The organism is Pseudoalteromonas sp. ND6B (assembly GCF_000764215.1).
GTDB lineage: Bacteria > Pseudomonadota > Gammaproteobacteria > Enterobacterales > Alteromonadaceae > Pseudoalteromonas > Pseudoalteromonas tetraodonis.
The window spans coordinates 115343-165283 of record NZ_JQFL01000001.1; the positions used below are offsets into that span (position 1 = coordinate 115343).

Sequence of the window (49941 nt, forward strand, 5' to 3'; positions counted from 1 at the left end):
ATTTAGCATCTTTTGAATTAACTCTGACTCGATAAAATTCCGTACCTGCAGGAATAGTTTTAACTAAACTTTCAGAATTACATAGTGCGCCTAAGGCATCTATCATATTAGAAACAGGTATATAATCAGGTCTGCCCGATGAATATTTATCTTCTGGTTCGCTTAAAAATAAATATCTAGTTTTATGTAGTACTTGTTCTTTAAAAGCTGACCACCCATAAAATAATGCTGATGCAGGACTCTCAGTTGACCAATCATTATCTACATGTTCCACCAAATATAAACTTGGATCTGAGCTATCAATCAAGTCTTCGCAAAAGTTCCCTAACCAACCAGGATCAAATTCACCAATGATTTCCCATATATTGTTCTCAGGCATAAGCCATTCTTTTTCAACCCATGGCATACCTACATCTTGTGCATCACCGTAATATTGGAAAATAGTTTCATATATACGTTCCATTACAATATCGTAAGGTGCTGCAATCAGCTCATCACTATTACTTTCTTCATCTTCGTCATCATAATCTCCATCACAATATGAACACGACTTTGAAGATAAGTTACTTTTAACAAGGTCAATTAATGCATCATCTACAACACAATTGGCACATATGGTTTTATCTGAGCCTGATAATTGTGGTGATGAATACATATCAATCATTAAATCTGAATGATAACCCAATGTAGACTCCTAATTGCGGGTAATACGGATTGCTAACGCTTGCCGTAAACGGCGCAAAATAGCTAGCTAAAATTGGCGACGAAGGAGCACAAGCCTGCTGTTTTGTGTCCACGGTCTTACGGCCTTGTTTTAAATTATTTAGTCGTCAACTCCGATCATACACCTAAATGAGCTTCGCAATTGCTCCATTATGACAGGTATCGACTCTTTAAGTTTTAAAGCTTCTTCCTTTTTCTCGGTGCCAGCTTCAAAGTCACGACCTAAAAATTGACGTTCACCAGAGCCATAATTTTCCACACTCCAGAAAGCGTCTTTTAGTAACTTTTCGATCTCGCCATCAACATTTTGTGGGATTAAAATTCTATTTTTACCCCAATATTCTCTAAGTTCAAAGTAGCAACTTTTAAACTTTTGATACTTTTCATCCCAAGGTGTGCCCTGATTTATCGCCACATCCATACTAAACTCAAGATCATATAATTGAGAATATAACTCAGAAATAACATTTGCTTGACGTTCAAAAATTCCTGCCACCTTAATGTTATACCTTAAAGACTCTTTCTCAATTGAGTTCTTAAACTCAATAACATCCTTATCAAATTGGTTTTTTATCATCAGCTCTGACTCTTTTTCACGAGTTTTGAAATAACTCTCAATAAGTTTTTTTGATAAAAAAGTTAGCGCTCCAATCAACAATGTTGATGTGATGAATATTTCCAATAACTGCTCCATTGCTATCAGGCTCCTTGAATTTATAACAACTTTGTCTACGACATTTGTCGTTTTATAAACCGAAAAATGTCTAAATATTACAATTAATCTAATGTAACCAGCGAATAAACTTTTGTAAACAATTAGTTAGCTCTCACCTAAATTTACGGAATGTAGAAAAACACCAAAATGGTGGAGTTCAGTAATATTAGACAAAAAGTGTTGTGCAAATAAACAATAGAGGCAGGTGTATTATTTTTACTGACAAATAGCATAACTTAGACTTTTATTTTCGCCTTGAGCCTTTCTCCTTGAACCTTTTCCCTTTCACCTTTTTCCTGAACCCACAACAAAAAAGCCGCTGTTCATTACAAACAGCGGCTTTCTTTCTAAAGCTTATGGCTAAAAACTGACAGCTGACAGCTAGTACTTTAAGCTTTCCCAATCACTTCAAGTCCACCCATGTATGGGCGAAGTACTTCTGGTACGACTACTGAGCCGTCGGCTTGTTGGTAGTTTTCTAGTATTGCTACAAGTGTGCGGCCAACCGCTAAACCTGAACCATTTAGTGTATGTAGTAATTCTGGTTTTTTAGCGCCTTCACGACGAAAACGTGCTTGCATACGGCGTGCTTGGAAATCGACCATGTTTGAACACGATGAAATTTCGCGATACGTGTCTTGCGCTGGTAACCATACTTCTAAATCGTATGTTTTTGCTGCACCAAAGCCCATGTCGCCCATACATAAAATCACTTTACGGTATGGTAATTCTAGTGCTTGTAGTATTTGCTCAGCATGGCCTGTTAGCTCTTCGAGTGCTTGCATTGAATCTTCTGGTTTTACAAGTTGTACTAGTTCAACTTTATCAAACTGGTGCTGACGGATTAAACCGCGTGTATCGCGACCGTAGCTGCCTGCTTCACTTCTAAAACATGGTGTGTGCGCTGTTAAGCGAATAGGTAAATCGCTTTCTTCGTAAATTTCATCACGTGCGCTGTTAGTAAGCGGTACTTCTGCTGTAGGAATTAAGCTAAAGCCCGGTTGTTGCTCGCCATCATCGTTTACTAAGCCTAATGTGTGGAATAAATCGCCCGCAAACTTAGGTAATTGGCTCGTACCGTAAAGGCTTGCGCTATTAACTAAGTACGGTACATACATTTCTGTGTAGCCGTTTTTATCTGTGTGGGTGTCTAGCATGTATTGGGTAAGTGCACGGTGCATACGTGCTACTTGGCCGCGCATTACGGTAAAACGTGCGCCACTAATTTTAACGCCCATTTCAAAGTCTAGGCCGTTTAGGTCTTGCCCTACGTCAACGTGGTCTTTAACTTCAAAATCGTACTTTTTAGGTGTACCCCAAGTTAAAATTTCTACGTTGTCGTCTTCGTCAGCGCCTTCTGGTACCGACTCATCCGGTAAATTTGGAATTGCTAAGGCAATTTGTTTAATTGCTTCTAACACTTCGTCTTGCTCAGCTTTAGCTGCGTCTAATTCGCTGCCTAAGTTAGCAACTGCGTCTAGCAATGGTTGTGCGTCTTCGCCTTTTGCTTTTGCTTGGCCAATGGCTTTAGCACTGGCGTTACGTTGACTTTGAAGTTCTTGCGTTTTTACTTGTAATGTTTTGCGTTTTTCTTCAAGTTCAGTCACTACCGCTACATCTAGCTCATAACCACGTGCGGCTAAACGTGCTGCAGTTTGTTCGACATCTTGACGTAAATATTTAGAATCTAACATGTTAGTTTTTTAACCTTTTTGCATTACTAGCTGAAGGCCCAGCCAAGCCATAAAAATACACACCATCACGTTTAAGATGATATTGAGGGCCATTTTAATAAAGTGACCTTGTTGTAATAACAACAACGAATCCATTGAGAATGTTGAAAAGGTGGTTAACGCACCTAAAAAGCCAATTCCGATGAGGGTTTTAGCAGGACTGACGGCAATAACTTGTTTATCTATTAAACCGTATAAAATGCCCATCAACAATGAACCCAGAATATTAACCGTCAACGTGCCAAAAGGGAATCCCCTACCGAGGAGTTTTAGCATGGTTTCGCTAATAAAAAACCGTAAACAGGCTCCTGACGCTCCGCCAAGGGCTATCATCATGTAAAGTTTAATCATGCTCATAACGTTTTATTGGGCTTTGTGCGTCGCGCTCTTTTAAATAATCGAGCTTTTGTTTAATTTTTTGCTCAAGTCCACGATCACTTGGCTGGTAGTATTGTTTTCCATCCATTTCTGGCGGTAGGTATTTTTCGCCAGCAGCAAATGCGCCTTCTTCGTTATGCGCGTAACGATACTCTGCGCCATAACCTAAGTCTTTCATTAAATTGGTGGGGGCATTACGTAAATGCTCTGGTACCGGGTAGCTTGGCTCGTTTTTAGCGTCTTGTTTGGCTTGATTAAACGCCATATAAACCGCATTACTTTTAGGTGCACTAGCCAAGTATAAAGTGGCCTGTGCAATGGCGCGCTCACCTTCGCTTGGGCCAACACGCTGAAAAATATCCCATGCGTTTAAAGCCACTTCCATTGCGCGCGGATCGGCGTTGCCGATGTCTTCTGTAGCAATTGCTAATAAGCGCCTTGCAACATAAAGCGGGTCGCCGCCACCGGCTAAAATACGGCAGTACCAATAAAGCGCACCATCGGGCGAACTGCCTCGCACCGATTTATGAAACGCCGAAATTAAATCGTAAAATTCATCGCCGCCTTTATCGTATTTAGCTAAATGCGTGGGAAGAACTTGGCTCAGTACCTGTTCGTCTACGTTGTACTTGCCGTTTTGCTCAGTGGTTAAATCGACTGCTTGCTCGAGTAAATTAAGCACTTTACGAGCATCGCCACCGCTTGCTTGGCACAGCGCTTGTTTGGCGTTATCTGCAATCACGATTTGCTTTTGGCTAAGTTGTTCGTCTTGTTTGAGTGCGCGCTCTATTACTGTGTATAAATCGCTTTCCTGCAAGGATTTTAATACATACACCCTTGCGCGAGATAAAATCGCATTATTAAGCGCAAACGAGGGGTTTTCGGTGGTGGCGCCTACAAATATAAAAGTGCCATCTTCAATATGCGGTAAAAACGCGTCTTGCTGAGATTTATTAAAGCGGTGTACCTCGTCAACAAACATCAAAGTGCGCTGACCACGGCTTTGTAAGTTATCGCGCGCTTGGGTTACGCTATCGCGAATATCTTTTACGCCAGCGGTTACTGCCGACATTTGAATTAGTTCAGCGTCTGCATGGTTGGCAATAATTTGCGCCAGCGTAGTTTTACCTACCCCCGGCGGCCCCCATAAAATTAAACTATGGCAGCGCCCTGCTACTATCACTTGATGAAGAGGTTTATCAGCGCTGAGTAAATGTTGCTGCCCTATGTAATCGTTAAGCGATAAAGGACGCATACGCGCAGCGAGTGGGCGCACATCGGGCCCAAAGTTAAATCCTAAATTACTCACCGTTACTCTGATCGTCTATTTCTACACCCACTGGCGGGGTAAATTCAAAAGTTGTTTTATCAAGCTCAGTATTAACCTGTGCATTGCTAAATGTAAACGCAGACAGCTGGCCTGAGTTATCTTTAACTACCAGTTTTGCAAGCCCTTGCTCGTTATCAGCAAAAGTAATATCAAGCTGCTCTACTTGGCTTTCTACGCCTTTATTTGGGGTAATGCTAAAGCCTAAATCGGTAGCGATCACGCTGTATTTTTCCCATTGCGCTGGGTCTTTAGAGGTGAGCAATATAAACGGCGTTGAGTCAATTAAACCGCTGGTTTTCATAATGGTTACTTGCTCAGCAAAGCTATCAAAGTAATAGGTTTTATCGCCGTTTGATACAAATAAAGTGTCGTCTGGGTTAGTTTGCTGCCAGCGGATCATTAATGGCTGTTGCAACGCAATATTGCCTTGACCTTGCATTACCAGTTGGCCTTCACCGTCGGTTACGTTTTGTTTAAATTGTGCTTTAAAGCTTTTTAAGGTCGATAACTTATCTTGTAATGCTTGGCTGTCGTCAGCAAAGCTTGGCATCGCCACTAAACTGCCCAATACCAATAATAAACTACTTAATTTTTTCATTAATTTGCTCCATTAGGTACTAATACATCGCGCGCGCCGTTGTGTCCTGGTGCACTCACGATACCTGATGTTTCCATTTGTTCTACTAAACGTGCAGCACGGTTATAGCCTACACGTAATTTACGTTGCACTGATGATACCGATACTTTACCGGTTTCTATTACAAAGGCGACCGCTTCGTCGTATAACGGATCTGACTCTTCATCGCCATTTTCACTGGCTTCCCCTGGTAATAGAATATCTTCCGTGGCATCGCCATTTAAAATCTCGTCTATGTAATTTGGTTTAGCACGGGCTTTCCAATCGTTTACCACAGCATGTACTTCATGGTCGTCTACAAACGCGCCATGCACACGCTCAGGTACACTGGTACCTGGCGGTAAATAAAGCATGTCACCCATGCCTAATAAGTTTTCTGCGCCTTGTTGATCCAGTATGGTGCGCGAGTCTATTTTACTTGATACCTGAAACGCCATACGTGTAGGTATATTCGCTTTAATTAAACCGGTTATTACATCAACCGACGGACGCTGCGTTGCCAAAATTAAATGGATACCCGCAGCACGCGCTTTTTGCGCTATACGGGCAATTAACTCTTCAACTTTTTTACCTACAATCATCATCATGTCGGCAAATTCGTCAATAACCACCACTATGCTGGGTAATTTATCCAGCTCATCTGGGCCGTCTTTCATGCCGTCGGTGTCTTTAAATAATGGATCCATAATTGGGTAGCCCGCTTCTTTGGCTTCCATTACTTTTTGGTTGTACCCTTTTAAGTTACGCACACCTAAAGCCGACATCAGCTTATAACGGCGTTCCATTTCACCTACACACCAACGCAGTGCGTTAGCGGCTTCTTTCATGTCGGTCACAACTTCACACAATAAATGCGGAATGCCTTCGTAAACAGAAAGCTCAAGCATTTTCGGGTCAATCATGATCATGCGAACATCTTCAGGGCCCGATTTATACAGTAAGCTTAATATCATTACATTAACGCCCACTGACTTACCTGAACCGGTTGTACCGGCAACTAATAAATGTGGCATTTTACCTAAGTCGGCACACACAGGTTGCCCTGCAATGTCTTTACCTAGCACCATGGTCAGTGGCGATGGGTTTTGCTCAAACTTAGGTGCGTTTATGACTTCTGATAAACGTACAATTTCACGGTATTTATTAGGCAGCTCAATACCGATATAGGTTTTACCAGGAATAACTTCAACCACGCGCACACTAATTGCCGAAAGTGAACGCGCTAAATCTTTTGACAGCCCTGTAATTTTAGACACCTTAATACCCGGTGCTAAATCAAGCTCAAAACGAGTAACAACAGGCCCGGGGTAAACCCCAACCACAGTGGCTTGCACGTTAAAGTCGAGTAGTTTTGTTTCTACAAGGCGTGATACGCTATCGAGCTCTTCTTGCGAAATTGGGTTTTTTGCTTTGTCAGGTCTGTCGAGTAAATCCAATGACGGCAATGGCCCCGGAGGTGGCTCTTGCTCTAATAATTGCTCAAACTTCTCTTTGGCAGTTGGCGGCGGTTGAAACTCTGATTTTGGCTTGTTAATTGGCCTTGCTGGCGAAACTACGGTTGTTGCTGGTTTTTCAGGTTCAACCACTGGGCTTTGATCCAGCGCGTTAAGTGCTGCCTCGGTGTCCATCGGTTCATCGTCTATGGCGCTAAAGCTAATTTCTTGATCGAGTATTTGGTCAAGCTCGTCAAACGGCATAAACTCGTCGTCTTGAGGGGCATTAACCTTAGTTGCTGGTTTATCGAGTGCTTTTGGTTTATCTGCTTTTTTATCAGCAAGTTCAGGTTCTTGTTGGTGTGTATCGTTTTCAAAATAGGCATCGGGTTGCTCGTCTTGTACTTTACCTGCAATGCGTTCGCGTTGCATCCAGCCTCGGGCATAGGTCACCAAAAAGCGATATAACCTAACAATTAAATCACCCAAGTAATCAACAAATTGTACCCACGAAACGCCTGTTAATAAGGTTAATCCTGCAAAAAAGAAACACAGTAGTAAAATAGAGGTACCGGTAAAATTAAACGCTGGCATCATGGCGGATGCAATCACATCACCCACTACCCCACCGGATGAAAAGTTATAAATATCATCAAAATTAATACTGCTAATAGCGGTTGCTGAGGTAATAAACAGCGCAAAACCAATAATGCGTAATCCAAGTGTGGTGTAATCGAGTTGTAAAATGCGGTGTGGCTGCTTAAACACCAAGTAACCTAGCAGCTGAATAGCCGCTGGCACAAAATAGGCAAGCCAGCCAAAGGTAAGTAATAGTATGTCGGCCACCCACGCGCCCGCTGTACCCGTAATATTTTGTACGTTGGTAAATTCACCCGTTTGCGACCAAGCCGGATCGGCTGGATGAAAACTAATTAAAGCACATAAAATAAATACCGCTGCAAAGGTGCTGACGATGAGCCCCGTTTCTAATAGTCTTTGTACACCGTTTAGGCGCATAATTACCTATCCCTCATTATTATTTTTTACACTCACTTGGCAATAGAATACCTTAGCAGGAAATGTATTTTGATGCACTTTATCTTAACCATGATGGCCTGATTATGAACAAGTTTTTATTATTTAGTCGTACACTTATTAAAAAAGCAAAGTTGGCTGCAACAATAAAAGTATATTAAAGGCTGTTACTCTATCATTAAGCAACAAAAGGACGAATAACGACGCCCTCTTCACCTTTTACTTCTTCCATGACTACATAAGTGCGGCTTTCACTCACATTAGGCAGCTTTAATAGTATATCACCGAGCACGCCTCGGTATTCTGACATATCGTTAACTCGGGTTTTTAATAAAAAGTCGAAATTACCCGAAACCAAATGACATTCTATAATTTCTTCGTGCTTTCTAACAGCAGCACTGAACTCTTCAAATACATCGGGCGATGTTTTGGTAATGGTTACTTCCACATACACAGAAAGCCCTTGACCAAGCTTGGCAGGATCAACCACGGCTTTGTAGCCTAAAATATACCCTTCTCGTTCGAGCTTTTTCACTCGCTCTAGACAGGGCGTGGCGCTTAGGCCAACTCGTCGGGCCAGTTCAACATTTGACAGGCGGCCATCGAGTTGTAATTCGACTAAAATCTTGCGATCAATACGGTCTAATAAGTTATGCATAGCTTTTTAGTTTTTTATTCTAATAAAATCGATTTAACAGATACTAACACTACAAAGACCTTAAAAAAAGGTGAGACACACTACCCTAGCATGAATATAATAGTGAAAAATTTTTATCCCGTTCTAACAAGGCAAAATTATGATTATTGGTGTACCTAAAGAAATTAAAAACCATGAGTACCGTGTAGGTATGGTTCCTGCGAGTGTTCGCGAACTTGTAAATCACGGTCACCAAGTGATTGTTGAAACTAACGCTGGTATGGGCATTGGTTTTACAGATGATGATTATGTTCAAGCAGGTGCTGAAATTTTAGAAACAGCTGCTGACGTTTTTGCAAAAGCAGAAATGATCATCAAGGTAAAAGAGCCACAAGCTGTTGAACGTGCAATGTTACGTGAAGACCAAATTCTTTTCACTTACCTTCACCTTGCACCGGATCTTCCACAAACTGAAGACCTTGTTAAAAGTAAAGCAATCTGTATTGCTTATGAAACAGTGACTGACGCACGCGGCGGTTTACCACTATTGGCACCAATGAGTGAAGTAGCGGGTCGTATGTCTATTCAAGCAGGTGCACAAGCGCTAGAAAAAGCAAACCACGGTCGTGGTATGTTACTAGGTGGTGTACCAGGTGTTGAGCCAGCCAAAGTTGTTGTTATTGGTGGCGGCATGGTTGGTCGTAGCGCTGCACAAATGGCGGTTGGCTTAGGTGCTGAGGTTGTTGTACTTGACCGTAACATCGACGTACTACGTGCACTAGACGCACAGTTTGGTAACAAAGTTAAAGCTATTTACTCAACAGCTGACGCGCTTGAAAAGCACGTACTAGAAGCTGACCTAGTAATTGGTGGCGTGCTTATCCCAGGTGCTGCTGCACCTAAACTAGTGACTGCTGAACACATTAAAGCAATGAAGCCAGGTGCTGCTATTGTTGATGTTGCGATTGACCAAGGTGGTTGTATTGCAACCTCTAAAGCAACTACGCACGCTGATCCTACTTTCATCGTTGATGAAGTTGTTCACTACTGTGTTGCTAACATGCCTGGTGCTGTTCCACGTACATCGACGTTTGCACTTAATAATGCAACATTACCGTTCATCATTAACCTTGCAAACAAAGGTTACAAAAAAGCACTATTAGATGACGCTCACTTCTTAAAAGGCTTAAACGTAATTAAAGGCCAAGTAACATACAAAGAAGTAGCTGAAGCGTTCAACATGGAATATGTTGACCCACGTACTGCAGTAGAAAACGCGTAACAATAATAGTTACCGCTTATACCTAAGTCATTATTTAGGTATAAGCATTAAAAAAGCAGCTAATTAGCTGCTTTTTTTGTATCTAAATTTTAGGGTCTGTGGTCAACAGACCCTCGTATTATATAAATCGTTTAATAATAAAATCGACTTTTACGCGCTTAGCTTGACCAAGCAGTTTTTTCACCGGCTGCGGGTAATCGTCCATGGTTTCTAAATCATCAGGGCCGGTTAAACGACGACAATGCTTTAAAATTTCTTGGCGTTCATTATCAATATCGCGCATGATAGATTGTTCAGGATCTTCTATCAGGATGCCATTTTCGATATCGAGCCCCCACGCGCGCGGATTTAGGTTATGCCCGCTAAGTAAATGCACTTTACGGTCGCAGCAAATCCCTTTTAGATGGAACGAGTTACTCTCGTGTTTCCACAGGTATACGTTTAGGTTGCCATTATCTATGTGGCGTTTTTGCGATTTTACAAACTTGTGCAAAATAGTTTCGTATAAATAAGGCAGTGCACCAATTTTACTAAATGGCTCGCTAGGTGGCAGATAAAAATCGTTTGCGGTTTTATCGCCCACCACAATAGTAACCTGCTTACCTTGCTTTAATAAGCGACGTAAAGAGCGCATTAAAGGCGCTGGAAAATTAAAATACGGCGTGTATAACACCAACTCTTGCTCGGTGGTATCAAATAACGCTTTAATTAAGCGATTGAGCTCGTTATTACGACGGCCTAACCCTAAAAATAAACGAATACCCATTGCATGGGTATTAAACTCTTGCGCATTTTTATAACTTGCCGATTTAAGCTCACGCATAAGTTGCTTTTGTTCAAGCTTAAAGTCAGCCATACGTTTAAGCGGTCGTTGATCAATTCTTGGTACCGCTTCAGAACTTAATAAAGTTGATTCGATAAAATCGACTACTGAGTCACATAATTCGCTTTGCGATACTAAAAAGTAGCGATCGAGCCGGTATCGGTCGCTATATTGCAAATACACATTATTTAAACTGGCACCGCTGTAGAGCAGTGTGTCGTCAATAACAAAGCCTTTTAAATGTAACACCCCAAACAGTTCTTTTGCCTTTACGGGGACACCATACACTTGAACGTTTGAATTAAATTTTTCTAAATCGTCGCAATATAAGCTTGCATTGCCCTCTGACTTTTCAGCTCCAATTAAACCGCGTTGCGCACGATGAAAATCCACCAATACTTTTATCTCAAGCGCAGGATTAGCTAACGAAGCACTGTGCAGCGCAGCTAATATTTCACGACCCGCTTCATCATCTTGTAAGTAAAGTGTGGTGATATAAATTCGTTTTTTTGCGTTGGCAATTAAATCTAACAATTGCGTACGGTATTCTTGCGCATTGGTTAAGACGTTAACGTCTTTTGAAGTCAACCCAAATGCGGGTTTCTCTTGCCAAAATAACATAGTTGCCTATTCACTTAGGTCACATAATTAAGCAGTGACAAATCAAAATTAGTTAAAAGATAACAAAAAAAATCAGGCTGGTCATGAATTAACGTCATTTTATTGGCTAACAGTCTATTTATTAGTCGAGCACTGCTTGTAAGTCATTTGCTAGTACACATTAATGAACAGCTTCGGAATTTGCGAAAAAAAATAATCTCATCTTTTATTTACTTCCTGCTTGTTTTTCTTAGAATCGGGCGCATTAAAACCGTATTAAACGTTTAGGAAAAGATCATGACTGAAGCAAAACATTGTAAGTTACTTATTTTAGGTTCGGGCCCTGCAGGCTATACAGCTGCAGTTTACGCTGCACGTGCTAATTTAAACCCTGTTTTAATTACAGGTATTCAACAAGGTGGCCAGCTAACAACCACCACTGAAGTTGAAAACTGGCCTGGCGATGCACACGGTTTAACTGGTCCTGCATTAATGGATCGTATGAAAGAGCATGCAGAACGCTTTGAAACTGAAATTGTGTTCGACCACATCAATAAAGTTGACGTATCTAAGCGCCCTTTCACACTAACCGGTGACCAAGGTACTTACACCTGTGATGCTTTAATCATTGCAACAGGTGCCTCTGCGAAATATTTAGGCTTAGAGTCTGAGACTAATTTCCAAGGTCGTGGCGTTTCAGCTTGTGCAACCTGTGACGGCTTTTTCTATAAAGGTCAAAAAGTAGCGGTTGTTGGTGGTGGTAATACAGCGGTTGAAGAAGCGTTATACCTATCTAACATTGCTGATGAAGTTCATGTTATTCACCGTCGTGATAGTTTCCGTAGTGAAAAAATTCTTGCTGACCGCCTTGCTGAAAAAGCAGCAAACGGTAACGTTGTCATGCACTACAACCGTACACTTGATGAAGTGCTTGGTGACCAAATGGGTGTTACCGGCGTTCGCATTAAAGATGTGGCATCAGATGCTACTGAAGAACTTGATTTAGCGGGTGTGTTTATTGCCATTGGCCATAAGCCAAACACCGATATGTTTGAAGGTCAGCTAGAAATGAAAGACGGCTACTTAGTAGTTGAGTCTGGTCTTAACGGTAATGCAACACAAACTAGTGTGCCAGGCGTATTTGCTGCCGGTGATGTGTCTGATCATATTTATCGTCAAGCAATCACTTCTGCGGGTACTGGCTGTATGGCTGCACTTGATGCAGAACGCTTTTTAGATAATCTGTAATTTAGAATCTAAATTAGAAAAGGGCTGAATTTTCAGCCCTTTTTTGTGCCCAAACATAACTGGACTAACACCAAAATTCATTGTACTTATAATTGAAATTAGTTTTATTTATACAATTAATGGCTTAGGTGCGATAGGATCTAAGGGTGAGCAACAAATACCGTCAAATTATATAAGTAAAACTAGCTATAATTATCGTCAGGAATAAAAGCTTTATTCATTTAGGCATTACTAGCAACTGTAAAATCAGTTAAAATGCTTAACTTCATATCAAGTAAATTACCGAGAGTTTTCTATGAGTTTGTATACAAAATATATGGAAGAAATCCAAACCCGTAAAACGGAGCTTGGATTAAGCCCACAACCAATCGATAGCGCTGAACTAGTATCAGAAATAATTAATCAAATTAAAGATACTAATAACGAGCACCGTAAAGATTCACTGCATTTCTTTATTTATAATACTTTACCTGGAACAACTAGTGCTGCGGGCGTTAAAGCACAGTTTCTAAAAGAAATCATTTTAGGTGAAGAGCACGTTGCAGAGATCACTCCAGAATTTGCATTTGAACTGCTTTCACACATGAAAGGCGGCCCGTCAATTGAAATGCTAATTGATTTAGCATTTGGTGATGACGCAGCAATCGCAGCACAAGCGGCTGAAGTACTTAAAACTCAGGTATTCTTATACGATGCTGATATGGAGCGCATAAAAGCGGCCTACGAAGCAGGTAACGCAATTGCTAAAGAATTACTAGAGAGTTTCTCAAAAGCTGAATTCTTCACAAAACTTCCTGACATCGAAGAAAAAATCGAAGTAGTAACTTACATTGCTGGTGAAGGCGACATCTCAACTGATTTACTGTCTCCAGGTAACCAAGCACACTCACGTGCTGACCGTGAATTACACGGTAAGTGTATGATCACTGAAGAAGCACAACAAGAAATCGTTGAACTTCAAAAGAAACACCCTAATGCTAAAGTAATGCTTATTGCTGAAAAAGGCACAATGGGCGTTGGTTCATCTCGTATGTCTGGTGTAAATAACGTTGCACTTTGGGCGGGTAAACAAGCAAGTCCATACGTTCCTTTCATCAACATTGCACCTGTTGTTGCAGGTACTAATGGTATCGCACCAATCTTCTTAACGACGGTTGATGTAACCGGCGGTATTGGTCTTGATCTTAAAAACTGGGTTAAGAAAGTAGATGCAGACGGCAATACTGTAACTGATGAAAATGGCGATGCAGTGCTTGAAGAAGCTTATTCAGTTGCCACAGGTACTGTATTAACAATCAATACAAAAGAGAAAAAGCTTTATAACGGTGATAAAGAACTGGTTGATGTATCATCAGCGTTCACACCGCAAAAAGTTGAATTCATGAAAGCTGGTGGTTCTTACGCTGTAGTATTTGGTAAGAAACTACAAACGTTTGCTGCTGAAACGCTCGGCATTGAAACTCCTCTTGTGTATGCACCTTCAAAAGAAATTTCACATGAAGGCCAAGGCTTAACAGCGGTTGAAAAAATCTTTAACCGTAATGCGGTAGGTGTTCTATCTGATACACCACTTCATGCAGGCTCAAACGTTCGCGTTAAAGTGAACATCGTTGGTTCGCAAGATACAACCGGTCCAATGACAGCACAAGAATTAGAAGCGATGGCTGCTTCAACGATTTCACCACTTGTTGATGGTGCTTATCAGTCTGGTTGTCACACTGCATCAGTATGGGATAGCAAAGCACAAGCTAACATTCCTAAACTAATGGCGTTTATGAATAAGTTTGGTTTGATCACTGCACGTGACCCGAAAGGCGTTTACCATGCAATGACTGACGTTATTCACAAAGTATTGAACGACATTACAATTGATGATCGCGCTATCATCATCGGTGGTGACTCGCATACTCGTATGTCTAAAGGCGTTGCCTTTGGTGCCGATTCAGGTACTGTTGCTGTTGCACTTGCAACCGGTGAATCAGCGATGCCGATTCCTGATTCAGTTAAAGTGACGTTTAAAGGCAAAATGGCTAAGCACATGGATTTCCGCGACGTTGTACATGCAACGCAAGCGCAAATGCTTAAGCAATTTGGTGGCGAAAACGTATTCCAAGGTCGTATCATTGAAGTGCATATTGGTACCCTAATGGCTGACCAAGCGTTTACTTTCACTGACTGGACTGCAGAAATGAAAGCGAAAGCGTCAATCTGTATTTCAAATGATGAAACGCTAATTAAGTCAATTGAACTTGCTAAATCACGTATCCAAATCATGATCAACAAAGGTATGGATAACGAAGCGCAAACGCTACAAGGTCTAATCGACTTAGCTGACAAACGTATTGCAGGTATTCAATCTGGTGAAGAGCCAGCACTTTCTCCAGACGACAACGCTAAATACCACGCAGAAGTTGTGGTTGATTTGGACCAAATCGTTGAGCCAATGATTGCCGATCCAGACGTGAACAACGATGACGTCTCTAAGCGTTATACTCACGATGTGATCCGCCCTGTTTCTTTTTACAACGACAAACCTGTTGATTTAGGTTTCGTTGGTTCGTGTATGGTTCACAAAGGCGATATGAAAATTATTGCTCATATGCTGCGTAACCTAGAAAAGAAAAACGGTTCTATCTCATTCAAAGCACCATTAGTTGTTGCGCCACCAACATACAACATTGTTGATGAGCTTAAAGCGGAAGGCGACTGGGATATTCTTGCTAAATACGCAGGTTTTGAATTTGACGATGAAAAACCAAAAACAGCGGCACGTACTAAGTATGAAAATATCCTATACCTAGAACGCCCTGGTTGTAACTTATGTATGGGTAACCAAGAAAAAGCTGAACCTGGTGACACTGTTATCGCAACATCAACTCGTCTGTTCCAAGGCCGTGTAGTAGCCGATACATCTGAGAAAAAAGGTGAGTCACTACTAGGTTCTACGCCGGTTGTAGTACTTTCTACTGTACTTGGTCGTTTCCCGACTATCGAAGAGTATAAGTCTGCGGTTGAAGGTATTGACCTTACCTCGTTTACACCTGTTGAAGAAGCAATGACAACTAAGTTTAACGCTGGACAAGCAGTACCTGTAAAAGTGGTTAGCTAATTCGATTAGTTTACCATTTAATTAAGCGCGTTTTTTAACGCGCTTTTTTTATGTCTAAAATTTACCTAACAGGAATGTAAGCCCTGCTCAACCCTATGGACAACACAATAATTTGTGGTTTGTGATTTTAAAGCAACAGGTTACACTTTACCTTGACCATGCAGTTATTCAATCGGTGTTATGACTAAACAACTCTATCAACTCGCTCAAAGCCACTTTGCTTTTCCTGATCCCAACCATGCATTAGATGATCCCGATGGTTTACTTGCCATTGGTGGATGCTTGTCGGTAGCGCGATTAAAAAATGCCTACAGCCAAGGTATTTTTCCGTGGTTTAGTGAGCACGAGCCAATTATGTGGTGGTCGCCTAGTGAGCGGGGTATTGTTGAGCTCAATGACTTTCATGTTAGTAAAAGCCTACGAAAACATTTAAAAAAGCACCCGGTCACCGTAACCATAAACCATGCCTTTGAAGAAGTGATAGAAGCATGTCGCGATCAGCGTATTGATACCGATGGCACCTGGATCACCCCACAAATGCAACAGGCGTACATTAATGCCCATCACCATGGCCTTGCTCATAGTTTAGAAGTTTGGCGCGAGGGAGAGCTTGCAGGTGGCTTATATGGCATCATGCAAACCGGTGTTTTTTGTGGTGAATCAATGTTTCATCATCAAACAAATTGCTCCAAACTGGCTATGTGGGCGCTGGTTAATTGGCTTAAACGCCATAATGCGCACTTTATTGATTGCCAATTAGAAAATCCTTATTTAATGTCGTTAGGTGCTAGCGTTATTCCACGTGAAGAATTTTTAACTAAACTTAATAAAGCACAGTGTTACACCCCAGCTGCCAGTATGTGGCAGCCACAGGAGCTAATCGCGATTTATGAATGAACAACTTCCCGCTCGTATTGGTCTAAGCCAACCATTTGAATGCAGTTATTTGCCTAACCGCCAAGAGCAACTGTTGGTCATACTCGATCCGAGTTGTTACAGTAGTACTAAATTTGAGTCATTGTTAGCATTAGGCTTTCGTCGCAGTGGTAACCAAATTTACCGTCCGCACTGCCCTATTTGCAGCGCATGTAGTTCTGTGCGCGTTTTAGCTGATGAGTTTATGCCGACAAAATCGCAAAAACGTAAACTTAACAAAGCAAAAAACCGCTTTGAGGTAAAATATTCTCAAGTTGAACGCGAACAATACTATCCACTTTACAGTAAATACATTAGCTTGCGCCACCAAGACGGTAGTATGTATCCACCTGATAAATCACAATTTCAAAGCTTTTTGTTTTGTAGTTGGTTAACCATTACTTTTATTGAGCTTTGGGATCAAGATAACTTAGTGGCTGTTGCTGTAACTGATTGTATGGACAACGCTATTTCGGCAATTTATACATTTTTTGACCCTGACTATGAGCACTTTAGTTTAGGCACTGTAATGATATTACAGCAACTTAAATTTGCTAAACTGCAACAAAAACAATTTGTTTATTTAGGCTATCAAATAGATGAATGCGACAAAATGAACTATAAAACGCAGTTTTTACCTGCTCAAAAACAGTGCAATGACCAGTGGCTGGCTATTTAATTTACAAAAATAGCTCCTGCGCCTTTACTTATTGGCGTATTTTGGGCAAAATCTGCAGCGTTTAACTATTAAAGAGGTGTTACGCTAAACATGGCGAAAGAAGACGTAATCGAAATGCAAGGGACAGTCCTTGATACTTTACCAAATACAATGTTCCGAGTTGAGCTAGAAAATGGTCACGTAGTTGTGGCTCATATTTCAGGTAAAATGCGCAAAAACTATATCCGTATTTTAACCGGCGATAAAGTAACGGTAGAAATGACTCCTTACGATTTATCGAAAGGTCGTATCGTATTCCGTGCTCGCTAAGTAAGTGCGTAAACGAGATTTAGTTTTTGGCTAGTGCAAACTAGCTTTAAGCGTTTATTAAATGTAATTAATGGATACTCGCCAGTAATTACATTTAATAAACAAAAAACCCAGCCTTTGCTGGGTTTTTTGTTGTCTATTTCTTTGGCAAATACAAAAGCCTGCGCAAAGCAGGCTTTTGTATAACGACCATTAGGCTGGGGTTAAATCACTTTCGTAATCAAAACGCAGCTTTTTATCTTTAACCGATACTTTTACTGTACCGCCAGAGATTAGCTCGCCAAACAGTATTTCGTTTGCTAATTGCTTTTTAAGGTCTTCCTGAATAACACGTGCCATAGGGCGTGCGCCCATTGCTTTGTCATAGCCTTTGTCAGCCAACCATTCACGTGCTTTAGACGTCAGCTCAAGATTAACTGATTTCTTGTCTAGTTGCGCTTGAAGCTCCACAACAAACTTATCAACCACTTGTAAAATAACTTCTTTATCGAGGTGATTAAACCAAATAATGTTATCTAAGCGGTTTCTAAATTCTGGTGAAAATACTTTATTAATTTCACCCATTGCATCGTGCGTATGGTCTTGCTCACTAAAGCCAATCGACTTACGTGTGGTTTCTTGCACGCCGGCATTAGTGGTCATCACGACTACGACGTTTCTAAAGTCGGCTTTACGGCCATTATTATCAGTTAGCGTACCGTGATCCATAACTTGCAATAAAATGTTGTAGATATCTGGATGGGCTTTTTCAATCTCATCCAAAAGTACAACAGCGTGTGGATTTTTAATGACCGCTTCTGTTAGTAAGCCGCCTTGTTCAAAACCAACATAACCCGGAGGCGCACCAATTAAACGGCTCACCGCATGGCGCTCAACATATTCAGACATATCAAAACGAATAAACTCAACACCCATACATTTAGCTAATTGCTTGGTAACCTCAGTTTTACCGACCCCCGTTGGGCCTGCAAATAAGAATGAGCCTACGGGTTTGTTCTCATTCGCTAAACCTGAACGCGACAAACGAATAGCAGAAGTTAATGCATCAATAGACTGATCTTGCCCAAACACTAACATTTTTAAGTTACGGTCTAAGTTTTTCAGCGTTTCTTTATCAGACGATGATACATTTTGTGGCGGGATACGCGCCATTTTTGACACAATCAGCTCGATATCAGAAACACCAATCGTTTTTTTACGTTTAGAGGTAGGTAACAAGCGTTGGCTTGCACCCGCTTCATCAATAACATCAATCGCTTTATCAGGCAGATGACGTTCGTTAATGTACTTAGCGCTAAGCTCGGCTGCCGCCTTCAACGCTTTTTGCGTGTAACGAATACCATGGTGTGCTTCATAACGCTCTTTTAAGCCGTTAAGAATTTTAGTGGTGTCTTCCACACTGGGCTCAAGCACATCAATTTTTTGAAAGCGACGTACCAAGGCACGGTCTTTCTCAAAAATGTTTTTGTACTCACCATAGGTGGTAGAACCCATACAACGCAATTGTCCACTAGAAAGTAGCGGTTTAATTAAGTTTGAGGCATCCATTACCCCACCCGATGCAGCACCTGCACCGATAATGGTATGAATTTCATCTATAAATAAAATAGAGCCTGGTTTTGCTTGCAGCTCTTTTAATAAGCTTTTAAAGCGCTTCTCAAAATCGCCTCGGTATTTAGTACCTGCAAGCAAAGCGCCCATATCTAATGAGTAAACAACCGCATCAGCAATAACTTCAGGCACTTGCTCGTTAACAATTCGATACGCTAAACCCTCAGCGATAGCGGTTTTACCCACGCCAGCTTCACCAACCAGTAATGGGTTGTTCTTTTTACGACGACACAACACCTGTACAGTGCGCTCTACTTCGCTGTCACGACCAACTAGAGGGTCAATGTTGCCCTCTTTGGCTTGTATGTTGAGATTAGTGGTGAAGCTGTCGAGCTTACTCGCTTCTTCACTGGCAACTTCTTGCACTTCTTCATGTATATCGTCAGTATCATCGCCTAATTCGTCGTCACCTTTGGCAATCCCATGAGAAATAAAATTAACAATATCAAGGCGAGAAATATCATTCTTTTTAAGTAAATAAACTGCCTGGCTTTCTTGCTCAGAAAAAATAGCCACCAGCACATTTACACCAGTCACTTCATTTTTTCCCGAAGATTGCACATGAAATACCGCGCGCTGTAATACACGCTGAAAACCAAGCGTTGGTTGAGTTTCGCGTTCTTCTTCTAAATCAGGAATAACCGGTGTGGTTTCATCAATAAATTCAAGTAACTCTGTTTTTAATCCAGAAATGTCAACACCACACGCATTAAGCGCTTCTCCAGCTGATGGATTATCGAGTAGAGCTAATAAAAGATGCTCTACGGTCATAAACTCATGACGACGTGTACGCGCTTCACGAAACGCGGTGTTCAAAGTTAGTTCTAAGTCTTTATTTAGCATTGGCAACCCCTTACAGAGATAATAATTTTATACCGCACTTCAAAGATGAAAGTTCACCTTTGTGGTATTTATTCCTGCTCACAACTACATAGCAGTGGATGCTCGTTATCCCTTGAGTAGCGGTTAACTTGCTCAGCCTTGGTATGTGCTACATCTGCGCTGTAAACACCACAAATGCCCTTACCTTGCTGATGTATTTGCAGCATCACATCAGTTGCTCTATCGCTATCCATATTAAAAAACGTCATCAAGATCTCAATTACAAAATCCATCGGCGTGTAATCATCGTTGTTTAACACAACTTTATATTTTCGCGGTGGCTGCAACTTTTGCTTTTCACTATCGCGAACGGTGTCGATAACACCAGAATCTTTCATACCACTCATAATTAAATATAGTCTTGTCTTTGTAACTCAAGCAAACTTGAATAAAAAAATAAATAAAATGTTAAAAAATAACCCAAAACACTTGACTGGTTGCTTAAATAAACTACAGTCAAATGGTGATTGATTAAACCTTAGTCAGTCTAGCAAACAATACAGTTTAGGATAACTAAATTAGTCAACTTATAGAAGGATGTAGAAGTATGGCTTGTGGTAAAGTCAAATGGTTCAACAACGCCAAAGGTTTTGGTTTCATCGTAGAAGACGGTTGCGAGAACGACATTTTTGCTCATTACTCCACTATTGTAATGGACGGATACAAGACGCTTAAAGCTGGTCAAGATGTTACCTTCGAATTACAACAAGGCCCTAAAGGTCTACACGCTACTAATATAGCCCCTAACGGCGATATTTTAGAGTGATTGTAAATATGAGACTAAAGCGAGCGACCTATTTAGATCCTCGCTTAATTCCCTAAAATCCCTAACCACTTCCATATTAATTGCTTCATTGTTCGTTAATTCAACCCCACTCCTTGATTTTATTTTATCTACCCCAATAATTTCACTATTAGATGTTTAACTGCTGGCGTTTAGCGCGTAATCCTAGCCCTTTTTAGCCAAGCTTGTTACACTCTTTATCCTGTAAAACGTAATTACTTTAGCCTAATGGCTAGTTTAGATTTACATAAATTTTAGTTATAAAAGACACTAGTCCGTCAGGTGTGATTATTCTTACCTTGTTTAGGTTATACGAGTACCAACACCTAACAGACTACTCATTGCATACATTAATACTTTATTTATAAGGTATTAGGCGATGATTTCTTTGCATTGTTGAATTTGGCCAATGCGGCCTACTATCTAGGAATGATGATGACATCAAAAATTATCTATACAAAAACGGACGAAGCTCCGGCATTAGCAACGTATTCGTTGTTACCAATTATCCAAGCGTACACAAATGCGGCAGGTGTTGAAGTTGAAACACGCGACATCTCACTCGCTGGTCGTGTTATTGCGAGCTTCCCGGATTACCTAACAGAAGAACAACGCATTGGTGATGCACTTGCAGAACTTGGCGAAATGGCGAAAACACCAGAAGCTAATATCATTAAATTACCGAACATCAGTGCCTCAGTTCCACAACTTCGCGCTGTAATTAAAGAGCTTCAAGAAAAAGGTTATGCACTTCCAGAATACCCTGTAGAACCTAAAAACGATGAAGAAAAAGCGATTCGAGCCGCCTATGACAAAATTAAAGGCAGTGCAGTAAACCCTGTACTTCGTGAAGGTAACTCTGACCGTCGCGCACCAAGTTCAGTAAAAGAATATGCACGTAATAACCCACATTCTATGGGTGCATGGAGCAAAGATTCACAGTCTTATGTTGCAAGCATGGAAGAAGGTGACTTCTTTGGTTCAGAGCAGTCACTAACTGTTGATGAAGCAACGGATGTTCGTATTGAACACGTAGCGGCTAATGGCGATATCACTGTACTTAAGCAAAGCACACCGCTACTTGCTGGTGAAGTTATTGATGCATCACGTATTAGTGCTGCAAAATTACAAGCATTCCTTGAAGCTGAAATTAATGCAGCTAAAGAAAAAGGCGTGTTATTTTCGCTTCATATGAAAGCGACCATGATGAAAGTATCTGATCCAATCATCTTTGGTCACGCTGTAAAAGTATTTTACAAAGACGTTTTTGCAAAACACGGTGCACTTTTTGAAGAGCTAGGTGTTGATGTAAATAACGGTTTAGGCGATGTGTACTCTAAAATTCAAACTTTAGATGACGCTAAGCGCGAAGAAATTGAAGCTGACATTCAAGCTGTTTACGCTGACCGCCCTGCTATCGCAATGGTTGATTCTCATCGTGGTATTACAAACTTACACGTACCAAGTGATGTGATCATCGATGCCTCTATGCCTGCTGCAATTCGTTCAAGCGGTCAAATGTGGAATAAAGACGATAAATTACAAGACACAAGCTTTGTAATTCCAGATCGTTGTTACTCTGGCGTTTACCAAGCAACGATTGATTTTTGTAAAGAGCACGGTGCATTTGATCCTACGACTATGGGTAGCGTACCAAACGTTGGCCTTATGGCTCAAAAAGCAGAAGAGTACGGCTCACACGATAAAACATTTGAAGCAAAAGCTGACGGTACTATCCGTGTTGTAGACACAAACGGTAATACGTTACTTGAGCACAGTGTTGAGCAAGGCGATATCTGGCGCATGTGTCAGGTTAAAGATGCACCTATTCAAGATTGGGTTAAACTTGCAGTAAACCGCGCTCGCGCAACAGGTAATCCGGCTATTTTCTGGTTAGATGCAGAACGTGCACACGATGCTGAGCTAATCAAAAAAGTAAATAAATACCTGCCAGATCACGATACAGCTGGCCTAGATATTCAAATTTTATCGCCAATGGATGCAACCTTGTTCTCACTAGCACGCCTCAAAGAAGGTAAAGACACAATTTCTGTAACGGGTAACGTGTTACGTGATTACTTAACAGATTTATTCCCAATTTTAGAATTGGGTACCAGTGCTAAAATGCTTTCAATTGTGCCACTAATGAACGGCGGTGGTTTATTTGAAACTGGTGCGGGTGGCTCTGCTCCTAAGCACGTTCAACAATTTGAGAAAGAAAACCACTTACGTTGGGATTCTTTAGGTGAATTCTTAGCCCTTGCTGCTTCACTTGAGCACCTAAGCACAACAACAGGTAACAAAAAAGCACAAGTACTTGCAGATACACTTGATAAAGCTACCGGCACATTCTTAGCTGAAAACAAGTCGCCTTCACGTAAAGTAAAAGAGATTGATAATCGTGGTTCTCATTTCTTCTTATCTTTATTCTGGGCACAAGAACTTGCTAAGCAAAATGATGACAGCGAGCTTAAAGCGCAGTTTACGCAAATTGCTAGCGACCTTGAAACTAACAAAGAGCAAATTGTTAGCGAGCTAAACGATGCACAGGGCCCAGCAATGGACATTGGCGGATACTTCCAGCCAAATGACGATGCAGCTTTTAAAGCAATGCGCCCAAGCACAACATTTAACGAGATTTTATCTAAACTGGTATAAATCAATTAAATGAATGAAAAGGCGCTCCAAAGAGCGCCTTTTTTGTGCCTAATACCAATTCGTTTATTTAAGTGGTTTACTTTGCGGATTGGTATAAGTAAAAGCTGTTCATAAAAAAGGCCGCTAATGCGGCCTTTAAATTCAACTAAACAAGTTTATTTAGTGTATGCACGTGGCATGTTTGATTCTGTTGTATAGCGCTCACGCAGTTTATCTTGGCGAGATTCAGTACTTACCTCAACCCCATTAATAAACATTTTATTTACGTGGCTGCTCAGCTCAAACGGGTCATTACTCCACATTACAACATCAGCGACTTTACCCACTTCTAAGCTACCGGCATTAATACCAAATACATCAGCCACATTTGAAGTCATCGCTTTTAACGCGCCTTGCTGGCTCATACCATAAGACACTGCATTACCGGCATCATAGCGGAGCTGGTAAACATTATGACTGGCATCGCCACCCACAGTTAAAAGTACTTTAACACCTGCTTTTTCTAGTATGCCGGCATTATTTAGGCTTGCATGTAATGAATCAAAACTGCCTGGTAAGTTATCCATTGCACTGATGATCACAGGAATACCCGCTTTTGCGATACGATCTTTAACTACAACGGCATCTTGCGCACCATTAAGAACAATATTTACCCCAAACTGCTGTTTCACTTTTATAAGTTCAACAATATCCGATGCACGCGACACACTAATTAGTAATGGCATATCGCCTTTTAGTACTTTAGCCATTATTTTATCTTCAGCACTTGGCTTAGCATCGTCTTTTTTAGCTTCTTTGCTTGCTTTAGTTTGGTGCTCATCTAACTTATTGATCAGTGTTTGCAATGTAAATGCACGAGAGCCTTTGCTTCGCTCACCCAAATGAACCACTAATGCCGCTTGCTTTTTGTTTACGCTTTCAAAGCTGCCGCTTAAATCCACCACACTGGCAAGGCCTGCAAATATGCTGTCACCGCCGTACGGGGTGATCAAATCGCGAGTAACACCGCCTTTACGTGCATAAGGGATTAGGCTTGAACGAGGGTTAAATGCCAAGCTTGCATCAAAATCAATACCTGCTTTTTCTTCTCCCGCATCGCGAGAGCCCGCAACCGCACCTACTTCAACTAAACCAAGTTGATTTACAGTGGCAATAAAACCAGGGGTCACGATTTGACCTTTGGCATCAATAATTTTATCTGCTTTAACATCGCTAGGATTGATTGCAGTAATTTTGCCATCATTCATTACGATGCTGGCAGACTCTAATACGCCTTGATCTGAGGATGTATGCAGTGTTGCGTTAATTATAGCAAGAGATTGAGCGCTCACCGCACCCGATGCTAGTAACCCTGCAGCAACCAGAGAAAGCGAAAACGAACGTGATAATTTTTTCATTCTGGGTGCTCCTTATTGTTGACCTAACATAAAATCACTTTGTGCTTGGAATGCGCTATCGTTTCTATCGTAAACTTTTGCGCCATCAACAAACACTTGCTCTGCTTTTGCGTAAACGCTAAATGGGCTTTGATTCCAAATAACCACATCAGCTTGTTTACCTGCTTCAAGTGAGCCTGTTTTATCTTCAATGCCGAGTGATTTAGCGGCATTAGCCGTGATCCACTTAATTGCATGCTGCTCAGAAATATCAAAACCATTTTGGTTTGCACTGTACATTACTTTTGCGGCTTCTTGATTTAAGCGCTGAATCGTCGTGTCTGAGTCTGAATGCACAACGGCACATGAGTTTTTAACTGCATCAACAATCGCTACGTTCTCTTGTACCATATCGTAGGCTTCCATTTTAAAGCCCCACCAGTCTGGCCAAAGTGCTGCACACGAGCCATTTTCAGCCAGTAAATCTGCGATTTTATAAGCTTCAATACCGTGATGGAATGTACCCGCATGGTAATTAAACTCTTTAGAAAGGTCGATCATCATCGCCATTTCTTCAGCTTTATAACAGTGATTGTGAATACGAACCTCACCCTCTAAAACACCGCGAAGGGTATCGTATTTAATATCGCGGTGTGGAGCTTCTGGGTTTTTACCCGCAGCGTAATCAGCATCGTATTTGTCCCAAGCACGCTTGTACTCTTGCGCACCAATCCAAGCTGTGCGATAGCCTGCCATGTTACCCATACGTGTCATCGGTAATTCACCTTTACGGCCATAAACGCGTTTAGGGTTTTCACCACACGCCATTTTTAAACCGTATGGTGCATCAGGAAACTTCATCCCTTGCATGGTGTGAGCCGGTACATTTTTAAGGGTAACGCCACGTCCACCAAATAAATTAGCTGAACCTGGTAAAATTTGTAACGAGGTAATACCGCCTTCACGTGCGCGATTAAAGCCTGGATCTTGTGGCCAAATTGAATGCTCAACCCATACTTCCGCTGTATTTGGACTAGTCATTTCGTTGCCATCTTGGTGAGACTCAACCGACGGATTTGGGTAAGCACCTAAATGAGAGTGAACATCAATAATACCTGGTGTTACCCATTTGCCTTGCGCATCGATAGTGGTGTCTGCGTTAGCGGTTAAATCTTTACCTACTTGCTGTACTTTACCATCAACAAGTAATACATCGGCTTCATCTAAACGCTCACCCGTGCCAGTTAATACAGTGGCATTGGTAATTAATGTGCTTGATGTAGCAACGGGTTGATAAGTACTTGGGTATGGGTTTTTATTAATGGTTACTTTTGCATCTTGCGGGCCGCTTTCTTGGCAACCAACAAGAGCCGCTGCTAAACCAACAGCTAACAATGAGGGAGCAAATTTTTGCATGTTTTTAGGTTCTCCTGTTTTTTTACTACTTTAGCGAAAGCAAACGCATAAAGCTAAAAAAACAGGTGAAAAGGCGGTTATTTAAGGTGAGTTTCTGTAATTATTTTTTTATATAATTGTTATAAAGCTTATCCAGTGCCCCTTCAGTGGTGAGCGATGGATCTTTACTAATAAAGTGTTTAACCGTTCGGGTTACAAAATCCGAATTTTGCTTATGTAATTTTGAAAAATCTTTAATTAATGTATTACCATCTTTTGCGGCGGTGACTTTATCATGACGATGCCTGTATTGGCTCAATGCCTTATTAAAATCGCCTTGATAATCCTCGACTAAAATTTTATAAAAATCACTTTTTTGTACTTTTAATACAGTAATGCAATAGTTAAGCGCTTCTTTAAAGTCGGTAAATACGGTGCCTTCTACATCAAACTCTTTGGTTTTTTCGCGCACCGTAACGCGCGCTTCTTCAGTGGCATAACTAAACCCTGTAAAGGCGAGTCGCTCAGCCGCTTCTTTACCGAGTTTCATGCCCGCTTGAATGCTGTGCGCAAATTCATCGCTCATGTCGCCAAGCTCGCTTTCTTCCCACATGTTGTACACACGTAAGGGCTTGGCGTATTTATTTGATAGTTTCTTTTTAAGCTTACTAAAACGCTCATCAATGGTCATTAAGCGTTCATTATGAAGTAATGCATGGCATTCATAACAAGCCGCAATAGCAACAAAATCTGCTTCTTCGCCTAAATCAATAATACTTTGTAACATGTGCAATGGTGGGCAATGATCGCGCTCTGTTGCCTCACAGCCGCAATAAAAACATTGGTTAAAATGCTGTTGCTCACACGCATAAGCTTGCTGGTAGTAACTAGCTAACGTTTTATTCACAATTGCGCTCCAAAAATATAAAATGCCACAAATTTAGGGCGCGATAATAACAGTCTGAAAAAATATTTCAGTATGAAAACGCTAAAGTGTGTCAAAAATAAATTACTTAACCTGAACTTTGGTTAAGATATTTACTAACATATTGAATTATATTAATAATTTAGTTCGTTTTCTCCAGCTAGAAATTTACAGTGAAAACAAGGCGAATTTTCGCGTCAATAGCGGGCCTATTGCAAGTAAATTCAACGCAGTTAGCGCTGAAAATAGCTGCTTGAGATAGATTTATTATCCATAGTTCAGGTTACTTATGAACAACTTTTCATACACCTACAAAATTGCATAATTTATATACACATCTTCTTACAGCTTGCCCCATTCAGTTAACAACATTCTGGCTACATTAAACAATACTTAAGTTGCACATAAACAAAGAGGCAAATACTATGATTTCTTTCAAAGCAACTCTATATTCAACTGTATTATTGGGCGCAGCAACATTAACAGCGCCTGTAATGGCAACCACTTTTGTTGCCGCTGATTCATCACCCGGTACACAAGTTTGCATGGCCGTTGCATCTAACAAACAACTGACACTGCACGAAACAATTAAAGAGCTCCATATCAACAAGCATGTAATTGGCAAAAAATTACGCTGCAATGATTTATCAATGAATGATTTTGTAGCGCTTTATGATTTAGACAAATCAGCACGCTTTTTCAATATTGAGGCTACCACCAGCACATCAATAAGGGATTTGGCAAAGGTAAATAAACTGATGGTGGTTATTATGGCGGGATCTAAATAACCTAAATTATGACTAGGAAATCGGTTTTAATACGTTCAATTTACGCGAATCAAACACGTTAAGCAGGGCTTAGTACCTGCTTAACGTGTATTTATTATTAAATAAGCGCTGCCAACAAACCAAACAAGCCACCAAATACCCCACCCCATACAACGAGCCAACCTAAATGCTCACGGATCATGGTTTGAATAATTTCTTTTACCATTTTAGGGGTGAGTTCATCTAGGCGTTCATCCACTAATTTAAGTACCGTATTATGTAAGCTTTCCGCGTTATTTCCTTGAGTAAGCATGTCGCTTACTAGCACTTTAAAATCGTCGGTGTCGCTTATTTGTACCAGTGATAATTGCATTTTTTCGATAAATTTTTCTCGCATTGGCTCTACCGCCTCTGTACCGCCAAACATTGCCAGCATGCTGCCAAATTGTGATTGCTCTATCACCAATAACAAATTATCGAAAGCGGGATTTAAATCTACCTTTTCAATTACCGATTCAAAGTCTATCGTTGGCTGCGCCTTGCTTAGAAGCTTGTCTATTTTATGCTCAGAAAAGAACTCCGTAAGTATTAAATTTCTTATAGCTACTTTAAAGCTTTCAAACTTGAGCGCAATCACCCCCGATCCATATAAAAACGGGACTTTTTCAAATAGCATATGAATAGCGAGTAAGTTTGTAACCGCACCAGAGAGTGCAAATAAGCCCACCGAAAGTACAATGGCTTGATCAAATACAAAACCAATAACAACACAACACGCTGCCAATAAGTTAGTGATAAAACTTTTATTCATTTTTATTCCGTTTCAGTGATTTGTATCAGAAATTGATAGTCTTAATTTTACACCGATTAATTTGTTTATTTAATCCCTTTTTGCCATAGTTTATTTATAGGTTTAAAAGGTGAGCAATTGTTATGTGGAAAACAATCAATCAACAGATCAGCCAAGCTATCCATTACGATTTTAAACACACCCATAAACGTCAGTTGCAAAACACATCAACCGATAAGCTTTTCCATATAAGTGATGGCAAGCACAATTATTTAGTTAAAATTGCGCAAAAAAATGAGCTTGATCGCTTTGAAGCACAAGCACAGGGCTTAAAACAACTCACTCAAAACAGTATATTTATGGTGCCCGACTGTATTACAACTGGCGCCAATATAGAATATGCGTTTATTGTATTAGAGTGGCTTACACTTGATGACCTTCCCCACACGCATTGGTCAACGATGGGTGAACACCTTGCCATGTTACATCAAAAACACGAGCAAGCGATGTTTGGTTTTGATACAGACAATTATTTAAGCTCTACGCCTCAACCAAATCAATGGCATAAAAAATGGGATGTATTTTTTGCAGAAGAACGTATTGGTTGGCAATTACAGCTATTAGCTGAAAAAGACATTGTGCTGGCAGACCCCGAACAACTGATAAATTTAGTAAAAGAGCAACTGCATAATCATCATGTTTTGCCCTCATTATTACATGGCGACTTTTGGCGCGGAAACATGGGATTTGTAAATAATATTCCGACCCTATTTGACCCTGCCTGCTATTACGGTGATCGAGAGGTCGATATTGCTATGAGTGAACTTTTTGCCCCATTACCCGATGAATTTTATAGCGCCTATGATCATCATTATCCACTCTCTCAGAACTACCAACATCGTAAGCTTATTTATCAGCTTTACCCTATTTTAAACCATGCCAATATTTATGCAGGCCATTACCTAAATCAGGCTAAAGAACACGTTGAAAAACTACTAAACTTAAATAAATGAGTAAACAAAATATAAGCACTATACTTATACTTGAATTCTACAAAATAAATCTATTCGAGCGTTATTTTTAACGCTAATTGCATTGAATTTATTTGTAATAAATCAATGTTGATAGCTCAATATGAGTAAATCATTTAGTCAGAGTTTAAGCTACTTAGTATTAAGCCGTTATGTGCTATCTAGGTAAAGTAACTTAATTTTTAAGGGGGGGTTATGAAAGACTTTTTATCACAACGTATCGCCTGCCCACATTGTGGACACCATATTCATTTAGACCTTGATGCCAGTATGGGCGACCAAGACTACTATGAAGAATGCAGTGCTTGCTGTAATCTAATTCATTTAAATATGCATATAGACTATGCACGTAATAAGTTAGAGTTACACGTGGACAGCGATGACGAACAAATATTTTAGCTATGTTGGCGCATGTAGTTTTCGACGGTGTTTATAATAGTGTATGTTTGCTGATCAACTTCTATATTAAACTCATCACCTACAACGGCTGCACCTAAATTAGTAATATCGAGTGTTTCTGGTATTAAGTGTAACCAAAAGCCATGCTCATCAATATTGCCAACCGTTAAACTGGCGCCATTAATAGATACAAACCCTTTGTATAACACATATTTTTGCCATTTTTTTGGAAGGCTAAGCTGCATTTTATAGTTATTTTCTAGTTTAACTATTTGCGCTATTTTGGCAGTACAATGAATATGGCCAGAGACTATGTGCCCACCCAGCTCAGTACCAAACGACACTGAACGCTCGTAATTGACTAAACTACCCAATTCCAGTTGTCCAAGGTTAGTAAGCTGCAAAGTTTCGTCAATAACATCAAAATGCACTTGAGCCACTACATCTTGATTACTAAGCTCTACTTTAACTACCGTTAAGCAGCAACCATTTATAGCGATGCTAGCACCTAAGTCTAAATGCTTTACGTATTGCTCATTAACAGAAACGACTAAACGTAATACACCCTGCGTATGGGTTCTAGAGACTACTGTTGCTTGAGTTTGAATAATACCGGTAAACATAAAAATCGCTTCTCTTTCTAACAAAGTGCTAGTTTAACGTATCAATCGCTAAAATAATTCACTTAATAGCACTTTTATTCGCAACAAAAGTAAGCTTATGCAGCAATTTAATAGATTCGCTGATTGTCTACATAGATAGAGCAATCACAATAGATTACAATGCGCCCATGTTTTTCTGAATAGCTGTTTTTTATGACTTTTTGTAGTTGGGAAGCTAAACGTTTACTTTCCCTCGCCTTTCCCGTTTTTTTAGCACAAGTGACCTTAGTATTAATGTCAGTGGTTGATACCATTATGGCCGGACAAGTGAGTCCAACCGATCTCGCTGCCCTCTCAATTGCTACAGGAATATGGAACCCAATTTTATTAGCAATACAAGGTATTCTATTAGCCCTAACGGGAGTCATTGCTCAATTTGCGGGTGCTAAAGATCGCAACGGCATTAGCCATTATTTTCAGCAAGCGCTTTATTTAACGCTCCTTTTGAGTATTGCAGGTTTTTGTGCTGCCCAGCTTGCCAATACCGTTATTTTACAGCTTGATACTAGCCCGGCGATTGCGGGACTTGCTTTTGATTACATTCATTTTGTTAAATGGGGTGTATTTGGTTTTTTAATTTTTACCGTGTATAGAAATATGACCGAAGGTATGGGGATGACCAAGCCTGCGTTTTATATCAGCCTACTCGGACTTGCGGTAAATATCCCACTCAATTATATTTTTATTAAGGGCTTATTTGGTCTACCCGCATTTGGGGGCGCTGGCTGTGGTATTGCCACCGCACTGGTATTTACTGTAATGGCTATTGCGCAAGTTACTTATTGCCAGCTGAGTAAAAAAATAGATGCCAAAGGCTTATTAACTGGCTTTGAAAAACCCAATTTTAAAACCATTGGTATTATTACCAAACTCGGTATTCCTATTTCACTCGCTACTTTTTTTGAAGTGACCTTGTTTGCCTGTATTCCCCTGTTTATTGCGCATTTGGGTGCGGTGGCTGTGTCTGGCCATCAAATTGCAGCCAGTGTGACTGCACTATTATTTATGATGCCTCTGAGCCTCTCAATTGCCATTAGCATACGAATTGGTAATTTATTTGGGCAAAATCATTTAGATCAATTAAAAGTAGCAGTATCAACAAGTTATATTATGGCGGCTATGGTTGCGTTGTTTATCGCTTTTATTACATTTATAGGGCGTGATGTGATCAGCCAATTATATAGCGATAGCCCTGCGGTACTTGCGCTTGCTTCATCAATTATGATTTTAGCCTGTATTTACCAACTTCCTGATGCATTACAAGTAGCTGCAAACGGTATTTTACGTGGTTTAAAACACACAGCGCCGATTTCGTATATCACTTTTATTTCTTATTGGTTAATCGGCTTTAGTTTAGGCTACGTATTAGCAAGAACAGACATAATAGTGCCAGCAATGGGCCCTCATGGTTTTTGGATAGGTATTATCGTTGGCTTATCAGTTGCAGCTATACTACTGATGCTGACCGTTCATAGGCGATTTAAACGTGAACCATTTATTCTCTCTTAAACAATCAATCTATACCAAACTGCCGCTTAATTGGTTATTGGCGGCATGTTGTATGGTGCTTTTGGGCTGCTCAGAGCAGCCCAGTGAGGCAAATAAAACCTATTTGTCTCGCTTGAGTAATACCTTACAAACGCCTGAGCCACACACAAAGCCACTGCAACAATTAGCCTTAGTAAAGCCAGTTGAAGCGTTGCAACCTGCGATTAAAATTGGCATAACTGAACTAGCTGGTATTAGCCAATGTAAACTTAACGTTCTGATAAGCGAGCATAATAATCAATTAGGCAAAACAGCCACCGCTGCTAGTAAATTGAAGTACCAAATAGATTTTATTCAAAGCGCGCAAAACTGTTTAAACACCTTAGATAAACAAAGCAACGTTCACAGTAAAATTACAGCGGCAAAAAACCAAAAACAAACTCAACTCACTCATTATTTTAATAATGTTTTATATAGTGAACCTGAACTGAGCAGCACTTGGCAGCTAACTGGCCAAGAACTCAGCACCCAACCGGCTGGGTTTAGTGACACGGTTGAGGCGCTTAAAAAGCTAACGACCATTAAACACCAAATAGAAACTAAAGGGAGTATGGCAATAAACAGCGATGATATTTTGTCAGCGCTTGAACCGCTCAACAGATACAAATTTGACCAACAGCTTATTCAAGCTGCGCGAGAACAAATTAGCTTAAATCATACAGCAACCCAGTTTGTAAATTCATTAGTAGTAGAAGATATCTGCCCTAAAGGGAAAAACAAGCAGCAGGCTAAAATTGTCAGTAATATATTTAATAAATATTATTTAAAACAAATACAGCCTTATCAAGCACAGCTGAGCGGGTATTTAGAAACATTGCAGCCGCTTTATATGCAGCTATGGTTTAATCAAGCAGTGAGTAGTGAAGCGGTAAATGCCCTACTTGACCCAAATTCTAACAACTTACTCTCTCAGCTAAAAGCGTCAGCAAAAGAGCATGTTATCTGGTGGCAAAAATTTTATAAAACGTGCGAAATCAGTCCAATATGAATAAAAAAACGGCAAATAAACTTAAAAACCATAAACATGCTTGATTCACCACTCATCACGCTATATATTAGCGACCGTTGTTAAGCAATTAACAATTTTTAAATACAGAAGTACGACTGTAGCTCAGTTGGGCGAGATTGGACCGAAGCGAAGCTTCGCAGCCGAACGAGGTGGAGGCAGGACGCCGACAGGATGAAGCTTCATGGATGAATTAAATAGTACGTAAACTCATAGTACGACTGTAGCTCAGTTGGTTAGAGCACTACCTTGACATGGTAGGGGTCGGTGGTTCGAATCCACTCAGTCGTACCAAATTTTTAAAGATTTAATTAAAGTACGTTGAAAGAAAAAGCACTACCTACTCTTGATCACCCGGTCCAGAAGTCGGTGGTTCGAATCCACTCAGTCGTACCAAAATGAGTAAATGCTGTATTTAAAGTACGATAAAGGAAAAAGCACTACCTACTCTTGATCACCCGATCCAGAGGTCTGTGGTTCGAATCCACTCAGTCGTACCAAAATGAGTAAATGCTGTATTTAAAGTTTAAGAATTTCATATTGTACGACTGTAGCTCAGTTGGTTAGAGCACTACCTTGACATGGTAGGGGTCGGTGGTTCGAATCCACTCAGTCGTACCAATTCAAAAAAACACCTCAAGAAAAAGCACTACCTACTCTTAATCACCCGCTCCAAGGGTCAATGCTCCAAATCCACTCAGTCGTACCAATTCAAAAAACACCTCAAGAAAAAGCACTACCTACTCTTAATCACCCGCTCCAAAGGTCGGTGGTTCGAATCCACTCAGTCGTACCAATTCAAAAAGAACGTAGGTCGGTTAAGTGGCGAAGCCGCGCCACCCGACATTAGGTTGCATTCCAACACCAAACGCCATCCAACATAAAGCAAAGCCTGAACCGGTAATGACCAATACCAACATCGTCGGATGGCGCCTCTGAATTATCCAACATCGTCGGATGACGCCTCTGAATTATCCAACAGCGTCGGATGACGCTTCCGGCTTATCCGACCTACGTTCATTATTGTTAACGTATGTGAAACACCCGACATAAAATATATTATATTATTCCCCACACCAATTACGGCTGTACATTCCTGATGCGACCGCTTTATGAAAGCTTGAATAAGGCCAATCAACTACCCGTTCAACCAAACCATGTTTAAGCGGATTAAAATGAACATAATTTACATGGTGCCAATAATCACGTTCATCAACAATGGTATGCTCCCAAAAACGGCGTTGCCAAATTCCTCGTTCATTTTTATTAATGCGTGCGAGTGATACATGTTCGTTTTTAGGCAAGCCTTTAGAAAAACGTTTTTTAATTTCGCGCCAACGGCCAGAATAATCGCTATCACCTTTGGGTAAAGTTAACACTGCATGCATATGATCAGGCAACACCACCCACGCATCAATATAAAATGGTTTATGCATTTTACCCAGCGCACAGCCCCACGCAATAAATCAATATGCTCAACCAATAATGACTCTTTACGATCCTGCAAATTAACCGTAAAAAAATACGTTCCTCCCGGTTGATAATTTCTACGATATCTCACAAAAAATCTCCTTATAATAAACGGCTAATACCTCTGGGTTATTCAATACCTTAGGATAACGCCTTTGAATTATCCAACATCTTCTGATGGCGCCTCTGGCTTATCCAACATCGTCGGATGACGCCTTCGAATTATCCAACATCGCCGGATGGCGCCTCCGAATTATCCAACATCGTCGGATGACGCCTCCGAATTATCCAACATCGTCGGATGGCGCCTCTGACTTATCCAACCTACGTTAATTATTAAGGACGTAGGTCAGTTAAGTGGCGAAGCCGCGCCACCCGACATTGGGGAAACACCCGCCATCAAGCAACGCCAACATCAAAAAGCTCCAAAAAAGCGCACACGCTCTAAACTTCCTTAATAAATATTAGGTAACATCCATTTAATCACGTTGCAAAGTCAGAATTTATTGCTTGAAAATTAATACTATGTTAACAAGTAGGCTATCTTATAAGATGAAATATCAGAAAGTATTCTAGGAAAGGATTTACCTGTGAAGTCTGCCGCACTCATTACATTACTATTGCTATTTATTTTTGCTGGGCAAGTTCAAGCTAAAACCCTAGTCAAAGTGGGTGGCTATGAATTTCCTCCCTACATAGAGATTGTTGACGGCCGTGCTTCAGGCCTTACCGTAGAGCTAATTAGCGAACTCAATAAAATACAATCTGACTATCATTTTGAGCTTGTGCTCACCACACCTATTCGGCGCTTTAAAGATTATCAGCAAGGTTTGTTCGATGCGGTATTTTTTGAAGATCCAAACTGGGGGTGGCTGCAAGGCAACCATATAATCAGTAACTCCCCTGTGATAGCAACAGACAGCGAAGTATTTATTGCTTTAAAGCAATTTGCAAAGTCACAAGCTTGGTTTGATAACTTAGACGATAAAACCCTCATTGGGATTTTAGGCTATCACTATCAGCTAGCAAACTTTGAAAACAATCCATCAATACTTGAAAACGAATATAAAATGACGTTACTGAGCAGTCATAAAAAAAGTATTGAATTAGTATTAAAAAAACGCAGCGATATGGCGATTGTTACCCGTTCTTACTTAAATCAATACCTGAATAAATACCCAGAAAGTAAAAAAAAGCTGCTTATCTCTGAACGCGTCGCGCAAACCTATAAACACCAATTATTAATTCGCCCTACACACCAACTTAATGTAAACACACTTTATAAAATAGTAAAAAAAACACTTGCACAAAATACCCTAGCAACCAAATTAAAGATACTTAGCCTACAACAACATGATATTTAGTGGTGCTGCTTTAATACTAATAACATTACTAATAACTTAATGGCAATAACTAGAAAATTTGCTATTTTCATCGTGTGTCGCAAACTCAACCAGCGTCATCAATAAATCACTGTGTTTATGGGTAAAGCCAGTACTAGAAAGGCGTTTTTCTAAATAGGACGTAAAGTTTTTTCGTTGCAGGTGTTGGCTATGTAATTTTATTAACAGCTCTGACTGCTTTTGGTTAATTAACCGCGTCTCGTAAATCGGGTCTTCATCTGGCCAATTTTCTACAGGCGAGCCCTTTTGCTTAAACACAAAATCACTAAGTGAACGCTCGATTTGATTATAATCGTGCTCCCCTAGCAGTTTTTCTATTTCCTTTAATAAGCTTGAGTACAAAACACGCGGGAAAAGCTTGTAAAAATCATGATTTTTAAAGGGCTCTCCTTGTGGAGTTTGCTGCCAATTTTCAAAACTTGCTCGCAAAGCCTGAACTAATATACGTCCTACATAATGGCTTTTTTGGAATGAGACACCTTGCGATTCTAGCCTTGAAAGTACGTGATTTAAACGTTGCTTTAAGCTACGTACTTCTAGCTGCAATTCGCTTTTTTCTGTCTCTAATAATTGTATTTCTTGAGCACTGGTTGTTATTTTTTGCTCTAGTTTATTTATTTTAACTTGCGCGCCATAAAACAAATCACGGGTATCATTAAGCTCAGCCATAACACTGGCATTTTTTAATTTAATACTCGAATTACCCTCAATAGCATAAGTAGTAAGCTGTTTGCTCTGAGAGAGCGCTTTATTTAAAGTACTTTCTAACTTACTCTCAATAACTTGCCCAGACTTACTGCCTTTAAGTAAAGAATGTAAGGTTGAAGAAATATGCTTTTGGTACCAATTTTGGATCTGCTTACACTGCACATCAGATAAATTAGCAAATGGATTGTCTTCACTTATTGGCTTGTTAGCCATAAAAATTCCCTCTAGTAAAAAGACTTTTTGTTGTTATGTCGTATTAAAGTGAAATTACCTACCTTTGCATGTTAATAGCTATCGCTTTTTAAGGCTATATTTAATTGTTTGTATACTAGAAGAACCTCACTATTTAAGTTGTTTATTCCAAATAACGCACTAAACTTAAAATTAAAGATAAAAATGCATTATCCTTATGAGAATATTTTTAATCGCTGCCTTAGTACTATCATTTTTCACTTACGCACAACCTGCGCCAGTAACCTATACGGTCGACAATAAAAATATCACACTTCCCGGAGAGAAATACAAAAGCGGCTATGGCTATAATTTAAAAGCCGATACAGTTCTTCGCTTAGTTACACTTAATTGGCCCCCTTATATAGACGATCACTTATGCAATAAGGGCTGGCTATATCAACTTACAGTAAGCATGTTAGTAAAACGCGGCTATGGTGTACATATAGAGTTTTACCCTTGGGCGCGTGCCGTTCGTGAAGCTGAATTAGGTAAAGCTGATATTTTATTTCCTGAGTATTTTATTAGTGACGATGTAATGTCAGAAAACATTTTAACCAAAACACGTAATCAGTTATTGGCGTTATCTGAGCCCATTCCTGGTGGCGACTTATCATTTGTAGCACTTAGAGATCACAGCATAAATTACGATGGCAGTATTGAGTCTGTAAAAAACAGGGTTATGGGGGTGGTACGTTCATATAAAAATAGTAAAGAATTAGATGAACTTATTGAACAAGGCGAAATAAAAACCATCGTTGCTAACAGTGAGTATCAGCTTATTCATTTGCTTTTAAATGGTCGGGTTGAGCTTATTGTTGCCGACTTAGAAGTGCTAAAAGCCAGTATTTATAAATCACTATTATCAGCTAGAGAAAAAAAGAGGATGCTTAGTGCGCTAGTTGCATTAACGCCAAGCATAGAATACAAAGCCCTGTATTATGAAATCAGTAAAAGTACGCCTAATTGGCAATTTATCTTAGATGATATCAACGCAGAAATAGCGAATATGCGTGCAAATAATGAATTTGAGCGCTTTATAAAAAATAAAAAACAGCAGTGTTATAACCTCGATTAAGCCATAGGCAGCTAAATTTGAGCGTGCCTGTTTTCAGTTATATCTACTCATAGTCTGAGGCTTTGGTTAAACACCACCGTTTGGTTCCGTCCGGTTGTTTTTGCATTATAAAGTGCGGTATCGGCATTTCTTAATAATCCCTGCAGCGAACACGACTCAGAAGTCAAACTTGATACACCACTGCTTATTGTATAACTCACCTGCCCGCCACTTGATAACTGCACTGGGTTATCTTTTAAATGATCTTGCAACTTTGCTAAGGTTTTAACAACGGTACTGACACATTTGGTAGGCGAAACAATGCAAAACTCTTCTCCTCCTAAACGCGCTATAATATCATCACTGTCACAAAATGATTTAAACGTAGCAGCTATGCTTTGCAACACACTATCTCCGCCTTCGTGTCCAAATTGATCGTTAATGCGCTTAAAGTGATCTATATCTATCATCGTAAGGGTTAAGTGCTGGCTGTCTTTAATACACTCATCAAGTGCAAGTTTAGCTGTTTCCATAAACCCTCTTCGGTTGAGCAAATTAGTAAGCGGATCTTTAATGGTTAAATCTTTTAGTTGTGCTTGATACTGCTTCATTTTTGTAATATCGCGCTCAATCGCTGCATAGTAAGCCACCTCACCTAACGCATTTTTTAATGGAAAAATATTCATATCAATCCAATAAGGCTCACCTGATTTTTTATAATTTAGAATTTGCTCAGATACTTGCTGTTTATTTTCTAGCGCATGCCTAATTTTATCGCGTGTGGCTTGTTGAGTTTTAGCGCCTTGTAAAATGCGCGGCGTTTTACCTCTAACTTCATCTAAATGATAACCCGTTACTTTAGTAAACGATTGGTTTGCATAAACAATTTTAGGGCCATCATTAGTAATAGGGCTTGCCTCGGTAACTAAAATAACGTCGCTGGCTAATTCAACAATTTCTTTAAATGGAATAGCTTGTTTTTGATGAGTAATATCGATAAAAGTGACGACTATTTCAGCAATGTTGTTCTGCTCGTCAAACTCTGGATAAGCGTTACATAGCACCCATGTAATTTCGTCGCTTGAGCTGTCACATATACCTATTTCAAGATTCATCAATGGTTTTTGGGTTTTAATAACAACACTAACAGGATACTGAGAACTCTGCAGTGGTTGACGAAATTCATCCAGTAATTTCCATTTACTATCAAACGAGTCGCGCCCTAACGCTTGCTCTTTTGTTAAACGTAAAATATTTAAAGCCGCAGGATTTGCATACAAAATTCCTGTGTCTGGTGAATGCACCACCACACCGGTTTGTAAGTTTTGTATTAACCTTTCTGCATTTAGCCTTGATAAATCCATTAATGCACTCCGTACAAACTGTATTGAAAAAATACACGGGCTAGGGTCTGTTAACCTTTGCGGATTACAATTTGTTCAAACTAGGAGCTGTTTAATCGCGGCGCGAGGTTTGTAACCTAGTGGACTCGATAACTGCTCCTGCGTTATTCTACTGGCTTACATCCATGTAAGAATAAGTAAAAACCGAGCAAAGCTTCGGCGTCCTGCTCACGCCCCTTACCTACATCCATTTAGGCAACAAAGAGTAAATCGCCCCTAGGCAGAACCCTTCGGGCAGCGCCTGTTTGGCATTGATGCTGCGTTATCGCCTATTTATGGGGAATAACCACACCACATAGGCTCTGCCTTGCCTAAATACCAAACAGACTACTGCAAATTTAACCTTGAAAGGTCAACAGACCCTAATGTTCATTTTAATATAAGTGAATATTTGCCGACATAACAGAAAAAATGTTGCTGTTTATTGGGCACCCCTCAACAAAGTACATTTTACAACCTATTGAATGACTGAATAAAAAAGCCGCAAACTAAGTTAAGTTCGCGGCTTATTATTTTACTATAGTACGTATTTTGGGTGCTAGTTAGTCATAATCAAATGGCGCTCTTACCCAGCCTTCCATTAATACACGTGCGCTGCGGCTCATACTCGCTTTAGTCACTTGCCATTGGCCATTTGTAACAACCGCCTCGGCACCTACTTTAAGTGTGCCCGATGGATGACCAAAGTTAACCTCGTTAATAGCACCGCCACCAGCGGCCAAATTAACTAATGTTCCGTCAATTGCGGCTGCTGTGCCAATAGCCACGGCGGCTGTGCCCATCATTGCATGGTGTAACTTACTCATTGACATTGCACGTACTAACAAATCTATATCGCTTGCATTAACCTGCTTACCACTTGATGATTTGTAATTAAGCGGTGCAGCCACAAACGCCACTTTAGGTGTGTGTTGGCGTGCTTGCGCTTCATTAATAGTATTAATTAGTCCCATTTTTACCGCGCCATAGGCACGAATGGTTTCAAGCTTAGTGAGTGCGGCTTCATCAGCGTTTATATCATCTTGTAGCTCAGTACCGGAATAACCAATATCGCTGGCATTTACAAAAATAGTAGGGATACCTGCGTTGATCATAGTTGCTTTTAATGTCCCCACACCTGGTACTTCTAAATCATCAACCACATTGCCTGTTGGAAATAGCGCACCATCACCATCAGCAGGGTCAATAAATTCAAGCTTTACTTCAGCGGCAGGAAACGTCACACCATCTAACTCAAAGTCACCGGTTTCTTGAACTTGAGCGTTAGTCATGGGTACATGCACTAAAATACTTTTTTTAATGTTCGCCTGCCATACGCGCACAATAGCAATGCCATTATCCGGTACGCGAGATTTATCAACTAAACCATTGCTGATGGCAAACGCGCCCACGGCAGAGGTTAAGTTTCCGCAGTTACCACTCCAATCAACAAACGCTTTATCAATGGCGACTTGACCAAATAAATAATCAACATCGTGATCGGGCTGTTCACTCTTACTCAAAATAACCGTTTTACTGGTACTTGAGGTTGCTCCGCCCATGCCGTCGGTTTGTTTACCGTATGCATCTGGGCTACCAATAACGCGTAATAATAAGCTATCGCGCGCCGCACCTGCCACTTGGGCAGGTGCGGGTAAATCGGTTAAATTAAAAAAAACCCCTTTACTCGTGCCACCACGCATATAGGTCGCAGGCACTTTAATTTGTGGTTTAAACATAAACGTGTGTCCTTATGATGCTTGCGTGGCTTCTAAAAAGTCTTGCGCAAAGCGTTGTAACACACCGCCTGCCGCATAAATAGAGAGCTCTTCTTGCGTATCTAGTCGACATTTCATGGGTACGTTTAATACCTCGCCATTTTTACGCGTAATAACAAGCTCTAGGGTTGCACCTGGTGTTGGTTCGCCCTTCACGTCGTAGCTTTCGCTACCATCTAGATTAAGTGTTTTACGCGTTGTGCCTGGTTTAAATTCAAGCGGCAATACGCCCATACCAATTAAGTTAGTACGGTGAATACGTTCAAACCCTTCGGCTGCAATAACCTGAACACCAGCAAGCCTAACGCCTTTTGCTGCCCAATCGCGCGAAGAGCCTTGGCCATAATCAGCACCTGCCACAATAATGAGTGGCTGTTTACGCTGCATGTAGGTTTCGATTGCTTCCCACATGCGTGTGTTTTCACCTTCTGGCTCTATTCGTGCGTACGAGCCTTGCTTCACTTCTCCGTTTTCATCTAATACCATTTCGTTCAATAGTTTAGGGTTTGCAAATGTAGCTCGTTGAGCGGTTAAGTGATCGCCTCGGTGAGTGGCGTATGAGTTAAAGTCTTCTTCTGGTACGTTCATTTTAGTTAAGTATTCACCTGCCGCGCTGCTTGCCATAATCGCATTAGAGGGTGATAAATGATCGGTTGTAATGTTATCGCCAAGTACTGCTAACGCGCGCATACCTGTCATACTGCGCTCACCTGCCAAAGCTCCTTCCCAATAAGGTGGGCGGCGAATATACGTACTTTCTGGGCGCCAATCGTAAAGTGGGTCGTTATCTTCGCCGTAATCAACAGTTAAGTTAAACATTGGCTCGTATACTTTTCTAAACTGCTCTGGTTTTACGCTTTGTTTGATAACCGCATCTATCTCTTCATCAGATGGCCATAAATCTTTTAAGGTTACATCGTTACCTTGCTGATCTTTACCGAGTATATCTTTTTCTATATCAAAGCGAATGGTACCCGCAATTGCATAAGCAACTACTAAAGGTGGTGACGCTAAAAACGCTTGCTTAGCATACGGATGAATTCGGCCATCAAAGTTACGGTTGCCCGAAAGCACAGCCGTTGCGTATAAATCGCGGTCAATCACTTCTTGTTGAATTTTAGGGTCCAACGCACCACTCATGCCGTTACAGGTAGTACAGGCAAAACCCACAATACCAAAACCGAGTTGCTCTAGTTCAGTGAGTAAGTTTGCATCTTCAAGGTACGACTGCACCGCTTTTGAACCCGGCGCCAATGAGGTTTTAACCCACGGTTTACGCATTAAGCCTTTAGCGTTTGCATTTCGCGCCAATAAACCTGCAGCAATTACATTGCGCGGGTTACTGGTATTAGTACAGCTGGTAATAGCGGCGATAATACAGGCGCCATCTGGCATTAAGCCTTCTTCGTTCTCAACAACACCCGAAATACCTTGCGCTGCTAAATCGCTGGTAGATACACGACGATGCGGATTTGAAGGCCCTGCAATGTTGCGCCCTACGCTTGATAAATCAAACTTGAGTACGCGATCGTATTGAGCAGTTTTTAAGCTATCACTCCATAAACCTGCTGTTTTAGCGTAGTTTTCTACCAGGGCAATTTGATCTTCATCACGGCCTGTTAAACGCAAGTAATCAATAGTTTTATCGTCGATGTAGAACATAGCAGCGGTGGCGCCAAATTCTGGGGTCATGTTCGAAATGGTGGCTCTATCGCCAAGGGTTAGTGCATCAGCCCCTTCACCGTAAAACTCAAGGTAAGTCGATACCACACGTTGCTCACGTAAAAATTCGGTAATCGCCAGTACAATATCGGTTGCAGTTATGCCAGGCTGGCGTTTACCGGTAAGCTCTACGCCCACTATATCTGGTAAACGAATATATGATGCGCGCCCAAGCATTACGCTTTCGGCTTCAAGGCCACCTACGCCGACAGCAATAACACCTAATGCATCAACATGCGGGGTATGGCTGTCGGTACCTACTAAGGTATCTGGGAAGGCAATGCCATCGCGGTTTTGAATCACCGGCGACATTTTTTCAAGGTTAATTTGATGCATGATGCCATTACCCGGTGGGATCACATCAATATTTTTAAACGCTGTTTTGGTCCAGTTTATAAAATGAAAACGGTCATCGTTGCGTCTATCTTCAATGGCGCGGTTTTTTTCAAATGCATCGGGATCAAAACCTGCGTGCTCAACAGCTAATGAATGATCCACAATCAGTTGAGTAGGTACAACCGGATTTACTTTTGCAGGATCGCCGCCTTTTGCAGCGATAGCATCGCGCAGGCCCGCTAAATCAACCAGTGCGGTTTGGCCTAAAATGTCATGACATACAACGCGTGCCGGATACCACGGAAAATCTAAGTCTTGTTTACGCTCAATTATTTGGTTAAGCGCATCGGTTAGCATTTCGGGCTCACAGCGACGCACTAAGTTTTCGGCAAATACACGCGAACTGTAAGGTAGTGTAGCGTATGCGCCTGGCTTAATGGCATCGACGGCGGCTTGGGTATCGTAGTAATCAACATTTGAGCCTGGTAAAGGCTTACGGTATTGGGTGTTATTAATAATGGTCATAATAAATTCGCTAATTTGGTGACGGAGGAGAGTACGCTAAAGCGCTATAATGAGTAATCATCAGCGCTATAATGAGTAATCATCAGCGCTATAAACAATAAAAGGTGAGCTAGGCTCACCTTAAACGCTAACTAATTAGCCTCTTGATTCGATTGGCGTGTAGCTACGCGCATCTGGCCCGGTGTAATCAGCACTTGGGCGAATAATACGGTTATTTGCACGTTGCTCTTTTACATGTGCTGTCCAACCGGTTACACGGCTCATTACAAAGATAGGCGTAAATAACTTAGTAGGAATACCCATAAAGTGGTACGCCGATGCATGGAAAAAATCAGCATTACAGAATAACTTCTTCTCACGCCACATGACTTCTTCACAACGAACAGATACCGGGTAAAGCACCTCATCACCCACTTCTGCGGCTAATTTTTCAGACCACTTTTTAATAATAACGTTACGTGGATCTGACTCGCGGTAAATTGCGTGGCCAAAGCCCATAATTTTATCTTTACGCTCAAGCATCCCCATTAGCGCGTCTTCAGCTTGATCGGCGCTGCTAAAGCTTTCAATCATATCCATTGCGGCTTCGTTGGCACCACCATGCAGTGGACCACGTAAGGTACCAATTGCGCCAGTTACACATGAGTGAATATCAGAAAGCGTTGATGCACACACGCGACCGGTAAAGGTAGAGGCATTAAATTCATGCTCTGCGTACAAAATTAGCGATACATTCATTACTTGTGCAAATAATTCACTTGGCGCTTTATCGTGTAATAGCGTTAAAAAGTGTGCACCTACTGAATCATCATCAGTTTGTGTTTCGATGCGAACACCGTCATGAGTAAAACGATACCAGTAACAAATAATGCTTGGGAAAATTGCCACCATACGGTCAATCGCATCGTTTGCTTCGCTAAAGTCATTTTCCATTTCAAGGTTACCTAGCATAGAACACCCTGTGCGCATTACATCCATTGGATGTGCCTCTTTTGGAATGTTCTCAAGCACTGTTTTTAGTGCCTCTGGTAAACCGCGCAAGCTTTTAAGTTTTGCTTTGTACTCTGCCAGTTCGCTTGATGTTGGTAGCTCCCCGCGAGAAAGTAAAAACGACACTTCTTCAAACTGCGCTTTTTCAGCCAGTTCGCTAATGTCGTAACCACAGTAAGTTAAACCTGAGCCTGTTTGCCCTACTGTACATAATGCTGTTTGTCCTGCTACTTGGCCACGTAAGCCTGCGCCACCTAATGCTTTATCTACCATGATTTGTCTCCTGTTGAATTTTTTATTATTTGTCAGATTTTGCTGAAAAAAGGTTATCTAGCGTGTTTTCGTACGAGTGATAATCTAAAAAGTCGTAAAGCTCTGCACGCGTTTGCATGTTTTCAATTTGGCTTTGTTGAGAACCTTCATTCAAAATTGCTGAATACACGTTAAGTGCGGCTTTATTCATTGCTCTAAATGCACTTAATGGGTAAAGCACCATTTCTACGCCCACATCGCTTAGTTGCTCTTTGGTGTAAATTGGGGTTTGGCCAAACTCAGTAATATTGGCCAAAATAGGCACATTAATCGCCTTAGTAAATGCTTGGTAATCAGCAAGATCATGAACCGCTTCTGCAAAAATCGCATCGGCACCGGCTTCAACACAAGCTGCTGCACGGTCTATCGCCGCATTTAAGCCTTCTTTTTGAAACGCATCGGTACGCGCCATAATGTAAAAATCGCTATCGGTTTTAGCATCAACCGCCGCTTTAATTCGGTCTACCATTTCAGCTTGGGTAACTATTTCTTTATTAGGGCGATGGCCACAACGCTTTTGGGCCACTTGGTCTTCAATATGAAAGCCTGCTGCCCCCGCTTTAGTCATTTCTTTAACGGTACGGGCAATATTAAACGCCCCACCCCAACCTGTGTCGGCATCAACTAACAAAGGTAAATCGCTAGCACCGGTAATACGGCGAATATCTTCAAGCACGTTATCAAGGCTGGTCATCCCTAAATCTGGCATACCAAATGAGGCATTAGCCACACCTGCACCCGATAAGTAAATAGCCTGATGGCCCATTTTTTCAGCCATCATCGCGGTGTACGCGTTAATAGTACCTACCACTTGTAACGGGTGGTTATTTGCAATTGCCTGTTTAAATTTTAATCCTGCTGACATTACCTTCTCCTAACTTTGAACGGGGCTGCTCTTTGGCAACTTAGTATTTTTTAATAATGTGACATATGTATTAGGGTCTATTGACCTTTCAAAATTTAATCCGCAAAGGTCAACAGACCCTAGTTAACCACTTCATTTTGAGTGGCTTGTACTGATTGATATCTATCAAATTTTGCTTGTATATTTGCTTGAGAAGCGCTTATATGGCGCTTCATTAGCATTTCAGCGAGCTCACCATCATGGTTTTCTATGGCGTTAATAATGGCTAAATGTTCGTCAAACGCTTTCGATACGCGTGGCCCAACCATGCCCATTTGCACACGGTACATTCTTATTAATTGGTACAGGTCGTGGCATAACAAATGTATTAAGTGAGCGTTTTTACTGCCTTTGATTATTCTGTAATGAAAATCTAAGTCGCCGGCTTCTTGATAGTACGACTCACCTTCTTTAACACGCTGAGTTTGCAAATGCTGATTAAGTAATTGTTTCAAGCTTTGTACTTCATCGGCTGCCATATTGTCGGCAGCTAACCTACATGCAAGTCCTTCAAGGGCACTGCGCACTTGATACACCTCAATTAAACGCTCTGCGGTTAATGCCACAACGCGACAACCTATATTGGCTTTGCGCTCAACTAAATAACAACTTTCTAAACGATTTAATGCCTCTCTAAGCGTTGCACGGCTTACACCATAACGCTTTGCAAGTTCCGGCTCTGATATTTTACTGCCTTGTGCAATACTGCCTTCTACTATCTCGCGGCGCATATCTACAAACACTTTATCGGAAGCGGTTGTAACTGCGGTGTCGTTCAAAAAGTGCTGTGTCATAAAGTTTTTTATATTGTCGACAATTTATGGGTTAACTATGTGCTTATTATTTATACCTGTCAACCCTAGAACCACTTAAATCGAGTGAAAAACCACCACATTGTCGACATTATTAGCCAAAAGTATAATGAAAGATTGTATTTAAGCTATTTTACTCAACAAGGTGTCGACACCTTTAAAGGGTTACTATTTCGTTTTTAACACTGAAAAAAATCGTTAAAAATGCTATTATCCTGCTTTATTTTGACTGTATGAGCCAAAACGTGGACGCAAACACTTATATCCCTGAGCCATTTATTAACGACGTAAAAACCTATTTACCCGAGCACCTAAACTTAGATGACTTTTTAAGTGCATGTCGTCGTCCACTGCGTAAATCTGTTCGCGTTAATACATTAAAAATGAGTGTTGAAGAGTTTAAGCAACAAGCGGCTCAAAAAAACTGGCAACTTACCGCTATTCCTTGGTGCGACGAAGGTTTTTGGTTAGAGCGCCCAAACGATGAAGAGCAAAACCTAGCGCTGGGCAATACCGATTTACACTTAAGCGGGGCTATGTACGTACAAGAGGCAAGCTCAATGTTGCCGCCAATGGCACTAAAACAAAGCTTACAAACCAGCCAAACGGTTCTTGATATGGCCTCGGCACCGGGTTCAAAAACCTCACAACTTGCCGCGTTAATGAACAATCAAGGCGTGCTAGTGGCCAATGAGCTGTCGTCGTCACGTTTAAAAGTGCTCAGTGCGACATTGAAGCGTATGGGTGTAGGTAACTGTGCACTATCGCATTTTGATGGTGTGGTATTTGGCAATTACATGTTTGAGTGCTTCGACAGCATTTTACTTGATGCTCCTTGTTCAGGCGAAGGCACGGTTCGTAAAGATAGCGACGCGCTAAAAAATTGGTCTATCGAGTCAAATATTACCATTGCCCAAGTACAAAAAGATCTGATTAAAAGTGCGTTTTATGCACTTAAACCCGGTGGCACATTAGTGTATTCAACCTGTACGTTAACTCCACTCGAAAACCAGCAAGTATGTAGTGCGTTATTAGATGAGTTTGGCGAATATATAAGCCCTGAGTCATTAAGCGACTTATTCCCAGGGGCTGATAAAGCCACTACCGCAGAGGGCTACTTACATGTTTGGCCGCAAACGTTCGACAGCGAAGGTTTTTTTATTGCCAAATTTAAAAAGCACAGTAGTTGCGAAAACCAAACATTAAAAGTTAAAAAAGGCGCGTTCCCGTTTAACCAATTTGACAGTAAACAGCAAGATGAGTTTATGAGCTCTCTCAAAAAGCAATTTAGTTTAACGAGTCTGCCAGGTACGTTAAAACAACGCGACAAAGAGCTTTGGCTGTTTCCTGATGAATTTGAAGTGATTCAAAACAAAATTAAATATGCGCGATTAGGTATTCAGGTAGGCGTTATTCATAAAAATGGCGTACGCCTAACGCACGAATTTGCCACCGTATTTGGAAAGCAGTGTAAAAGTAATGTACTGGCATTAACCAATGAACAGGCTAACGATTACTTTAATGGGAAAGATATACGCCTAATAGAGGTAACCAAAGCCAGCGGCGAAGTGATCCTAACTTTATGTGGCTGCCCTATTGGCTTAGGAAAATGGCAAAAAAATAAAGTTAAAAATTCTTTACCACGAGATTTAGTACAAAATACGCAGTTAATAAACTGGGCGTAAACTCTAATAAAGATGTGCATAACAAATGTAACTTACTGTAATTACGACAGTATAAAAAACGAACAAAAATGTGTATTTTTAGCGTTTTTGACTATACTTAAATAACTTTCTTCTTCTCCCTAAGAATCTGAAAGTGTCTTTAGTTAGCGCAGGGCTCAAATACGAGCCCCTCTATAACCCAGAGTTCTTATAGCTCTGGGTCTTTTTTTGTCTAGGGGAAAGTTAACGGGCTTCGGGGATCGGGTTACGAGCTTAATCCCGAAACTTGCCCTAGCATTACAATTAGATCTTTAAGAGAAATTATGCACAAAGAGGGCTAAGAGACGCTGCGCTTTTAGAGGTAGTAACAAAATAATTAGTCACTTAGGTTAATGGCTTTGGTTTCTCATTTACTTCTCATTCGCTTCTCTCAGTGCAATAAGATCTTTAAGAAAATTATGCACAAAGAGGGCTAAGAGACGCTGCGCTTTTAGAGGTAATGACAAAATAATTAGTACTTAGGTTAGTGGCTTTGGTTTCTCATTTACTTCTCATTCGCTTCTCTCAGTGCAATAAGATCTTTAAGAAAATTATGCACAAAGAGGGCTAAGAGACGCTGCGCTTTTAGAGGTAGTGACAAAATAATTAGTACTTAGGTTAGTCGCTTTGATTTCTCATTTACTACTCATTCCCTTCTCTCAGTGCAATAAGATCTTTAAGAAAATTATGCACAAAGAGGGCTAAGAGACGCTGCGCTTTTAGAGGTAGTGACAAAATAACCCCCTGTGTCAGGATAGTTGTCGCCTCTAACATTTAGCAGAGGCAAATAAAATGAGACGTCAATTTACACAAGAATTTAAAGTTCAAGCTGTTGAAAAAGCATTATCTCAATGTGATGATGTTCGCTTAGAAGATATTGCAGATGACTTAGGTGTCGGTTATTCAACGTTACAACGTTGGATAGCACTGGCAAAAAAGCATCAACTTGAAATACACCAGACGGGTAGCCAAATGACAGCAGAAAAACGACCACAAGACTGGAGTTTAGAAGAAAGACTCAACGCAGTAATTGAGTGTGGAAGTTTAGATGAAGCCGCCATAAATGAATACTGCCGTAATATAGGGCTTTATCCGCATCATATTCAGCAATGGAAGAAAGACTTAGTAACACCACCTTCAAATAAAACAGTAAAGTCAGACAGTAAACAGCTTAAGCAAGAAATAAAG

The 49941-nt window shown here is 40.7% G+C and carries 40 protein-coding genes, 2 tRNA genes and 1 pseudogene (1 of these 43 running past the window's edge); 19 read left to right on the forward strand and 24 right to left on the reverse strand.

Annotated elements, in window-relative coordinates; all coding sequences use genetic code 11:
• From ND6B_RS18400 to lrp, 8 genes are all read right to left on the reverse strand, one after another.
• Window positions 1-685: the 5' portion of a HEPN-associated N-terminal domain-containing protein gene (locus ND6B_RS18400; protein WP_016899887.1), read on the reverse strand. Its footprint begins 512 nt before the window's first position; only the first 685 of its 1197 coding nucleotides appear in the window; it begins with the start codon at window positions 683-685; its stop codon lies beyond the left edge, outside the window.
• Between the two features lie 138 nt (window positions 686-823).
• Complete coding sequence (locus ND6B_RS0118920; RefSeq protein WP_016899886.1) at window positions 824-1417, reverse strand: hypothetical protein; 594 nt, start codon at window positions 1415-1417, stop codon at window positions 824-826.
• A gap of 410 nt (window positions 1418-1827) precedes the next feature.
• Entirely contained in the window at window positions 1828-3132 is a 1305-nt protein-coding gene (gene serS, locus ND6B_RS18395; protein WP_016899885.1) for a serine--tRNA ligase, read from the reverse strand.
• Between the two features lie 9 nt (window positions 3133-3141).
• On the reverse strand, window positions 3142-3522 hold the full coding sequence (gene crcB, locus ND6B_RS18390) for a fluoride efflux transporter CrcB (RefSeq protein ID WP_010389726.1): 381 nt from the start codon (window positions 3520-3522) through the stop codon (window positions 3142-3144).
• The gene (locus tag ND6B_RS18385) at window positions 3515-4858 is read right to left on the reverse strand and encodes a replication-associated recombination protein A (RefSeq protein ID WP_016899884.1); all 1344 of its coding nucleotides are present in this window, start codon (window positions 4856-4858) and stop codon (window positions 3515-3517) included. Before ND6B_RS18385 ends, crcB begins: the two co-directional genes overlap by 8 nt.
• Window positions 4851-5477 carry an outer membrane lipoprotein chaperone LolA gene (gene lolA, locus ND6B_RS18380; protein WP_016899883.1) on the reverse strand — a complete coding sequence of 209 codons (627 nt, stop codon included), beginning with the start codon at window positions 5475-5477 and terminating at the stop codon, window positions 4851-4853. The genes ND6B_RS18385 and lolA overlap by 8 nt, the downstream gene beginning before the upstream one ends.
• Window positions 5477-7966: a DNA translocase FtsK gene (locus ND6B_RS18375; protein WP_016899882.1), complete on the reverse strand. Its 2490-nt coding sequence runs from the start codon at window positions 7964-7966 to the stop codon at window positions 5477-5479. The genes lolA and ND6B_RS18375 overlap by 1 nt, the downstream gene beginning before the upstream one ends.
• A gap of 196 nt (window positions 7967-8162) precedes the next feature.
• On the reverse strand, window positions 8163-8642 hold the full coding sequence (gene lrp / locus ND6B_RS18370; protein ID WP_008110073.1) for a leucine-responsive transcriptional regulator Lrp: 480 nt from the start codon (window positions 8640-8642) through the stop codon (window positions 8163-8165).
• A gap of 139 nt (window positions 8643-8781) precedes the next feature.
• Between lrp and ald the strand changes: the two genes are divergently transcribed.
• Entirely contained in the window at window positions 8782-9903 is a 1122-nt protein-coding gene (ald, locus tag ND6B_RS18365) for an alanine dehydrogenase (RefSeq protein ID WP_013464758.1), read from the forward strand.
• 118 nt (window positions 9904-10021) lie between these two features.
• On the opposite strand, the gene pssA is transcribed toward ald, so the two are convergent.
• Entirely contained in the window at window positions 10022-11347 is a 1326-nt protein-coding gene (gene pssA, locus ND6B_RS18360; RefSeq protein WP_016899881.1) for a CDP-diacylglycerol--serine O-phosphatidyltransferase, read from the reverse strand.
• A 276-nt stretch (window positions 11348-11623) separates the two neighbouring features.
• Here pssA and trxB point away from each other — a divergent pair, with 276 nt between their 5' ends.
• The 5 genes from trxB to infA all read left to right on the forward strand — a co-directional run bounded on the left by trxB (window position 11624) and on the right by infA (window position 17586).
• Entirely contained in the window at window positions 11624-12574 is a 951-nt protein-coding gene (gene trxB / locus ND6B_RS18355) for a thioredoxin-disulfide reductase (RefSeq protein ID WP_008110078.1), read from the forward strand.
• A 295-nt stretch (window positions 12575-12869) separates the two neighbouring features.
• The gene (locus ND6B_RS18350) at window positions 12870-15683 is read left to right on the forward strand and encodes a bifunctional aconitate hydratase 2/2-methylisocitrate dehydratase (protein WP_081844607.1); all 2814 of its coding nucleotides are present in this window, start codon (window positions 12870-12872) and stop codon (window positions 15681-15683) included.
• A gap of 180 nt (window positions 15684-15863) precedes the next feature.
• Window positions 15864-16580: a leucyl/phenylalanyl-tRNA--protein transferase gene (aat, locus tag ND6B_RS18345; RefSeq protein ID WP_033102515.1), complete on the forward strand. Its 717-nt coding sequence runs from the start codon at window positions 15864-15866 to the stop codon at window positions 16578-16580.
• A complete protein-coding gene (locus ND6B_RS18340) occupies window positions 16573-17277 on the forward strand; it encodes an arginyltransferase (protein ID WP_016899878.1) in 705 nt (234 codons plus the stop codon). The genes aat and ND6B_RS18340 overlap by 8 nt, the downstream gene beginning before the upstream one ends.
• A 90-nt stretch (window positions 17278-17367) precedes the next feature.
• The gene (infA, locus tag ND6B_RS18335) at window positions 17368-17586 is read left to right on the forward strand and encodes a translation initiation factor IF-1 (protein ID WP_002962494.1); all 219 of its coding nucleotides are present in this window, start codon (window positions 17368-17370) and stop codon (window positions 17584-17586) included.
• Between the two features lie 192 nt (window positions 17587-17778).
• Here infA and clpA read toward each other — a convergent pair whose 3' ends face one another.
• The gene (gene clpA, locus ND6B_RS18330; protein WP_016899877.1) at window positions 17779-20040 is read right to left on the reverse strand and encodes an ATP-dependent Clp protease ATP-binding subunit ClpA; all 2262 of its coding nucleotides are present in this window, start codon (window positions 20038-20040) and stop codon (window positions 17779-17781) included.
• Between the two features lie 68 nt (window positions 20041-20108).
• Complete coding sequence (gene clpS, locus ND6B_RS18325; RefSeq protein WP_008110102.1) at window positions 20109-20417, reverse strand: ATP-dependent Clp protease adapter ClpS; 309 nt, start codon at window positions 20415-20417, stop codon at window positions 20109-20111.
• A 209-nt stretch (window positions 20418-20626) separates the two neighbouring features.
• Here clpS and cspD point away from each other — a divergent pair, with 209 nt between their 5' ends.
• Window positions 20627-20845 carry a cold shock domain-containing protein CspD gene (gene cspD / locus ND6B_RS18320; protein ID WP_013464751.1) on the forward strand — a complete coding sequence of 73 codons (219 nt, stop codon included), beginning with the start codon at window positions 20627-20629 and terminating at the stop codon, window positions 20843-20845.
• Between the two features lie 453 nt (window positions 20846-21298).
• Window positions 21299-23521 (forward strand): NADP-dependent isocitrate dehydrogenase, encoded by a 2223-nt coding sequence (locus ND6B_RS18315; protein ID WP_033102516.1) that lies wholly within the window; start codon window positions 21299-21301, stop codon window positions 23519-23521.
• A 155-nt stretch (window positions 23522-23676) separates the two neighbouring features.
• Here the strand turns inward: ND6B_RS18315 and ND6B_RS18310 are convergent, their stop codons facing one another.
• The 3 genes from ND6B_RS18310 to ND6B_RS18300 form a co-directional block, all read right to left on the reverse strand.
• Window positions 23677-24918, reverse strand: a complete 1242-nt coding sequence (locus ND6B_RS18310) for an amidohydrolase family protein (protein ID WP_033102517.1) — start codon at window positions 24916-24918, stop codon at window positions 23677-23679.
• A gap of 12 nt (window positions 24919-24930) precedes the next feature.
• Window positions 24931-26313: an amidohydrolase gene (locus ND6B_RS18305; RefSeq protein WP_016899875.1), complete on the reverse strand. Its 1383-nt coding sequence runs from the start codon at window positions 26311-26313 to the stop codon at window positions 24931-24933.
• Window positions 26314-26413: 100 nt separating this feature from the next.
• On the reverse strand, window positions 26414-27199 hold the full coding sequence (locus ND6B_RS18300) for a hypothetical protein (protein ID WP_013464747.1): 786 nt from the start codon (window positions 27197-27199) through the stop codon (window positions 26414-26416).
• A 443-nt stretch (window positions 27200-27642) separates the two neighbouring features.
• On the opposite strand from ND6B_RS18300, the gene ND6B_RS18295 reads away from it, so the two are divergent.
• Window positions 27643-28005 (forward strand): DUF3718 domain-containing protein, encoded by a 363-nt coding sequence (locus ND6B_RS18295; RefSeq protein WP_033102518.1) that lies wholly within the window; start codon window positions 27643-27645, stop codon window positions 28003-28005.
• Window positions 28006-28102: 97 nt separating this feature from the next.
• On the opposite strand, the gene ND6B_RS18290 is transcribed toward ND6B_RS18295, so the two are convergent.
• Window positions 28103-28795, reverse strand: a complete 693-nt coding sequence (locus ND6B_RS18290) for a hypothetical protein (RefSeq protein WP_008465150.1) — start codon at window positions 28793-28795, stop codon at window positions 28103-28105.
• Between the two features lie 122 nt (window positions 28796-28917).
• Between ND6B_RS18290 and ND6B_RS18285 the strand changes: the two genes are divergently transcribed.
• Entirely contained in the window at window positions 28918-29787 is an 870-nt protein-coding gene (locus ND6B_RS18285; protein WP_033102519.1) for a fructosamine kinase family protein, read from the forward strand.
• Window positions 29788-30000: 213 nt separating this feature from the next.
• Window positions 30001-30204 (forward strand): CPXCG motif-containing cysteine-rich protein, encoded by a 204-nt coding sequence (locus ND6B_RS18280; protein ID WP_008464077.1) that lies wholly within the window; start codon window positions 30001-30003, stop codon window positions 30202-30204.
• Here the strand turns inward: ND6B_RS18280 and ND6B_RS18275 are convergent.
• Window positions 30201-30827, reverse strand: coding sequence for a riboflavin synthase (locus ND6B_RS18275; RefSeq protein WP_033102520.1), 627 nt, complete (start codon window positions 30825-30827; stop codon window positions 30201-30203). The two genes, ND6B_RS18280 and ND6B_RS18275, sit on opposite strands and share 4 nt — an antisense overlap.
• 192 nt (window positions 30828-31019) lie before the next feature.
• Between ND6B_RS18275 and ND6B_RS18270 the strand changes: the two genes are divergently transcribed.
• The 4 genes from ND6B_RS18270 (at window position 31020) to ND6B_RS18255 (ending at window position 34041) form a co-directional block, all read left to right on the forward strand.
• Window positions 31020-32375 (forward strand): MATE family efflux transporter, encoded by a 1356-nt coding sequence (locus tag ND6B_RS18270; RefSeq protein ID WP_033102521.1) that lies wholly within the window; start codon window positions 31020-31022, stop codon window positions 32373-32375.
• Window positions 32353-33402, forward strand: a complete 1050-nt coding sequence (locus tag ND6B_RS18265; RefSeq protein ID WP_033102522.1) for a DUF3080 family protein — start codon at window positions 32353-32355, stop codon at window positions 33400-33402. The genes ND6B_RS18270 and ND6B_RS18265 overlap by 23 nt, the downstream gene beginning before the upstream one ends.
• Before the next feature lie 235 nt (window positions 33403-33637).
• Window positions 33638-33714, forward strand: a tRNA-Val gene (locus ND6B_RS18260).
• Window positions 33715-33964: 250 nt separating this feature from the next.
• Window positions 33965-34041 (forward strand) — tRNA-Val (locus tag ND6B_RS18255).
• 443 nt (window positions 34042-34484) lie between these two features.
• Here the strand turns inward: ND6B_RS18255 and ND6B_RS19515 are convergent.
• Window positions 34485-34981: pseudogene (locus tag ND6B_RS19515) on the reverse strand (REP-associated tyrosine transposase).
• A gap of 499 nt (window positions 34982-35480) precedes the next feature.
• Between ND6B_RS19515 and ND6B_RS18250 the strand changes: the two are divergent.
• Entirely contained in the window at window positions 35481-36254 is a 774-nt protein-coding gene (locus ND6B_RS18250; RefSeq protein WP_033102523.1) for a transporter substrate-binding domain-containing protein, read from the forward strand.
• 36 nt (window positions 36255-36290) lie between these two features.
• On the opposite strand, the gene ND6B_RS18245 is transcribed toward ND6B_RS18250, so the two are convergent.
• Window positions 36291-37214 (reverse strand): hypothetical protein, encoded by a 924-nt coding sequence (locus tag ND6B_RS18245; protein WP_016899868.1) that lies wholly within the window; start codon window positions 37212-37214, stop codon window positions 36291-36293.
• Window positions 37215-37410: 196 nt separating this feature from the next.
• On the opposite strand from ND6B_RS18245, the gene ND6B_RS18240 reads away from it, so the two are divergent.
• On the forward strand, window positions 37411-38310 hold the full coding sequence (locus tag ND6B_RS18240; RefSeq protein ID WP_033102524.1) for a substrate-binding periplasmic protein: 900 nt from the start codon (window positions 37411-37413) through the stop codon (window positions 38308-38310).
• Between the two features lie 47 nt (window positions 38311-38357).
• Here ND6B_RS18240 and ND6B_RS18235 read toward each other — a convergent pair whose 3' ends face one another.
• From ND6B_RS18235 to ND6B_RS18210, 6 genes are all read right to left on the reverse strand, one after another.
• Entirely contained in the window at window positions 38358-39653 is a 1296-nt protein-coding gene (locus tag ND6B_RS18235; protein WP_024601685.1) for a sensor domain-containing diguanylate cyclase, read from the reverse strand.
• 581 nt (window positions 39654-40234) lie between these two features.
• Window positions 40235-41410 (reverse strand): 2-methylaconitate cis-trans isomerase PrpF, encoded by a 1176-nt coding sequence (prpF, locus tag ND6B_RS18230; protein ID WP_033102525.1) that lies wholly within the window; start codon window positions 41408-41410, stop codon window positions 40235-40237.
• Between the two features lie 12 nt (window positions 41411-41422).
• Window positions 41423-44032 (reverse strand): Fe/S-dependent 2-methylisocitrate dehydratase AcnD, encoded by a 2610-nt coding sequence (gene acnD, locus ND6B_RS18225; RefSeq protein WP_033102526.1) that lies wholly within the window; start codon window positions 44030-44032, stop codon window positions 41423-41425.
• Window positions 44033-44167: 135 nt separating this feature from the next.
• Window positions 44168-45295: a bifunctional 2-methylcitrate synthase/citrate synthase gene (gene prpC / locus ND6B_RS18220; protein ID WP_033102527.1), complete on the reverse strand. Its 1128-nt coding sequence runs from the start codon at window positions 45293-45295 to the stop codon at window positions 44168-44170.
• A 25-nt stretch (window positions 45296-45320) separates the two neighbouring features.
• Window positions 45321-46199, reverse strand: a complete 879-nt coding sequence (prpB, locus tag ND6B_RS18215) for a methylisocitrate lyase (RefSeq protein WP_013464731.1) — start codon at window positions 46197-46199, stop codon at window positions 45321-45323.
• A 119-nt stretch (window positions 46200-46318) separates the two neighbouring features.
• Window positions 46319-47032 carry a GntR family transcriptional regulator gene (locus ND6B_RS18210; protein ID WP_033102528.1) on the reverse strand — a complete coding sequence of 238 codons (714 nt, stop codon included), beginning with the start codon at window positions 47030-47032 and terminating at the stop codon, window positions 46319-46321.
• A gap of 263 nt (window positions 47033-47295) precedes the next feature.
• Here ND6B_RS18210 and rsmF point away from each other — a divergent pair, with 263 nt between their 5' ends.
• Together rsmF and ND6B_RS18200 are read left to right on the forward strand one after the other, a co-directional pair.
• A complete protein-coding gene (gene rsmF, locus ND6B_RS18205) occupies window positions 47296-48735 on the forward strand; it encodes a 16S rRNA (cytosine(1407)-C(5))-methyltransferase RsmF (protein ID WP_033102529.1) in 1440 nt (479 codons plus the stop codon).
• Window positions 48736-49545: 810 nt separating this feature from the next.
• Window positions 49546-49941: transposase (locus ND6B_RS18200; protein WP_033102530.1), on the forward strand; the 396-nt coding region annotated here is incomplete at its 3' end.

Coding starts and splice junctions, on each gene's coding strand:
- aat (WP_033102515.1), top strand. CDS start 15,864: ATGACTAAACAACTCTATCAACTCGCTCAAAGCCACTTTGCTTTTCCT.
- ND6B_RS18285 (WP_033102519.1), top strand. CDS start 28,918: ATGTGGAAAACAATCAATCAACAGATCAGCCAAGCTATCCATTACGAT.
- ND6B_RS18290 (WP_008465150.1), bottom strand. CDS start 28,795: ATGAATAAAAGTTTTATCACTAACTTATTGGCAGCGTGTTGTGTTGTT.
- prpC (WP_033102527.1), bottom strand. CDS start 45,295: ATGGTAGATAAAGCATTAGGTGGCGCAGGCTTACGTGGCCAAGTAGCA.
- ND6B_RS18315 (WP_033102516.1), top strand. CDS start 21,299: ATGACATCAAAAATTATCTATACAAAAACGGACGAAGCTCCGGCATTA.
- ND6B_RS18305 (WP_016899875.1), bottom strand. CDS start 26,313: ATGCAAAAATTTGCTCCCTCATTGTTAGCTGTTGGTTTAGCAGCGGCT.
- ND6B_RS18280 (WP_008464077.1), top strand. CDS start 30,001: ATGAAAGACTTTTTATCACAACGTATCGCCTGCCCACATTGTGGACAC.
- ND6B_RS18235 (WP_024601685.1), bottom strand. CDS start 39,653: ATGGATTTATCAAGGCTAAATGCAGAAAGGTTAATACAAAACTTACAA.
- clpA (WP_016899877.1), bottom strand. CDS start 20,040: ATGCTAAATAAAGACTTAGAACTAACTTTGAACACCGCGTTTCGTGAA.
- ND6B_RS18240 (WP_033102524.1), top strand. CDS start 37,411: ATGAGAATATTTTTAATCGCTGCCTTAGTACTATCATTTTTCACTTAC.
- ND6B_RS18245 (WP_016899868.1), bottom strand. CDS start 37,214: ATGGCTAACAAGCCAATAAGTGAAGACAATCCATTTGCTAATTTATCT.
- ND6B_RS18295 (WP_033102518.1), top strand. CDS start 27,643: ATGATTTCTTTCAAAGCAACTCTATATTCAACTGTATTATTGGGCGCA.
- ND6B_RS0118920 (WP_016899886.1), bottom strand. CDS start 1,417: ATGGAGCAGTTATTGGAAATATTCATCACATCAACATTGTTGATTGGA.
- ald (WP_013464758.1), top strand. CDS start 8,782: ATGATTATTGGTGTACCTAAAGAAATTAAAAACCATGAGTACCGTGTA.
- trxB (WP_008110078.1), top strand. CDS start 11,624: ATGACTGAAGCAAAACATTGTAAGTTACTTATTTTAGGTTCGGGCCCT.
- serS (WP_016899885.1), bottom strand. CDS start 3,132: ATGTTAGATTCTAAATATTTACGTCAAGATGTCGAACAAACTGCAGCA.
- cspD (WP_013464751.1), top strand. CDS start 20,627: ATGGCTTGTGGTAAAGTCAAATGGTTCAACAACGCCAAAGGTTTTGGT.
- ND6B_RS18210 (WP_033102528.1), bottom strand. CDS start 47,032: ATGACACAGCACTTTTTGAACGACACCGCAGTTACAACCGCTTCCGAT.
- ND6B_RS18270 (WP_033102521.1), top strand. CDS start 31,020: ATGACTTTTTGTAGTTGGGAAGCTAAACGTTTACTTTCCCTCGCCTTT.
- ND6B_RS18375 (WP_016899882.1), bottom strand. CDS start 7,966: ATGCGCCTAAACGGTGTACAAAGACTATTAGAAACGGGGCTCATCGTC.
- prpF (WP_033102525.1), bottom strand. CDS start 41,410: ATGTTTAAACCACAAATTAAAGTGCCTGCGACCTATATGCGTGGTGGC.
- clpS (WP_008110102.1), bottom strand. CDS start 20,417: ATGAAAGATTCTGGTGTTATCGACACCGTTCGCGATAGTGAAAAGCAA.
- ND6B_RS18340 (WP_016899878.1), top strand. CDS start 16,573: ATGAATGAACAACTTCCCGCTCGTATTGGTCTAAGCCAACCATTTGAA.
- ND6B_RS18275 (WP_033102520.1), bottom strand. CDS start 30,827: ATGTTTACCGGTATTATTCAAACTCAAGCAACAGTAGTCTCTAGAACC.
- lrp (WP_008110073.1), bottom strand. CDS start 8,642: ATGCATAACTTATTAGACCGTATTGATCGCAAGATTTTAGTCGAATTA.
- ND6B_RS18310 (WP_033102517.1), bottom strand. CDS start 24,918: ATGAAAAAATTATCACGTTCGTTTTCGCTTTCTCTGGTTGCTGCAGGG.
- infA (WP_002962494.1), top strand. CDS start 17,368: ATGGCGAAAGAAGACGTAATCGAAATGCAAGGGACAGTCCTTGATACT.
- prpB (WP_013464731.1), bottom strand. CDS start 46,199: ATGTCAGCAGGATTAAAATTTAAACAGGCAATTGCAAATAACCACCCG.
- pssA (WP_016899881.1), bottom strand. CDS start 11,347: ATGTTATTTTGGCAAGAGAAACCCGCATTTGGGTTGACTTCAAAAGAC.
- acnD (WP_033102526.1), bottom strand. CDS start 44,032: ATGACCATTATTAATAACACCCAATACCGTAAGCCTTTACCAGGCTCA.
- ND6B_RS18350 (WP_081844607.1), top strand. CDS start 12,870: ATGAGTTTGTATACAAAATATATGGAAGAAATCCAAACCCGTAAAACG.
- crcB (WP_010389726.1), bottom strand. CDS start 3,522: ATGATTAAACTTTACATGATGATAGCCCTTGGCGGAGCGTCAGGAGCC.
- lolA (WP_016899883.1), bottom strand. CDS start 5,477: ATGAAAAAATTAAGTAGTTTATTATTGGTATTGGGCAGTTTAGTGGCG.